Raw genomic sequence first — 56,494 nt, forward strand, 5'->3', positions numbered from 1 at the left:
TGTCCTGGTGATCACCAGTGACAGCGGTATGTGCGGTGGCTACAACTCGAACGTGCTCAAGCGTGCCGAGGAGCTCATGACCTCGCTGCGTGGCGACGGCAAGGAACCCGTTCTGTACGTGATGGGCAGTAAGGGCATCACGTACTACAAGTTCCGCAACCGTCCGTTCCAGGCGTCGTGGGCAGGCTTCTCCCAGCAGCCCAAGTACACCGACGCGTCGGCCGCGTGCAAGCACCTGGTCGAGGCCTTCATGGCCGGCTCCGACGGCGAGGTCCCCTCGCTCGACGAAACCGGAACCATCGAGGGTGTCGACGAGCTGCACATCGTGTACACCAAGTTCGTGTCGATGCTGACCCAGAACCCGGAGGTGCGCCGTCTGGCGCCGATCCAGGTCAGCTACGTCGACGAGAACTACCAGCTCGGCGACGACATGATGTCGGACTCGCCGAACGCGGTGGCCACGGCACAGTACGAGTTCGAGCCGGACGCCGATGTGCTGCTCGGGGCTCTGCTGCCCAAGTACATCAACACGCGTATCTACGCATCGTTGCTCGAGGCAGCGGCATCCGAGTCCGCGGCTCGGCGCACCGCAATGAAGGCGGCGACCGATAACGCCAACGAGCTGGCCAATGTGCTCCAGCGCGAGGCGAACTCGGTGCGTCAGGCCCAGATCACGCAGGAAATCAGCGAAATCGTCGGCGGCGTCAATGCGCTGGCGTCGAGCTCGGACCGCGACTAAGTAGCGCAGGAAGAGAACCAATCTAATGACCGCAGCTGTCACTCAGGACAACGCGAAGAAGGCGGGCGAAACCGCTGGTCGCGTCGTCCGTGTCATCGGCCCCGTCGTGGACGTCGAGTTCCCGCGTGGCGCCATTCCCGAGCTGTTCAACGCTCTGAACTCCGACATCGAGCTCCCGTCGGTGGCCAAGACCCTCACCCTCGAGGTCGCTCAGCACCTCGGCGACAACATCGTGCGCACCATCTCGATGCAGCCGACCGACGGCCTGGTCCGTGGCGCGACTGTCACCGACACCGGCAAGCCGATCTCGGTGCCCGTCGGCGACATCGTCAAGGGCCACGTGTTCAACGCCCTCGGTGACTGCCTCGACACCCCCGGCCTCGGCCGGGACGGCGAGCAGTGGGGCATCCACCGTCAGCCGCCGAGCTTCGACCAGCTCGAGGGCAAGACCGAGATCCTCGAGACCGGCGTCAAGGTCATCGACCTGCTGACCCCGTACGTCAAGGGCGGCAAGATCGGTCTGTTCGGTGGTGCCGGTGTCGGCAAGACCGTTCTGATCCAGGAGATGATCACCCGTATCGCTCGCGAGTTCTCGGGCACCTCGGTGTTCGCGGGCGTCGGTGAGCGTACTCGTGAGGGCACCGACCTCCGTCTGGAAATGGAAGAGATGGGCGTCCTTCCGGACACCGCCCTCGTGTTCGGCCAGATGGACGAGCCGCCGGGCACGCGTATGCGCGTGGCCCTGTCGGCGCTGACCATGGCGGAGTACTTCCGCGATGTCCAGCACCAGGACGTGCTGCTCTTCATCGACAACATCTTCCGTTTCACCCAGGCCGGTTCCGAGGTCTCGACCCTGCTGGGTCGCATGCCTTCGGCCGTGGGTTACCAGCCGACACTGGCGGACGAGATGGGTCAGCTCCAGGAGCGCATCACCTCGACCAAGGGTCGCTCGATCACCTCGCTGCAGGCGATCTACGTCCCCGCCGACGACTACACCGACCCGGCGCCGGCGACCACCTTCGCCCACCTGGACGCGACGACCGAGCTTTCGCGCCCGATCTCGCAGAAGGGCATCTACCCGGCCGTCGACCCGCTGACCTCGACTTCTCGTATCCTCGAGGCTTCGATCGTCGGCGAGCGCCACTTCCGGGTTGCCAACGAGGTCAAGCGGATCCTGCAGAAGTACAAGGAACTGCAGGACATCATCGCCATCCTCGGCATGGACGAGCTCTCCGAAGAGGACAAGGTCCTCGTCGGTCGCGCCCGTCGCCTGGAGAAGTTCCTCGGTCAGAACTTCATCGTCGCCGAGAAGTTCACCGGCCAGGTCGGCTCGGTCGTTCCGCTGGAACAGACCATCGACGACTTCGACCGTGTCTGCAAGGGCGAGTTCGACCACTACCCGGAGCAGGCGTTCAACTCCTGCGGTGGTCTCGACGACGTCGAGGCAGCCGCGAAGAAGATCCTCGGGAAGTAGTCCACTATGGCGGAGATGACAGTTGATCTCGTAGCTGTCGAGCGCAAGATCTGGTCCGGCCAGGCTTCGTTCGTCAGCGCGCAGACCACCGAAGGTCAGATCGGCATCATGGCAGGCCACGAGCCGCTGCTCGGTCAGCTCGTCGAGGGCGGCACGGTTTCCATCGTGTCGACCGACGGCGAGCGGATCGTCGCCGCGGTGCATGGCGGCTTCTTCTCGGTCACCGCCGACACCGTGCGTGTGCTGGCCGAGTCCGCGGATCTCGCGGGTGAGGTCGACGTCGACGCGGCGCGCAAGGTGCTCTCCGACGCGAGCGCCACCGAGGTGGAGCTGCGCGCGGCGCAGGGCCAGGTGCGCGCGGTCGAAGCGACCGTGACCGACTGATCGCAGTAGAACAACGCTCTGCCGGCGAGGAACTTCGGTTCCGCGCCGGCAGAGTTGTTTGCGCAGCGTTTTCGTGGGGATGAACGATCCGGCCGGAGCGCCCCGGGGCGGTCGTGATTGAATATCGGGGCGGGGGTGTCTTGGACACCAGCAAGAACGAAAGGGCGTACAGCATTGCAAACCGGGATGGTTCTCCTGATCATTCTGGTGCTGACGCTCGTGTTCGTAGCCGGTGCGTCGACATATCGCCTGGTGATGTTGCGCCGAGGGGGCACGGCCGCGCTACTACGCGCGCTGCCCGCGCGCGGCGGCCACGGCTGGCGGCACGGGCTCATTCGCTACGACGAGGACCGCCTCGTCTTCTTCAAACTGACCAGCTTGAAATTCGGTCCCGACTCCACGGTGCATCGGCAGGGTCTCGAGATCGTCGAGCGCCGAGCGCCGCAGGGCGACGAATTCGACATCATGACCGATGACATCGTGGTGGTAGCCGTCACCGATCCGCAGAGCAGTTTCGAGCTAGCGCTCGACCGCGGTTCGATGGCGGCTTTTCTGTCCTGGGTGGAGTCGCGACCGTCCGATCGCGCCCGCCGTACTCGTGGAGGCCCATCGTGAGCGTGCATCTGACCCGGATCTATACCCGCACGGGTGACGACGGCACGACCGGTCTGAGCGACTTCTCTCGCGTCGCCAAGAACGATCCACGGCTGATCGCCTACGCCGACTGCGACGAAGCCAACGCCGCACTCGGTGTCGCCGTCGCCCTCGGTGCGCCCGAACCCGCTGTGCTGACGGTGTTGCGCCAGATCCAGAACGATCTGTTCGACGCGGGCGCTGACCTGTCCACCCCGGTTGTCGCCGAACCGAAGTACCCGCCGCTGCGCATCACCCAGCCCTACATCGACCGGCTCGAGAAGTGGTGTGACGAGTTCAACGACGGTCTGGCACCGCTGAATTCGTTCATCTTGCCCGGCGGCACGCCGTTGGCTGCGTTGTTGCACACAGCCCGCACCGTGGTGCGGCGCGCCGAGCGATCCGCGTGGTCCGCCGTCGAAACGCACCCTGACGACACCAGTGTGCTGCCCGCGAAATATCTGAATCGACTCTCGGACCTGCTGTTCATCCTCAGCCGCGCCACCAATCCTTCCGGCGATGTGTTGTGGCAGCCCGGCGGCGGGCTGCCACGCTGAAAGCGACTCTCCGACGCGGAGAATCGGTCGGTTTCTTGTTCTTTCGTGGCAGGGGGGCGTGTCGTCGCGTGACGGTCGATAAGCTGGCGTGGTGAGCGAACGGTTTCTGGTCTCCGGCGGCAATCGACTCGTCGGCGAGGTCGCGGTCGGCGGCGCGAAGAACAGCGTGCTGAAGCTGATGGCTGCCTCGTTGCTGGCCGAGGGCACGACCACCATCACCAACTGCCCCGACATCCTCGATGTCCCCTTGATGGCGGAGGTGCTGCGCGGCCTCGGCTGCGATGTGACGATCTCCGACGACGTCGGCGGCGACAACTCGGTGGTGACCATCGATACCCCCGCCGAACCCAAGTACCACGCGGACTTCCCCGCGGTGACCCAGTTCCGCGCTTCGGTGTGTGTGCTCGGTCCGCTGATGGCGCGCTGCAAACGTGCCGTGGTGGCGCTACCCGGTGGTGACGCCATCGGTTCGCGCCCCCTCGATATGCACCAGGCGGGGCTACGCCTGCTCGGTGCGACCAGTGCGATCGAGCACGGTTGCGTCGTGGCGTCGGCCGAACAGCTGCAGGGCGCGCGGATCCGCCTCGACTTCCCGTCGGTGGGCGCGACCGAGAACATCCTGATGGCCGCGGTCCTGGCCGAGGGGGAGACGGTCATCGACAACGCGGCGCGCGAGCCCGACATCGTCGACCTGTGCACCATGCTCGTCCAGATGGGTGCGCAGATCGACGGTGCCGGTTCCTCCGTGCTCACCGTGCAGGGCGTGAAGAGCCTCTCGCCCACTACACACCGGGTGATCGGCGACCGCATCGTCGCCGCCACCTGGGGGATCGCCGCCGCGATGACCACGGGCGACGTCCGTGTCACCGGGGTCAACCCCAAGCACCTCGCCCTGGTGCTGGACAAGCTGCGCTCGGCCGGTGCGCGAATCTCCTACGAGCCCAACGGCTTCCGGGTCGTGCAAGCCGAACGTCCGCGCGCGGTGAACTTCGCGACGCTGCCGTTCCCCGGTTTCCCGACCGACCTGCAGCCGATGGCCATCGGCCTGGCCGCCATCGCCGACGGCACCTCGATGATCACCGAGAACGTCTTCGAGGCACGGTTCCGTTTCGTGGAGGAGATGATCCGACTTGGCTCCGATGCCAGGACCGACGGTCATCATGCGGTGGTCCGTGGGATCCCGCGCTTGTCGAGTGCGCCGGTCTGGTCTTCCGACATCCGTGCGGGAGCGGGCCTGGTCCTGGCCGGCCTCGTCGCCGACGGCGTCACCGAAGTGCACGACGTCTATCACATCGACCGCGGTTATCCGAGGTTCGTCGAGCAGATGCAGGCGCTCGGGGGACAGGTCGAACGGGTCGATGCACCGAAATAGGGCCTCTGACCAGCCGATTTGACTTCGCGTTTGTCGGCACGTAACTTTATTCGAGTCAGAGCGACACGGACACCGACTCAGCCACTGGCTGGGACACGAGGTAGGACGTTGAGCGCCTGACTGATAATGTGTTCAGGGTTACATCAACCGGATTTGCTTCCGGTGAATGCCTTGAGCTAAGTTTGAACCCTTGCCTCACCGAAACCCCGACGACATGTTGTTGGTAGAAGTGTGTGCGTGTGTTCTTTGAGAACTCAATAGTGTGTCGATGAATGTCAGTGCCAATAGTTATTATTGGTTCCAATCTTTCATGTACCCCCCGGTCGTGGGAGGTTGGACATTGAACAACAGCGAATCTTTTTGCTGGTGTTCGCATTTGCTAGGTTTTCGGACTCTAGTTAGATAATTTTGATTCGCTCTCCTTTGGGAGGGTTGTTTCGAGAGTCTTCAACGGAGAGTTTGATTCTGGCTCAGGACGAACGCTAGCGGCGTGCTTAACACATGCAAGTCGAGCGGTAAGGCCCTTCGGGGTACACGAGCGGCGAACGGGTGAGTAACACGTGGGTGATCTGCCTTGCACTTCGGGATAAGCCTGGGAAACCGGGTCTAATACCGGATATGACCACTGAATGCATGTTTGGTGGTGGAAAGATTTATCGGTGCGAGATGGGCCCGCGGCCTATCAGCTTGTTGGTGAGGTAACGGCTCACCAAGGCGACGACGGGTAGCCGACCTGAGAGGGTGACCGGCCACACTGGGACTGAGACACGGCCCAGACTCCTACGGGAGGCAGCAGTGGGGAATATTGCACAATGGGCGAAAGCCTGATGCAGCGACGCCGCGTGCGGGATGACGGCCTTCGGGTTGTAAACCGCTTTTGACAGGGACGAAGCGCAAGTGACTGTACCTGTAGAATAAGGACCGGCCAACTACGTGCCAGCAGCCGCGGTAATACGTAGGGTCCGAGCGTTGTCCGGAATTACTGGGCGTAAAGAGCTTGTAGGCGGTTCGTCGCGTCGTTTGTGAAAACTTGGGGCTCAACCTTAAGCTTGCAGGCGATACGGGCGGACTAGAGTACTTCAGGGGAGACTGGAATTCCTGGTGTAGCGGTGAAATGCGCAGATATCAGGAGGAACACCGGTGGCGAAGGCGGGTCTCTGGGAAGTAACTGACGCTGAGAAGCGAAAGCATGGGTAGCAAACAGGATTAGATACCCTGGTAGTCCATGCCGTAAACGGTGGGTACTAGGTGTGGGGCTCCTTCCACGGACTCCGTGCCGTAGCTAACGCATTAAGTACCCCGCCTGGGGAGTACGGCCGCAAGGCTAAAACTCAAAGAAATTGACGGGGGCCCGCACAAGCGGCGGAGCATGTGGATTAATTCGATGCAACGCGAAGAACCTTACCTGGGTTTGACATACACCGGAAACCTGCAGAGATGTAGGCCCCCTTGTGGTCGGTGTACAGGTGGTGCATGGCTGTCGTCAGCTCGTGTCGTGAGATGTTGGGTTAAGTCCCGCAACGAGCGCAACCCTTATCTTATGTTGCCAGCGCGTAATGGCGGGGACTCGTGAGAGACTGCCGGGGTCAACTCGGAGGAAGGTGGGGACGACGTCAAGTCATCATGCCCCTTATGTCCAGGGCTTCACACATGCTACAATGGCCGGTACAGAGGGCTGCGATACCGCGAGGTGGAGCGAATCCCTTAAAGCCGGTCTCAGTTCGGATCGGGGTCTGCAACTCGACCCCGTGAAGTTGGAGTCGCTAGTAATCGCAGATCAGCAACGCTGCGGTGAATACGTTCCCGGGCCTTGTACACACCGCCCGTCACGTCATGAAAGTCGGTAACACCCGAAGCCGGTGGCCTAACCCCTTGTGGGAGGGAGCCGTCGAAGGTGGGATCGGCGATTGGGACGAAGTCGTAACAAGGTAGCCGTACCGGAAGGTGCGGCTGGATCACCTCCTTTCTAAGGAGCAATTCTCCAGTGAGTGTCTCGAAGAGTCGAGATCGCTGCTGGCAGAGACAGTTTCGGACCCATTCGTGGTCCGGCTGGAGCTCATGGGTGGAACGCTGACAACTTTCATCGCATACGGTCGAAGCAATGTCTTCGACCGCGATGGGTATACCGACACACTATTGGGTCCTGAAAGAACACGCGAGTGTTTTTTCTGGCAAAACAAACGATCCGATGAGATCTTCCTCGAAACCGCCGGCGGGTAATTCTGCTGAGTAGGTCTGGGTATGAGGTCACAACGGGTGTGTTGTTTGAGAACTGCACAGTGGACGCGAGCATCTTTGTTAGTAAGTGTTTAAGAGCGTACGGTGGATGCCTTGGCACCAGGAGCCGATGAAGGACGTAGGAGGCTGCGATAAGCCTCGGGGAGCTGTCAACCGAGCTGAGATCCGAGGATTTCCGAATGGGGAAACCCAGCACGAGTGATGTCGTGTTACCCGCATCTGAATATATAGGGTGTGTGGAGGGAACGTGGGGAAGTGAAACATCTCAGTACCCACAGGAAGAGAAAACAACAGTGATTCCGTGAGTAGTGGCGAGCGAAAGCGGATGAGGCTAAACCAGTTAGATGTGATAGACGGCAGTTGTTGTCTAGCTGGGGTAGTGGGAACATTCTTCTCAACTCTGCCGAGTTGAGCAACAGTAAGAAACCAAGTGGTTAGTTGAAGTGGTCTGGAACGGCCTGCCATAGACGGTGATAGTCCGGTAAACGAAAACTTCTTGGCTGTTGTGGATGTCTCCCGAGTAGCAGCGGGCCCGTGAAATCTGCTGTGAATCTGCCGGGACCACCCGGTAAGCCTGAATACTCCCTGGTGACCGATAGCGGACTAGTACCGTGAGGGAAAGGTGAAAAGTACCCCGGGAGGGGAGTGAAATAGTACCTGAAACCGTGCGCTTACAATCCGTCAAAGCCTTCGCAACTTGTTGTGTGGGGTGATGGCGTGCCTTTTGAAGAATGAGCCTGCGAGTCATCGGTGTGTGGCGAGGTTAACCCGTCGAGGGGTAGCCGTAGCGAAAGCGAGTCTGAATAGGGCGAAACTTTAGTCGCACATTATGGACCCGAAGCGGAGTGATCTACCCATGGCCAGGGTGAAGCGACGGTAAGACGTCGTGGAGGCCCGAACCCACTTAGGTTGAAAACTGAGGGGATGAGCTGTGGGTAGGGGTGAAAGGCCAATCAAACTCCGTGATAGCTGGTTCTCCCCGAAATGCATTTAGGTGCAGCGTCACGTGTTTCACACCGGAGGTAGAGCTACTGGATGGCCTAGGGGGCCTACAAGCTTACCGAAGTCAGCCAAACTCCGAATGCCGGTGTGTGAGAGCGTGGCAGTGAGACTGCGGGGGATAAGCTTCGTAGTCGAGAGGGAAACAGCCCAGATCGCCGGCTAAGGCCCCTAAGCGTGTACTAAGTGGAAAAGGATGTGGGGTCGCTTAGACAACCAGGAGGTTGGCTTAGAAGCAGCCACCCTTGAAAGAGTGCGTAATAGCTCACTGGTCAAGTGATCCTGCGCCGACAATGTAGCGGGGCTCAAGTACACCGCCGAAGCCGCGGCATTCACACAATAGCCCGTCTCAACTGTAGTGGTTGGGGCCAGGTGTGTGGATGGGTAGGGGAGCGTCCTGTGGCCGTGGAAGCAGCAGTGTGAACTAGCTGTGGAGGCCACGGGAGTGAGAATGCAGGCATGAGTAGCGAAAGACGAGTGAGAAACTCGTCCGCCGAATGACCAAGGGTTCCTGGGCCAGGTTAATCCGCCCAGGGTGAGTCGGGACCTAAGGCGAGGCCGACAGGCGTAGTCGATGGACAACGGGTTGATATTCCCGTACCCGTGTATCCGCGCCCAATGCTGAATCAGTTGTGCTAAGTATCCAAATGTTGTTTTACTGAGCCTTCGGGCGAGGGGAGCAATTGCTGCATACGACCCTGGCTGTAGTAGGTAAGCGATGGGGTGACGCAGGAAGGTAGCTGGGCCAGGTGATGGAATACCTGGTGTAAGCCTGTAGGGCGTTGTGTAGGCAAATCCGCACAGCATGAAGCCTGAGAGGTGATGCGTACCCGTTGAGGGGAATTCAGTGATCCTATGCTGCCGAGAAAAGCCTCTAGCGAGCTGGTACACGGCCCGTACCCCAAACCGACACAGGTGGTCAGGTAGAGAATACTAAGGCGATCGAGAGAACTGTGGTTAAGGAACTCGGCAAAATGCCCCCGTAACTTCGGGAGAAGGGGGACCTGGTCTGGTGACGTTCTTTACGGACTGAGCTGGACGAGGTCGCAGAGACCAGAGAGAAGCGACTGTTTACTAAAAACACAGGTCCGTGCGAAGTCGTAAGACGATGTATACGGACTGACGCCTGCCCGGTGCCGGAAGGTTAAGAGGACCGGTTAGCCTGTTATGGGCGAAGCTGAGAATTTAAGCCCCGGTAAACGGCGGTGGTAACTATAACCATCCTAAGGTAGCGAAATTCCTTGTCGGGTAAGTTCCGACCTGCACGAATGGCGTAACGACTTCTCTGCTGTCTCAACCACAGACTCGGCGAAATTGCATTACGAGTAAAGATGCTCGTTACGCGCGGCAGGACGAAAAGACCCCGGGACCTTCACTATAGCTTGGTATTGGTGTTCGGTACGGTTTGTGTAGGATAGGTGGGAGACTGTGAAGCTCGGACGCTAGTTCGGGTGGAGTCGTCGTTGAAATACCACTCTGATCGTATTGGACTTCTAACCTCGGACCATGATCTGGTTCAGGGACAGTGCCTGGTGGGTAGTTTAACTGGGGCGGTTGCCTCCCAAAATGTAACGGAGGCGCCCAAAGGTTCCCTCAGCCTGGTTGGCAATCAGGTGTTGAGTGCAAGTGCACAAGGGAGCTTGACTGTGAGACTGACAGGTCGAGCAGGGACGAAAGTCGGGACTAGTGATCCGGCACCGGCAAGTGGAAGCGGTGTCGCTCAACGGATAAAAGGTACCCCGGGGATAACAGGCTGATCTTCCCCAAGAGTCCATATCGACGGGATGGTTTGGCACCTCGATGTCGGCTCGTCGCATCCTGGGGCTGGAGTAGGTCCCAAGGGTTGGGCTGTTCGCCCATTAAAGCGGCACGCGAGCTGGGTTTAGAACGTCGTGAGACAGTTCGGTCTCTATCCGCCGCGCGCGTAAGAAACTTGAGGAAGGCTGTCCCTAGTACGAGAGGACCGGGACGGACGAACCTCTGGTGTGCCAGTTGTTCCGCCAGGAGCACTGCTGGTTGGCTACGTTCGGAAGGGATAACCGCTGAAAGCATCTAAGCGGGAAGCCTGTTCCAAGATGAGGTTTCTCTCCCACTTGATGGGTTAAGGCCCCCTACAGACCATGGGGTTGATAGGCCAGAATTGGAAGCCAGGTAACTGGTGTAGGTGACTGGTACTAATAGGCCGAGGGCTTACTACGAAGGTGTTACGCGTCCACTGTGCGGTTTCTGAAACAACAGACACTGCAGCACACTCACACAGGACTCTTCTGAGTTGTTGTGTGGCGAGCGCTGTCTAGTTTCATAGAGTTACGGTAGTTATAGCGGTGGGGAAACGCCCGGTCCCATTCCGAACCCGGAAGCTAAGGCCACCTGCGCCGATGGTACTGCACTCGACAGGGTGTGGGAGAGTAGGACACTGCCGGAACATCATTGCGAAAGGCCCTCAACCATTGGTTGGGGGCCTTTTTGCGTTCCCGGGGCAGTCGCCTACAGTGCTTGGGTGCGCCTCGTCATTGCTCGTTGCCAGGTCGACTACGTCGGTCGACTGACCGCCCACCTCCCGATGGCTCGTCGGCTGTTGCTGATCAAGGCCGACGGGTCGGTGCTCGTGCACTCCGACGGCGGCTCCTACAAGCCGCTGAACTGGATGAGTCCGCCGTGCTGGCTGGTGGAACAGGACGTGCCGGAGTCGGTGACCGCGAAGGCACTGTGGGTGGTGACGAACAAGGCCGGCGAGGAACTGCAGATCACCATCGAGGAGATCGAGCACGATTCCTCGCACGAGCTCGGCGTCGATCCCGGTCTGGTGAAGGACGGCGTCGAAGCGCATCTGCAGGAGCTGCTCGCCGAACACGTGACGAAGCTCGGGGAGGGGTACACCCTGGTTCGGCGCGAGTACATGACCGCGATCGGACCGGTGGACCTGCTGTGCCGTGACGCCGGCGGCGCCTCGGTGGCGGTGGAGATCAAGCGCCGCGGTGACATCGACGGTGTCGAGCAGCTCACCCGCTACCTCGAACTGCTCAACCGTGACCCGCTGCTGGCCCCGGTGGCCGGGGTGTTCGCGGCGCAGCAGATCAAGCCGCAGGCGAGGACGCTGGCCGAGGACCGTGGAATCCGCTGCCTCACGCTCGATTACGACGAGCTACGTGGCACGGAGAGCAACGTTTTCCGCCTCTTCTAGGAGGGAAGTGGGATGCCGCGACGTAAACCACGCACCGGACGTCCTACGGGCCCCGCACCGCTCGGTGACGTGTACGGCCGGACCGAAGACGGGCCGGGCGATGAAACCTATATCGTGCGAACGGTTCCCGGCGCCCGCGCGGTGAAGACCTATCGGTGCCCCGGCTGCGACCACGAGATCGCCGTCGGTGTCGCCCATATCGTCGCCTGGGCCGCCGAGGGCGGCGAGGACGACCGCAGACACTGGCACCAGGGCTGCTGGAACGGCCGGCGCACCCGCGGCATCACCCGCCGCTGGTCCTGACCGACACCCGAGCCGCAGACAGCGAAAACCGAAGGCCGCCTCGATGTTCGAGGCGGCCTTCGGTTTTCCAGGTGAATGTCGTTACGAGTCCGACAGACTGATCAGTTGACGTCGGCGCTCTCGCGGTCCTCGTCGACGATGTCCTCGTCGGCGACCTCCGGGATGGCCTTGTTCTGGCGCGAGCTCGAGACCGACTTGTTGCCGTTGTTGTTGCTGATCGACTTGCGCTCGGGAGTGCCGTCGAGCAGTTCGCTCTCGCGGTTGACCGCGGCGAGCATGGCGGGCACGGAGTCGAGCTGACCGCGAATTCCGAGCAGCTGGGCGAGCACCCGGCCGCGCAGCACGCGCATCTCCTCGGCCAGTTCCTTCGCGTGCGCGATCTTGCGCTCGGAGGTCTGGGTGGCGGAGCTGATCAGGCGGTTGGACTCATCGGTCGCATCCTTGATCCGCTGAGCGGCCTCGGCGCGACTGGTGGCCTCGAGCTCCTCCATGGCACGGGTCAGCTTGGTGCGCCGATCGTTCATGGTGGCCTCGAAGTCCTGCTGGGTGGCCTTGCGCTTGGCCTCGGCCTCCTTGCCGAGACGTTCCACATCGGCCTGTGCGGCCTCGATGATCTTGGCGGACTCGGTGCGCGCGTTCGCGAGGGTCTGCTCGAACTCGATCTCGAGCGCCTCGCGCTTCTCCTTGGTCTCCGCGAGCAGCGACTCGTACTTGCCACGCATCTCGGTGGCCTGCTGCTCGGCGATCGACACCATCTCGGCGGCTTCGGCCTGCGCAAGCGCGCGGACCTCGGACGCTTCGTCCGAGGCCAGGCGCAGCATGCGCGAGATGCGGTCGGACATGCCTTCGGCGGTGGTCGGCGGCACGGAAAGCCGGTCGACCTCCTTGCGGAGCTCGTCGATCTCGTCACGCGCATCTTCCAGCTGGCTGGCGAGATTGCGGGCCTGCGCTGCGGCAGCATCCCGGTCGGTGGCGGTGACGCGGAGCTCAGCGTCGAAGCGGTCGAAGTAGTTGCGCACCTCGTCTTGCGCATAACCCTTGCGCACAACGGTGAAGGGCAGTGCAACGAAGCGATTGCGATCGGACTCAGGTGACGACATGGCACACAAAATACAGCCTCGAGCGAGCCTATGGAGACTCGACCGTGATTGTGATCTCGCTGAGATTTACCGACAGTACCGGCGTACTAGTGCGTAACGTCCGGGTTCGGCTCCACGAGCTCGACCAGCACACCGCCAGCATCCTTCGGATGGATGAAATTGATGCGGGAATCGGCGGTTCCGTGGCGGGGGGCTTCGTACAGCAAACGCACACCGCGTCCGCGCAGGAAGTCCGAAACCGCTTCGATATCGGTGACCCGGTAGGCCAGCTGCTGCAGTCCGGGGCCGCTGCGGTCGATGAACTTGGCGATGGTCGACTCGGGGGTGAGTGGGGACAGCAACTGCAGGGCGGTCGCGCGGTCGGCGGCGGCGGGGCACGACAGCATGGCCTCCACGACGCCCTGGGCCTCGTTCACCTCGCGGTGGGTCTCGACCATGCCGAGGTTGTCGGTGTACCAGGCCACGGCGATGTCGAGGTCGGGCACGGCGATGCCCACGTGGTCGACGGCGATGACGTAGTCGGCGGGGATGAAGTTCTCATTGGTCACCCCACGAAGCTAGCGCGGACCTGCGTGCCGGGCGCGGGCCGATACCGGTTACCGTGGAGTCCAACTCCTGTACGCGCGCGGTGCTGCCGTGTGCCTCCGGCGAGGTTCGACTCAATGAATGCGAGGCTTTCGTGACCACTTCTGTCATCGTGTCCGGTGCGCGTACCCCGGTCGGTCGGCTGCTCGGCGGTCTGAAGGGCTTCAAGGCCTCGGATCTGGCCGGTGTCGCCATCAAGGCCGCGCTCGAGAAGGGCGGCGTCGCGCCCGCGCAGGTCGACTACGTGATTCTGGGACAGGTGCTGCAGGCCGGTGCGGGGCAGCTGCCCGCGCGTCAGGCCGCCATCGCCGCGGGTATCCCGATGGATGTGCCGTCGCTGCTGATCAACAAGGTCTGTCTGTCCGGCATCAACGCCATCGCACTGGCCGATCAGCTGATCCGCGCGGGTGAGCACGAGATCGTGGTCGCCGGCGGCATGGAGTCGATGAGCCAGACCCCGCATCTGCTGCCCAAGAGCCGTGAGGGCTTCAAGTACGGCGATACCACCCTCGTCGACCACATGGCCTACGACGGCCTGCACGACGTGATCACCGACCAGGCCATGGGCCTGCTCACCGAGGATCGCAACGACCTCGACAAGGTGAGCCGCGAGGAGCAGGACGCGCTAGCCGCGGCCTCGCACCAGCGCGCTGCCGCCGCGTGGAAGAACGGGCTGTTCGAGGACGAGGTCGTGCCGGTCGCCGTGCCGCAGCGCAAGGGCGACCCGGTCTACGTCACCGAGGACGAGGGCATTCGCGCCGACACCACCGTCGAGTCGCTGGGCAAGCTGCGTCCGGCCTTCCGCAAGGACGGCACCGTCACCGCGGGCACCGCCTCGCAGATCTCCGACGGCGCGGCCGCGGTGATCGTGATGAGCAGGGCCAAGGCCGAGGAGCTGGGGCTGGAGTGGATCGCCGAGATCGGCGCCGCGGGCCAGGTCGCCGGGCCGGATTCGACCCTGCAGGACCAGCCGGCCAACGCGATCCTCGCCGCGTGCGCCAAGGAGGGCATCACGCCCGCCGAGCTGGACCTGATCGAGATCAACGAGGCGTTCGCGGCGGTCGGTGTGTCGTCGACCCGCAAGCTCGGCTTCGACCCGGAGAAGGTCAATGTCAACGGTGGCGCCATCGCCATCGGTCACCCGCTCGGCATGTCCGGTGCGCGCATCCTGCTGCACCTGGCGCTGGAGCTGAAGCGTCGCGGTGGTGGCGTCGGCGCCGCCGCGCTGTGCGGTGGTGGCGGTCAGGGTGACGCGCTGATCATCCGCGTACCTGCCTGATCCCGTTCGACTACGAAAGCCCTGGTACTCCGCGTGGGGACCAGGGCTTTTGTTGTGACCGGTCCAACTACGTGGTGTCGTAGATCATGCGGCACAATGGTGGGCATGGGTTTCTTCGATTTGCGGTCCACGGCCAGCCGGTTTCGGTTCTTCGCGGTGCTCGAGGCGCTGTCCTGGATCGGGCTGCTGACCGGAATGGCGTTCAAGTACCTGCCCGCGGAGGGCAACGAGATCGGCGTGAAGATCTTCGGACCGGTGCACGGCGCGATCTTCGTGCTGTTCGTGATCACGGCGCTGTTGACCTCGCGTGAACTGAACTGGAACTGGAAGACCACCGTGCTGGCACTGGCGTCGAGCATTCCGCCGCTGTTCACCGTGATCTTCGAGGTCTGGGCGGTGCGCACCGGTCAGCTCGGTGAGCTGAGCGCGGACGTGAGCAAGGGCTCCGCGGCTGCCGCTCCAACAGCTTCGTGACAAACTGGAAAGCGTGACTCGACCCGCTGCCCGCCGTCCATCGCCCGCCGCTGCCGCCGCCATGTCCGGTGCGGTGGATCTGTCCGCGCTGAAGCAGCCGCCCGCCGCTCCCGGCGGTGGCGCTGCTGCTCCGGCCTCGGGGAACCACACGGTCACCGAGGCGGATTTCGAAGCCAAGGTGATTCGGCGCTCGACGCAGGTGCCCGTGGTGGTCGCGCTGTTCTCGCAGCGCAGCGCGGGCAGCGTCGAGCTGGTTCGCACCCTGGAACGGTTCAACGCCGAAGACCGTGGCGCCTGGGATCTGGCCGTGATCGAGGCCGAAGCCAATATGAACATCGTGCAGGCGCTGCGCGTGCAGGGCATTCCGACGGTGATCGCGGTGGCGGGCGGGCAGCCGCTGGCCGATTTCGAAGGCGCGCAGCCGGACCCGCAGGTGCGGCAGTGGCTCGACGCTGTGATGGACGCGACAGCGGGCAAGCTCGAGGGCGACCCCGACGCGGCTCCCGTCGAGCCCGAAATCGAGGACCCGCGCTTCGTCGACGCGGAGGACAAGCTGTCCGAAGGTGACTTCGCCGGCGCCGAGGCGGCCTACGAGGCGATCATCGCCGAGGAACCCGGCAACGAGGAAGCCAAGGCGGCCCTGCGCCAGCTGCGCTTCCTGACCAGGGCCCAGCAGCTCGACCCGGCCGTGGTCGCCACCGCCGACGCCGACCCGGCGAATCTGGACGCCGCACTCGACGCCGCCGACATCGAAATGTTCGAGCAGCGACCCGAGGCGGCCTTCGATCGGATCATCGCGATCGTCAAGCGCACCGCGGGCGACGACCGCACCAGGGCCCGCACCCGCCTGCTCGAACTGTTCGAGCTGTTCGATCCCGCCGAGCCCTTCGTGATCGCCGCCCGGCGCAAGCTCGCCGCCGCACTGTACTGACACCCACAGCCCAGCAACGATCGCTTTTCGAAGCCGCCCCGGCCGAACATCGCCGGGGCGGCTTCGCTGCGTGTGAGCGGTGCTACGGTCGAAATATGGCGTCCAAGAACGATATCCAGCATCGGATCGTCACCGCGTTCCAGCGGCGACTGAATCCGATCCTGGGCAGACTGCCCGGTCAGCAGTTGCTCGAGACGGTCGGACGGGTGAGCGGGCAGCCGCGGGTCACGCCGATCGGTGGTCGGCGCGTCGGAAACGAGTTCTGGTTGGTCTCCGAGTTCGGGGATCGCTCGCAGTATGTGCGCAACATCAAGGCCGACAACAAGGTCCGCGTGCGCCTGGGCGGACGCTGGTACGCCGGGACCGCCGTATTGCTGCCCGGTGACGATCCACGGGCCAGGCTGCGGCAGTTGCCGCGCTACAACAGCACCGCGGTACGGGCGTTCGGTACCGACCTGCTGACGATTCGGGTCGACCTGGATCGTTAAGCCGTCGAGGACAGCCAGAGGGCGCTGTGCGGGGCCATCGTGATGGTGGCCGAGGCCGGGTGACCGTGGCTGGGGGTGTCGACGGCGGTGACGATGCCGAGATTGCCGATGCCGGAGCCCGCGTATTCGTGGGCGTCGGTGTTGAGGATCTCGTGCCAGGCGCCGGGGTGGGGCAGGCCGATGCGGTAGTTCTCGCGGAGGGAACCCGAGAAGTTGAAGATGGCCGCCACCGCGCTGCCGTCGGTGCTCCAGCGCAGGAAGGCGAAGACGTTGGCCGTGCTGTCGTCGGCTTCGATCCAGGAGTGACCGCCGGGAGTGGCGTCTTGCGTCCACAGGGCCGGGTGGGCGGTGTAGGTGCGGTTGAGGTCGGCCACCATCGTTGAAATGCCCTGGTGGAGTGGGTTTTCCAATTCCTGCCAGTCCAGGCCGCGGTCGTTGTCCCATTCGCGGAACTGGCCGAATTCCTGGCCCATGAACAGCAGTTGTTTGCCGGGGTGGGCCCACATGTAGGCGAGCAGGGCGCGCACGCCGCTCGCCTTGGCGAAGTCGTCGCCGGGCATGCGGGTCCACAGCGTGCCCTTGCCGTGCACGACCTCGTCGTGGCTGATCGGCAACACATAGTTCTCGCTCCACGCGTACACCAGCGAGAACGTCATCTCGTTGTGGTGCCAGGAGCGATGGATCGGGTCGCGACCCAGGTAGCCGAGAGTGTCGTGCATCCAGCCCATGTTCCACTTCATGGTGAAACCGAGGCCGCCGACGTCGGTGCCGCGGGTGACGCCGGGCCAGGTGGTGGACTCCTCGGCGATGGTGACCACGCCGGGATGGGCGCCGTGCACGGCGTCGTTGAGCTCCTGCAGGAAGTCGACCGCTTCCAGATTCTCCCGGCCGCCGTAGATATTCGGCTCCCAGCCGCCGTCGGGGCGGGAGTAGTCCAGGTACAGCATCGAGGCCACGGCGTCGACGCGCAGGCCGTCGATGTGGAACTCCTCGATCCAGAAGGTGGCATTGGCGACCAGGAAGTTGCGGACCTCGTTGCGTCCGAAGTCGAAAACGAAAGTGCCCCAGTCGAGTTGCTCGCCGCGGCGCGGATCGGGGTGTTCGTAGAGCGGGGTGCCGTCGAAGCGGGCCAGTGCCCATTCGTCGCGCGGGAAGTGCGCGGGGACCCAGTCCAGGAGCACCCCGATGCCCGCGTTGTGCAGGTGGTCGACGAAGTAGCGGAAGTCGTCGGGGCTGCCGAAACGCGAGGTCGGGGCGTAGTACGAGGTGACCTGGTATCCCCACGATCCGCCGAACGGGTGCTCGGCCACCGGCAGCAGTTCGACGTGGGTGAATCCGGTCGCGCGCAGGTACTCGGCCAGCTGATGGGCCAATTCGCGGTAGTCGAGGCCGGGTCGCCAGGAACCGAGGTGGATTTCGTAGGCGCTCATGGGGGAGCGGACCGCGTCGGTCTTCGCGCGTCGGTCGAGCCAGGCGCTGTCGGTCCACACGTGGTCGGCGCGGGTGACCACCGAGGCCGTCGCGGGCGGTACTTCGGTCGAAAAGGCAAGGGGGTCAGCGTGATCGACGACGCGACCATCGGCGCCGTGGATCCGGTACTTGTAGCGCGTGCCCGGTCCGACGCCCGGCACGAACACCTCCCACACCCCGGAACTGCCCAAGGCGCGCATGGGTGCCGAGGTGCCGCTCCAGTGGTCGAAATCGCCGAAGACGGTGACACCGCGAGCATTCGGGGCCCAGACCGCGAACGAAGTGCCGTCGACCTCGCCGTCGAGGGTGGTGTAGTGGCGTGGATGCGCGCCGAGCACCTCCCAGAGGCGGGTGTGTCGGCCTTCGCCGATGAGGTGCAGGTCGAATTCGCCGACGGTGGGCAGGAAGCGGTAGCCGTCGGCGGAAACCACCGTCTGGCCACCCGGGTATTCGGCGCGGACCCGGTAGTCGTCGATCTCCGGATACGGCAGGACCGCGTCGAAAATACCGTGGCCCAACGACTTCAGCCGATGCTCGGACTCGCCGACGAGCACCGTCACGGTGTCGGCGTGGGGGCGAAGGACCCGGACCGCGGTGCCGTCGGCATGGGAGTGTGCGCCCAGGACAGTGTGCGGGTCGGGATGGGTGCCCGCGGCGAGCAGCAGTAGATCGCGGCGCTTCATCACAGTGTCTCGCGGTAGGCCAGCGGTACGCGGGCGGCGGCGGGGACCGCTGGCAGCGCCAGGATGTGCGCCACCGCGCGCGCGGGGTCGAGGCGCACGAAATTCTGCTGGCCCCAGTGGTATTCCTCGCCGCTGATCTCGTCGAAGACCACCGGATGGTCGTGCCATTCGCGGCCGATAGCGGGGAGATCGAGCGAAATATGGCCCTGCTCGGCGGCATAGGGGTTCAGGTTCACGATGACCAGGACCGCGTCGCCGGAGACCGGATCGATCTTGGAGTAGGCGATCAGCGCGTCGTTGTCGATGTGATGGAAGTGGATGCAGCGCAACTGTTGCAGCGCGGGGTGATTGCGCCGGATCTGGTTGAGGCGGGTGAGCCACGGTTCCAGCGATTCACCGCGCTCGAGGGCCCCGGCGAAATCGCGGGGACGAAGTTCGTACTTCTCCGAATCGAGGTATTCCTCGCTGCCCTCGCGGACCGCCTGGTATTCGAACAGTTCGAAACCGGAGTACACGCCCCAGGTGGGCGACAGGGTGGCCGCGAGCGCGGCGCGGATGGCGAACATGCCAGGGCCGCCGTGTTGCAGGCTTTCGTGCAGGATATCGGGGGTGTTCACGAACAGATTCGGTCTGGCTTCGTCGGCCTTGGCGGCGATCTCGTAGCCGAACTCGGTGAGTTCCCACTTGTGTACGCGCCAGGTGAAATACGTGTACGACTGGCTGAAGCCGCGGCGGGCCAGGCCGTAGAGGCGGGCCGGACGGGTGAACGCCTCGGACAGGAAGATCACGTCGGGGTCGGTGCGGCGCAGCTCCGCGATCAGCCACTCCCAGAAATCGGCGGGCTTGGTGTGCGGGTTGTCCACGCGGAAGATGGTGACGCCCAACGAGATCCAGTGCCGGACCACCCGCAGGATCTCGGCGTAGAGACCGTCGGGGTCGTTGTCGAAGTTGACCGGGTAGATGTCCTGGTACTTCTTCGGGGGGTTCTCGGCATAGGCGATGGTGCCGTCCGGGAGGGTGGTGAACCACTCCGGGTGGGCGGCGACCCAGGGATGGTCCGGCGCGCATTGCAGGGCCAGGTCGATGGCGACATCGAGGCCGAGAGCTGCTGCCTCGGAGACGAATTCGGTGAAGTCGGTTTCGGTGCCGAGAAGCGGGTTCACGGCATCGTGTCCGCCGTCCGCCGAGCCGATGGCCCAGGGGGAGCCCACGTCGCCGGGCTCGGTGGTGAGAGTGTTGTTGCGGCCCTTGCGATTCACCACGCCGACCGGGTGGATCGGCGGGAGGTAGACGACATCGAATCCCATGCCCGCGATACGGGGGAGTTCACGCGCGGCCGTGGCGAAGGTGCCGTGGATCGGGTTGCCGTCGGCGTCGCGGCCACCGGTGGAGCGGGGGAAGAATTCGTACCAGGAGCCCACCAGGGCGCGGCGGCGTTCGACCAGGACCGAGAACTGGGTGCCCCGGGTGACCATCTCGCGCAGCGGGGTGGCGCGCAGGATCTCGCTGATCTCCTCGGAGAACGCGGGGGCGACCCGGGCCGGGAGTTGTTCGTCGCCGCGCAGGGCGGTGGCGGCGGCGCGCAGGCGTTCGAACTGCTTCTTCGGGACGGCTTGGGCAGCGCGTTCGAAGAGGATCGCGCCGGTCTCGAGGTCGTTGGCCAGGTCGGCGGCGGTCTGGCCGACGGACAATTTCGCTTCGACGGCCGAGCGCCAGGTGGCGACGGGGTCGCTCCAGCCTTCGATGCGGTACGTCCACAGACCGGGGGCGTTGGGGGTGAAGTGGGCGTTGAAGACGTCGGGTTGGTAGTCGGGGGCCATGCGGATACGGGTGATCCGGGAGGAGCCGGGGGCTCGGACTGCCAGGGTGGCGGCTACCGCGTCGTGACCCTCGCGCCAGACGACGGCGCGGACGGGAAACACCTCGCCGACTGCGGCTTTAGACGGGCGGCCGCCGGGGATGGACGGGGCGATGTCATCGATGGCTATCCGGCCGGTCACTCGGCTAACTTACTGCATTTTTCCGGGTGGGGAGCGCTGGTGGCCGGGGGTGCGGATGTCGTCCGGGGTGGTTTCAGCGTGTGTCGGCGGCCAGGCCAAGGCCGAGGGCTACCAGGACGGCGGCGAGGGTGCGTTCTACCCGCTGACGGATCGTGGCACGGCGCAGCCAGGCGCCTGCTCGGTCGGCGGCCAGGACCACTCCCACGCACCAGGCGCCGTCGACGACGACCTGGATGGTGGCCAGGATGCACAGGGTGGGCAGGACAGGGCCTTCGTTCGGGAGGAATTGGGGCAGGATCGTCATGCCGAACACCGCCGCCTTCGGGTTGGCGGCGATCGAGATCAGCGAGGCTCGGAAGGCGGCGGCGGGAGTGTTGCCGCCCGGGAGTTTCGCGGTGAGGGCGGCGCCGAAGTCGTCGCTGTGGCCGCGGGCGTGGCGCCAGGACTGGACGCCGAGCCAGATCAGGACGACGGCGCCGACGACATGCATGGTGGTGTTGAGCCAGCGGTTGGCGGCCAGCAGAATCGACAGCCCGGTGCCGCCCGCGAGCGTCCAGCCGAGAATGCCGATCTCGTTGCCCACGACCGCGGCCAGGCCGGCGCTGCGCCCGTCGCGAACCGATCGCTGCAGGAACAGCGCCGTCGCGGGCCCGGGCAGCGCGGCCAGGATGAGGGCGGCGACCAGGAATTCGGGCAGGACATCGACCCAGTGCGGCATCGGTGCATGGTGGCACGGAGTGCCGGGGTACGGCGAGCGGATTTCGTGGCGTCAGGGCCCGCGCAGGCCCGCGAGGAGTCGGTCGAGGGCGGCGATGGTGTCGGTCAGCGCGTTCGGGTCGGTGGTGGTGGCCAACCACAGCGCTGCCTCGTTCATCGCCCCGGAGAGCAGTTGGGTCAGCGGGGCGACCGGTTGTGGGGGAAGGACACGGGCGTCGACGAGGGATTGCAGGGCTTCGTGCAGGTGGCGGGCGGAATTGGCCTCGTCCATGGCACGCCATTCGTGCCAGCCGAGGACGGCGGGGCCGTCGATCAGCAGGATCCGCTGAACGAGCGGGTCGGCGCAGGCTCGCAGGAACGCGGCGCAACCGGTGGTGAGCTGCGTCCACGGGTCGGACTCGGTGTCGGCGGCGGCGGCCACCTGCGCGCCGACCTCCTCCTGTACCTGCGTGAGGACCGCGCGGAACAGGTCGGCCTTGCTGTCGAAGTGGTGATACAGCGCGCCCTTGGTGACCCCGGCGGACGTCACGATCTCCGACAACCCCACGGCGGCATAGCCTTTCGCGGCGAACAGGGCCCTTGTCTCGTGTAGCAGGACGCGCCGCGTCTGTTCGCGTTGCCGCGTTCGCGCCGTCGATGTCATCGACTGTCCTCCCGTTGACCTACCGATGGTATGTGAACTATCGTACGACACATACCAACGGTATGTGAAAGGTGAATCCCCATGAGACTCAGCAGCTACTACCCGGTTCTGGCCACCAGCCGGATCGCGGAATCGCGCGACTTCTACACGGCCTGGTTCGGCTTCGAGATCGTCTTCGAAGCGGACTGGTACGTCAGCCTGCGGCGGGCGGGCGCCGACGACGAGCCGACCTACGAACTGGCCCTGCTCGACCCCACCCATCCCACGATCCCGGCAGGCTTCGGCAAGCCGGTCCAGGGGGTAGTGCTCAACTTCGAGGTCGACGATGTCGACGCCGAGTGGGACCGACTCGTGCGGACCGGCGGCCTTCGCCCCGAACTCGAGCTGCGCACCGAAGACTTCGGGCAACGCCACTTCATCGTCGCCGATCCCGCAGGCGTGCTGATCGACGTGATCACCGAGGTCCCGCCCACCCCCGAATTCGCTGCCCAGTTCACCTAGGACCCCCGTGCGGGCTCGATCGTTTATTCTTCCGGGGTGAAGGCACTTCGTCGGTTCACTGTCCGTGCCCATTTGCCGGAGCGGCTCGCCGCGCTGGGTGAGTTGTCGACGAACCTGCGGTGGTCGTGGCACGGCCCGACGCAGGATCTGTTCGCCGAGCTCGATCCGCAGTTGTGGCGCGCCGTCGGCCAGGACCCGGTACGGATGCTGGGTGAGGTGCCCGCCGAGCGGCTCGATGAGCTCGCCGCCGATCCCGGCTACACCGCACGGGTGGACGCGGCTGCTGCGGGCTTGCAGGACTACCTGGCTCGGCCGCGGTGGTTCCAGGAGCAGACCGGCACCGATGTGGCGGGGATCGCCTACTTCTCGATGGAGTTCGGCGTCACCGAGGTGCTGCCGAACTACTCCGGCGGTCTCGGCATCCTCGCCGGTGATCACCTCAAGGCCGCCTCGGATCTGGGCTTGCCACTGATCGGCGTCGGGCTGCTGTATCGCTCGGGGTATTTCCGGCAGTCGCTGTCGGCCGACGGCTGGCAGATGGAGCACTACCCGGCGCTCGACCCGCAGGGGCTGCCGCTGCGGCTGCTCACCAGCGACGGCTCGCCGGTGCTCATCCGCGTCGGCATGCCGGAGGGGCGGGTGCTGCGGGCCAGGGTGTGGATCGCGCAGGTGGGCCGGATCCCGTTGCTGCTGCTCGATTCCGATATCGCCGACAACGATCCCGAACTGCGCGCCGTCACCGACCGGCTCTACGGCGGCGATCAGGACCACCGCATCAAGCAGGAGATCCTGGCCGGAATCGGTGGCGTTCGCGCGGTGCGCGCTTACACCCGCGCCAACGGGCTCCCTGATCCCGATGTCTTCCACATGAACGAGGGTCACGCGGGGTTCCTCGGCGTCGAGCGCATGCGTGAATTCATCGCGGGCGGACTGGATTTCGAGACCGCACTCACCGCGGTGCGGGCAGGCACCGTGTTCACCACGCACACTCCGGTGCCCGCGGGCATCGACCGATTCCCGATGCCGTTGGTCCGCAGGTACTTCGGCGGATCGCACGGTGAGTCCGAATCCGCTCTGCTGCCAGGGCTTTCCGTGGACCGGATCCTCGCATTCGGTCGTGAGGGCGATCCCTCGGTGTTCAATATGGCGCACATGGGTCTGCGCATGGCCCAGCGCGCCAACGGCGTATCGAAACTGCACGGTGAAGTCAGCCGGGAGATGTTCGCGGCGCTGTGGCCGGACTTCGACGCGGCCGAGGTGCCGATCGGCTCGGTCACCAACGGCGTGCACGCACCGACCTGGGCCGCGCGCGAATGGATCGACAAGGCGCGCGAACTGGTCGGCCCCGAACTGGTCGAGGAGGCGCGGGGCTGGGAGAAGCTCAGCGATGTCGACCTCGGTCAGCTGTGGTCGACGCGGAACACGTTGCGCGGGGTACTGATCGATGAAGTGCGACGCAGGCTGCGCGATTCCTGGCGACAGCGAGGCGCCGCCGACGCCGAACTCGGCTGGATCGACGACGTGTTCGATCCGAACGTGCTCACCATCGGTTTCGCCCGTCGCGTTCCCACCTACAAGCGGCTCACCCTCATGCTGCGCGACCCCGAACGTCTGCGCGCGCTGCTGCTCGACCCCGAACGTCCGGTGCAGCTGGTGGTCGCGGGCAAGAGCCACCCCGCCGACGACGGCGGTAAGGCGCTGATCCAACAGGTCGTACGGTTCGCCGACGACCCAGAGGTGCGTCACCGCATCGTCTTCCTGCCCGACTACGACATGTCGATGGCCCGCTACCTGTACTGGGGTTGCGACGTGTGGCTGAACAATCCGCTGCGCCCGCTCGAAGCCTGTGGGACCTCGGGAATGAAGTCCGCGCTCAACGGCGGCCTCAATCTGTCCATCCGCGACGGCTGGTGGGACGAGATGTACGACGGCGAGAACGGCTGGGCCATCCCCACCGCCGACGGCATCCGCGACGAGACCCGCCGCGACGACCTCGAGGCCTCGGCGCTCTACGAACTCGTCGAGCGCACTGTCGCGCCGCGTTTCTACGACCGTGACGCGAGCGATGTGCCGATCCGCTGGACCGAGATGGTGCGCCACACCCTGCAGACCACCAGCCCGAAGGTCCTGGCATCGCGGATGGTGCGCGACTACGCCGAGCAGTACTACGGACCCGCGGCCGCCGCGTTCGGTCGCGCCGCAGCCGACAAATTCGCCGGCGCCGCCGAGATCGCCGAATACCGCAAGCGCGTCGACGCCGCGTGGCCATCGGTACGGATCGCACAGGTCGACAGCTCGGGTCTGCCCGATACCCCGGTGATCGGTGCGGAACTGTCGCTGCACGCGCGCATCGATCTCGGCGGGCTCGCGCCGTCGGATGTGGTGGTGCAGGCGGTACTCGGCCGGGTCTCGCCGACCGACGACCTCTCCGATACGACCACGATCGAGATGGGCCACACCGGCGCCGACGAAGGCAGCGAACTGTATTCGATCCAGGCTCCGGTCCCGCTGTCGGGCGCGGTCGGGTACACGGTCCGTGTCCTTCCCCACAACGCGTTGCTCGCCTCCGACTCCGAACTGGGCTTGGTGGCCGTCGCGGGGGCGTGACCGTACACGGTGACACGAGTGCCGAGTTATTCGATTCAGTGAACTTTCCGCTACCGTTCCGGGGTCGATAACTGAGGAGAATCATGGCCAGTGATGCCCTGACCCGTGCCAGAGGGCGCATCGACGGATATTTCGGTATCTCGTCGAGTGGGTCCAGCTTCAAGCGCGAGGCGATGGCGGGCACGGTCACGTTCCTGGCGATGTCGTATGTGCTGGCGGTGAACCCGTCGATCCTCGGTGACGAGGGCGCTCTCGGCGACAAGGGCATCCCGATGCAGGCGGTCTTCACGGCCACCGCCGTCGCCGCGGTCTTCGGCACGCTTGTGATGGGCATCTGGGCGAAGTACCCGATCGCGCTCGCGCCGGGCATGGGTCTCAACGCGTTCTTCGCCTACACAGTGGTGCTCAGCATGGGCATCCCGTGGCAGGTGGCGCTGTCGGGCACCTTGCTGTCGGGCATCATCTTCTTCATTCTGGCGATCACGAAGGTCCGGGAACGGATTCTCAACGCGATCCCGTTGCAGATGAAGTTCGCCGTCGGCGCGGGTATCGGTTTGTTCGTGGCGTTCCTCGGGTTGAAGAACGCGGGCATCGTGGTCAACAGTGACTCGACGCTGGTGACTCTCGGCGATCTCACCGATGGCACCACGATGCTGGCTCTGTTCGGTCTGATCGTCACCGTGGTCTTCCTGGTGATCGGCTGGCACGGCGCGGTGCTCTACGGCATCGTCTCGACCACGATCCTCGGCATGGTGACCGGTCTGGTCGACATCCCGGACGGCATCGCCGAGATGCCGAAGGGGTTGGATCAGACATTCGGCCAGGCGATCATCCACCTGCCGGACGCTTTCACCGGGCAGATGATCGTGGTGGTCCTCACCATGCTGTTCGTCGATTTCTTCGATGCCTCCGGCACCCTGATCGGCGTCGCCAACCAGGCCGGTCTGCTGAACAAGGACGGCACCCTGCCCCGTGCGGCGAGCGCGATGGCCGCCGACTCGGTCGGCACCACCGCGGGCGCGATCATCGGTACCTCCACCACCACCGCCTATGTCGAATCGACGGCGGGTGTGTCGGCGGGTGGTCGAACGGGACTCACAGCGGTGACCACCGCGGGCTGGTTCCTGATCGCGATGTTCTGCTATCCGATCTTCTCGGTGGTCGCCGGATCGGCCGAGATCACCTCGGCCGCGCTGATCGTGGTCGGCATCCTGATGGCGCGTTCGCTGGGCGACATCGACTGGCAGAACCTCGAGTACTCGGTGCCCGCGTTCATCACGGTCATCATGATGCCGCTGACGTATTCGATCGCCAACGGGCTGGCGATGGGCATGATCTTCTACCCGATCGTGATGGTCGCCAAGGGCCGTATCAGGGAAGTGCACCCGGCCATGTGGGCACTGATGGTGCTGTTCCTCGCGTACTTCATCTTCCTGGTGGAGTAGGCGTTCCGGCCATAGGTGTGTCTATACTCAGGCTAGCCTAGGCTTGCCTAACTAGAGGAGATCCATCCATGAAGCGTTCGCTCGTTGCCGCGTCGATGGCGTTTGCCACCATCTTCGCGCCGGTCACCGCCGCTGTCGTCGCCACCGCCCCCGCCGCGATCGCCGCCCCCGCCACGCCTTCGGTCGGTGAGCTGTACGGCAAGTTGCAGGCAGCCATGAATGGTTCGGCGTCCGAGCTCGAGTCGGGCGATGCCAGTGGCCTCGCGGTCGTGCGCGACACCGTCAACCGGATCCCCGGCTACAGCTGGGATGTCTCCGGCCCGGTCACCGTGGACGGTGACACCCTGTCGGCCACGCTGAACAGCCGCCTGGGTGACTACGCCTTCCCGATCCCGGTGACCTGGAAGAACATCGGCGGCACCTGGAAGCTGTCGCAGGAGTCCGAGCAGACTCTGGTCGGCTACGCCACCATGGCGTGGTGAACTGACGTCTTCGACAAGGGTCGTCCCACTGGGGCGACCCTTTTCGTTGTCCTGTGCGCGGGGTCACAGAAATGCCTGGAAGGGCGTGAAATAGTGGCAGCGGACCCAGGGTTGTGACCGAGGAAGGCAATCGGACCACGGTCCGGTTGCGGGCATGTTTCGAATCGCAGACGAGGAAACGATGACCGACACCGCTACCCGCATCACCCCTACCGCCACCACCGACGAGACCACTGCCGCAGGTATCGGCCTGCTGGTGCTGCGCGTCGGCTTCGGTGGTCTGATGGCCGCCTACGGAACCCAGAAGCTGTTCGGTTGGTTCAACGGCCCCGGCTGGCGCGCCAATGCCGACGGCTTCACCGCCATGGGCTACAACCCCGGCGAAATCTTCGGCACACTGGCCGGGCTCACCGAACTGGTCGGCGGCCTGCTGCTGGTGTTCGGGCTGTTCACACCGCTGGCCGCCGCTGTAGTGCTCGGGACGATGATCAACGCCATCAACGTGCTGTGGAGCGGCGGGCTCTTCCCGTCGGATCCGTCGGTGCCGGGGTTCACGACGCCGCTGCTGTTCGCGCTGGTCGCCGCGGCTGTGGGGTTCACCGGGCCGGGGCGCTTCTCGCTCGATGCGGGCCGACCGTGGCAGCGTCAGGGCGTGGTGTGGGGCGGCGGGGCCGTCGCGGTGGCCGTGGTGGCCGCGGTGGTGACGTTGATCTTGAAGGCTGTGCTCTGATCTGACACAGCACTGTGTATCGCGAGGGCGGCGTGGTGACCGGGATCCGGTTGCCTCGCCGCCTCTTTCGTGGTGTGGCGAGCCGATTCGTCATCGGGCGTACGTCCGTGGTTCCACGGAGCACGCGCGGGGAGTCGGTGGCAACCATTAACCTCGTGGCGGCGCCTGTTCTCAGCGGCGCCACGCATTGTCCGCGGATGGAAGAGGAGAGCTGCGATGAAGGCTTACGACCTGGGTTTCGGGGACTCGGCGGACAAATTGGCCGAGACGCCCGACGGTGAGCCGCTGACGCTGGACGCGCCGGTGCGCTCCGGCTGGATCGGCAGCGAAGGACCGGCCATCGATCCGGCCACCTGGCCGCGCGGACCCGTCACCGGCCTGCCGATGATGCACGCGCTCACCCTGCGGCTGCCCACCGATTTCCAGCGCCGCGGCCCCGGGTTCCCCGCCATCGCGCTCTTCCAGGGCGAGGGCCAGTTCGCCGGTACCGACGCGGTCGAGGCGGACGCGGCCTCGGATGACCCCCTCGCGCGCGACCTGGTCGCCACCCGCCCGCACCCGAAGTCGCAGATCATGCACGACGAGATCGGCGGCGCTTTCGCGCTGATCTGGCTCACCGAAAAGGAATTCGCCGGCGGTCCCGTGGCCCCGCCCGCCGACGTTCGCCTGCCCGGATCTCCGAGCGCGAGCGATGAAGGCTGTAATGCCTGGGACGATGTGCATCCCACCGTCGGTGTCTGGCTCGCCGAGCGCACCGCCGATCCCAATGTCGGCATCCCCCCGGTCGAATACGAGCCGAACACGAAGTACCAGGACCCGCTCACCGAGGACTCCGGCTGGACCGCGTGGGCCGAGCCGCTTTTCGGCCGCTCGCACCTCGGCGGCACCGCCTTCCCCGTCCAGGCTCTGCCCGAGGGGTTGACCCCGTACTACCTGGAAATCGAAGAGATCTCCGGCATGAACCTCGGCGGCGGCAACGCCCAACTCGACTTGGAGTCGGGCGTTTTCGATTGGTCCTGCGGGTAGCTCAGTTCATCATCGCCGGACGGTCGTCGTCGGGGTGTGGGGCGGCGACGGTCCGGGTTTCGGGTGAAATCTGTTCGGGGGCAGAGATATCGATGATCGGCTCGATGGGAGCGGGCGGTAGTCTGCGCGAACGAATGTGCAGGGCGATGCCCGCCAGGGTGATCAGGTAGATGATCACGTAGACGTTCATCAGCACCTGGGACAGCGGCCACCACGGGGGGAGCAGGAAGGTGCCGACGCTGACCCAGGTGGGGGTATAGGTGTAGTTCCAGGCGGCGATGGCCAGGTAGAGGCCGCCGCCCGCGGCGAGCCACCACGGTGTGCGCGTTTGGGCGCGGTGGATCAGGTAGACCAGCAGCGGGACGAACCAGACCCAGTGGTGGCCCCAGGAATACGGGGAGATCGCGCAGGCGGTGAGGCCGCCGAGGGTGACCGAGAGCAGAGGTTCGCCGCGCCGAACCAGCACGGCCGAGAGCCACAGGGCCGCCAGCGCGATCGGTATCGCGATCAACAGCCACAACCACACCGGCGCGGGGCCGTGCGTGAGGTGGGCGATGGCGCCGCGCAGGGACTGGTTGGCCGGGTGGACGTCGGGGGCGATGCGGCCGGAATGGAAGAACGTCGAGGTCCAGTACTGATAGGAGTCCCTCGGCAGGACCAGCGCGGTCAGTCCGATCGACGCGACGAAGGTGAGGGCGCCGGTCGCGGCTGCGCGCCACCGCCGTTGGGCGAGGTACTGGGCGATGAAGTACAGCGGGGTCAGCTTGATGCCCGCGGCGATGCCGACGCCGATGCCGCGCAACTTGCTGTTCTCGGCGCGGGAGAAGTCCCACAGCACCAGCAGCATCAGCACCAGATTGATCTGCCCGTAGTACAGCGTGGTGCGCACCGGTTCGGCGAACGTGCAGGCCAGGGTGAGCAGTGCGCTGACGGCGGCCAGCCCGGGGGTGACGCGGTAGCCGAGCATCCGGAAGCTCTGCAGCGCAACCGCGAACAGCACCAGCAGGTTGAGCACCATCCAGGTGGTGGTGACGTGAGCCCACGGAACCAGCAACAGCGGCAGGAACACCAGGGCCGAGAACGGCGTGTAGGTGTAGAGCAGGCCGTAGTGCGTCGGGTCGATGTAGAGCGCCCGTTCGTGCACCACGCGCCAGCCGCCGTCGCGGTAGATGTGCACGTCGAGACCACCGACGAGAATGCCGCCGCTGTCCATCCACGGATCCATGGTCGTGAACAGCAATGTCACGCCGAAGACAGCGGTACCGAGTAGCAGAAGAAGCGTCAGGGTCGTGCGCGGCAGTGCCACGCCTCGAGATCTCTCCGCCACGGCCGTGCTACCGGCCGGCCCACATCGTATGCACGACTAAGAACCTACCGCGCCGGGTGAACGACGTTCGGCGGCGGACCGACTTCGGTAGGAAAACGACATGAAAGCGGGTACAGCTGGCGGCGAACCGTTCTCGGCCATCCATGAACGGCCGCGCGACGTTGCGGGTTGCGCGCCCATCACGCGGCTGGACGCAACGTCAGCATGGTGTCGGCGCCGTGATGGAACTCATACTCGGTCTTCTGCAGGGCGGTGGTGACACCTTTGTCGTGGAGTTCGGCGCGCAGGTGATCGATCAGGTCGTCGAGCGGGGCGCCGGTGTAGTCGAGCAGCGGGTAGACCCGGGCTTCGGTGGTGGCGACACGAGTCAATTCGAGCAGGGCTGCCAGGTGGAAATCGGCGTCGAGTCGGTCGGCGTAGCTGAACAGCAGGTGCGAGCTCAGGGCCAGATCGAAAGCGTCGTCGGGGCAGGGGAGCGAGGGCAGGGAACCGGCCAGGTAGCGGTGGGGTGCGGCGCGCACGTCGTCGGCGAAGCGGGCGGCGGCGCCGCGGCGGATCGCGGCGTGCTCGGCGGTGGAGCCGTACCAGTCCCAGCGATAGCGGTCGGCGTGGGAGTGCGCCCAGGCCACCGCGCGTTCGGTTTCGGGGGTCGCGCGGGCGGCCAGTTCGAGCGGTGGGGTGGCGTAGATGGGATCGATCGCGGTGACTTCGGCGCCCAATGCGCTCGCCTCGGCCGCGAAACTGGCTGCGCCACCGGGACAATCGAGGACGCGGCGACCGGAAAGGTCATCGTCGGAGAGATGGAACATCGCGCGGTACTCGGCCAAAGATCGTGCGCTGACCAGAAATTCGCCGAGTACCTCGCCATCGGCGTGGTGCATCATCACCACACGTTCTCACGAGTTGCGTTCGCACGCTCGCTGATTCACGAGTGTGGTCACGGCGCTTGCAGGACTCGACTTGCCGGCGCCGGGCAGGTCAGGCCGTATCGGTGAGCCGACGCAGTGCCTTCGCGACCACCTCGGGATCGCTGGTCTCCCAATACGGCGGCAGTGAAGCGCGCAGGTAACTGCCGTAGCGCGCGGTGGCCAGGCGGGAATCGAGGATCGCGACCACGCCGCGGTCGTCGACGCTGCGTAGCAACCTGCCGGTGCCCTGGGCCAGCAGCAGCGCGGCGTGATTGGCGGCCACGGTCATGAAACCGTTGCCGCCGCGCGACTCCACCGCCCGCTGACGTGCGGTGAGCAGCGGATCGTCGGGTCGGGGGAACGGAATGCGGTCCAGGATAACGAGACTCAGCGACGGGCCTGGCACGTCGACGCCCTGCCACAGGGTGAGGGTGCCGAACAGTGAGGTGGCCGGGTCGTCGGCGAATTTGCGCACCAGCGCGCCCATCGAATCGTCGCCCTGGCACAGCACCGGGGTGTCGAGCCGTTCGCGCAGCGCCTCGGTGGCGGCTTTGGCGGCGCGCATCGAGGAGAAAAGGCCGAGCGTGCGACCGCCGGCGGCGGTGATGAGCTGTTCGATCTCGTCGAGATAGGCGGGCGAGAGGCCGTCGCGGCCCGGCGCGGGCAGATGCTTGGCGACGTAGAGGATGCCGGACTTGGCGTGGTCGAACGGGGACCCGACATCGAGGGCGTTCCAGCGCACCGATTCCACATCGGCGGGTGCGGTGGCGCCGTTGGCCATGGCCGGATCGACCTTGCCGCCCGATTGCGACGGCAGACCCCAGGTGATCGCGAGCCCGTCGAACGAACCGCCGATCTGCAGGGTGGCCGAGGTGAGCACGACCGTCGCGGTGCCGAACAGTCTGCTGCGCAGCAGTCCGCCGACCGAGAGCGGCGCCATCCGCAAGGTGCGGCGGGCGACGCCGCGCATCTCGTCGGCCGACAACCAGATCACATCGCGGCGGGCGGCGGGATCGGCCTCCTCGAAGGCGGTGAGGGCGCGGACCGCGGCGTCGTGCACGTCGTCGATGGCGGCCACGGCCATGGTGCGGGCGGCGGCGTTGTCGGGGTCGTCCTGGGTTTTGACGGTGCCCTGCGGTGCGATGGCGGTGCGCGCGTTCCAGGCGGAGTCGCGGACCAGGGCCAGGACCGGGGCGATGCCGTCGGGCATCTGGTCCCAGCGGCCGGGCGGGAGATCCTCGAGGGCCTGGTGGAAGGCCTCCGCGGCCCCCTCCAAGCGATCTACCTCGCGTTCGTCGATCAGTTTGGTGCAGCGGCGGGCGGCGGCGCTGATCGCGGTGGCGGCCAGTTCGGCGGTGGCCACGCCGGTGACGCGGTCGACCAGCTCGTGTGCCTCGTCGATCACCACCACGTCGTGTTCGGGCAGGATCTGGATGCCGCTGATGGCGTCGATGGCCAGCAGCGCGTGGTTGGTCACCACCACGTCGGCCTGGGCCGATTCCGTGCGGGCCTTCTCGGCGAAGCAGTCCTGGCCGAACTGGCAGCGGGACTTGCCGAGGCATTCGCGCGAGCCGACGCTCACCTGACGCCAGGCGCGGTCGGTGACGCCGGGGGCGAGCTCGTCGCGGTCGCCGGTTTCGGTGTCGGAGGCCCATTCGTTGAGGCGCTGGACCTCGCGGCCGAGGCGGGAGATGGCGAAGGCGTCGAACAGTTCGGCCTCGCCGCCGGTGTCTTCCGGGATCACGCTGTTGATCTTGTTCAGGCAGAGATAGTTGTTGCGGCCCTTGAGGATCGCGAACTTGGGTGCTCGGCCCAATGGTTTGGTCAGCGCCTCGGCCAGGCGCGGCAGGTCGCGGTCGACGAGCTGGCGTTGCAGCGCGATCGTCGCCGTGGAGACCACCACGGTGCGGCCGGTGCGGACCGCGTGGCGCAGGCTCGGGATGAGGTAGGCCAGCGATTTTCCGGTGCCGGTACCCGCCTGGACCGCCAGGTGTTCCTTGGTGTCGATCGCATGATCGACGGCGGTGGCCATGGTGGTCTGCCCGGAGCGTTCCTTGCCGCCGAGGGCGTGCACGGCGGTGACGAGCAGGTCGGCGACGGCAGGAAGTTCGGGCACGCTGGCAGCTTAACGGCACCCTCGGACAGGTTCGCCCGGGCGACGGCGAGCCCGTTCAGGACTCGCGGACGAAGTCGTCGATGTGGTCGCGGACGTAGTCCATGACGCGCTGTTCGAAGTCCTGGGGTTCGTTGATGTCGTAGATCTCGTCGGGGTCCTCGGCTCGGTCGCCGGTGGGGCGGCGGATCTGGTCGGGGGTGGCGAGGGTCTGGTGTTCGTCTTCCCAGAAGCGGTCGAGGTCGTCGTTCGGTGAGCTGAGGGAGGCGTCGCGGGCGGCGATGATGGCCGCGGCGGCCAGTTGGGGCATGCCCGCTGCTCGCAAACCCCTTGTTGCCCAAGGGAGTTCACTGCGGCGGGTTTTCAGGTAGCCCGAGAATCCGGCGTCGAGGACGCTGGTGTGCAGGCTCGACAGTGCCAGTAGATGCGAGAAGGCCGGGGGGAGCTTGCCGAACGCGCCGATGCCGAGGAGTTGGAGATCGTCGGTGGCCGGGTTCGACCAGAAGACGGTGTCGGCGGCGTCGTGGATGCTGTCGGTCTCGGCGAGTGCCTTCGTCAGGGCGGATCGGGTGTGCGCCGGGAATCGATAGTCCATGCGGCAAGTATTCAGGGGCGCAGGCGCACGCCCGCATCGCGGAGGGTGGCCAGGGCGGATTCGGTCGTGTCGGGGGCGACGCCCGCGGTGAGGTCGAGCAGCACTGTGGTGTCGAATCCGGCGTCGGCGGCGTCCACCGCGGTGGCTCGGACGCAGTGGTCGGTGGCTATGCCGACCACGTCGACAGCGTCGATATTGTGGGCGCGCAGCCAATCCGTGAGGGAGGTGCCGTCCGCTGCCGCGCCTTCGAATCCGGAGTAGGCGGCGGTGTATTCGCCCTTGGAGAAGGTTTCCTGGATGGGCGAAGTGTCGAGCGCCGGGTGGAAATCGGCGCCGGGGGTGCCCACTCGGCAGTGGGGTGGCCACGAGTCGACGTAGTCGGGCTCGGTGGAGAAATGGGGGCCGGGATCGATGTGCCAGTCGCGGGTGGCTACGACCGCGTCGTACTGCTCACGTGCGACGAAATCGGTGATCGCGGCGGCTACTGCCGCACCACCGGCTACCGCGAGCGAGCCGCCCTCGCAGAAGTCGTTCTGTACATCCACGATTATCAGGCCGCGTGCCATGTCATCCTCCACCTTGTCGACGCGCACCATTCTCCGCTGCGGACGGCGCGGCGGCCACCCTGTCCGAAGGCCGCGCGCTCAGCCGAGGAAAGTCGTCGGCACTGCGGGCTCGCCCGCGGAGAGTTTCAGTCCTTCCCACGGCAGACTCACCAAGCCGCGCGCGACAAGATCGCGACTGTGCGCCAGGGTGGCGACGCCGTCGACGACCTCGCCGCCGCGAACCAGCGGAATCTGCAACTCCCGCACCTGGAAACCGTTGGTAGCCGGTGCTTCTCCACCTTCGGGATAGACGATCTCCTCGACGATCGTGCCGGTGGCACGGGCCAATCGCACGGCCTTCTTGGTCCCGCCGCGCGACTGCTTGTGACTCGACCGTTTGGCGACCGGGATGCCGTCGACTTCGACCAGCTTGTAGACCATGCCCGCGGTCGGCGCGCCCGAACCGGTGACCACCGAGGTGCCGACGCCGTACACGTCGACCGGCTCGGCTCGCAGCGCCGCGATCGCGTACTCGTCGAGATCACCGGACACCACGATGCGCGTGCCGGTGGCGCCGAGTTCGTCGAGCTGGTCACGGACCTGTCTGGCCAACACGCCGAGGTCACCGGAGTCGATGCGCACACCGCCCAGCTCGGGACCGGCCACCTCGATGGCCGTGGCGACGCCCCTGGTGATGTCGAAGGTGTCGACCAGCAGAGTGGTGCCGATGCCGAGCGTGTCGATCTGGCTGCGGAACGCCGCTGCCTCGTGTTCGCCGTCGGCGCCGCTGTGGAGCAGGGTGAACGCGTGGGCGCTGGTGCCCGCACCGGGCACGCCGAAGCTGCGCACGGCCTCGAGGTTGGAGGTGGCGTCGAATCCGGCCAGGTAGGCGGCGCGTGAGCTCGACGGCGCGGCGAGTTCGTGGGTGCGCCGCGATCCCATCTCGATCATCCGCCGACCGGCCGCGGCGCTCACCATGCGGGCGGCCGACGAGGCGATCGCGCTGTCGTGATTGAAGATCGACAGCGCGAGGGTCTCGAGCAGTACGCACTCGGCGAAACTGCCGCGCACGGTCAGGATCGGCGAACCGGGGAAGTACAGCTCACCCTCGGCATAGCCGTCGATATCGCCGGTGAAGCGATATTCCCGCAACCAGTCGACGGTGGCGGGGTCGAGGAACTTCGCGACCACGGCGAGCTCGTCGGCGCCGAAATGGAAATGGGTCAGCGCGTCGAGCAGGCGCCCGGTACCGGCGACGACGCCGTAGCGGCGCCCGTGCGGCAACCGCCGGGCGAACACCTCGAAGGTGCACTGTCTACGGGCCGAACCGTCGGCCAGCGCCGCGGCCAGCATGGTCAGCTCGTACTGGTCGGTCAGCAGCGCGGTGCTGGCGAACTCGTCACGGATCTGCACACCAGAAACTCTAGTCACCGCGGGTGTTGTTTCCTGCGGGCCTCGTCGTACCCTGGTTTTCATGGCCGTGTGCAATACCGTTCGGGCCGGCGCCGTCACCGACGCTGTGAACGCCGCACTGCCGGCACCGCAGGCGACGCCGGAGACTACGGAATACACCGAGATCCTGGAGGCCGAGGACAGGCCCTGGGTCACCGTCGTCTGGGACGATCCGGTGAACCTCATGCACTACGTCACCTACATCTTCCAGAAGCTGTTCGGCTACAGCAAAGCCAAGGCGACCGAGTTGATGATGCAGGTGCACAACGAGGGCAAGGCGGTGGTGTCCTCGGGTTCGCGCGACAAGATGGAGCAGGACGTGCGTCGATTGCACGCCGCGGGGCTCTGGGCAACCATGCAGCGCGACTGACGACCTGAGTAACCTGGGCCCTGTGCGTAAGTGGAGCAGGAAGAACTCACTGAGTGGCCTCAAGCTTCGATCCGAAATGGACGAGCACGAGGCGACCGTCCTTCGCTCCCTGATCGGCGCGGTGTCCGGACTGCTCAGCGACCGCGCCGCCGACGCCCCCGAGGACGAACTCGCCGCGCTCACCGGCCTGCGTACCGGCAACTCCACCCCGCCCGACGATCCGCAGCTGCTGCGCCTGCTGCCCGATTTCCACCGCGCCGAACCCGGTTCCCCCGATGCCAAGCGCGCCGATCTCAACAGTGCGCTGCGCAGCCTGCACGAGCCGGAGATCATCGACGCGAAACTCGCCGCGGGCCGGACTGTGCTCGACAGTTGCCCGGAAATGGGCGGCAAGATCGTGCTCACCCCCGAGCAGGCCGACGCGTGGCTGGCCGCGCTCACCGATGTCCGGCTCGCGCTGGGCACCCTGCTCGATATCGACGACGACACGCCCGACCATTTCGATCCGGAAGACCCGCGCGCTCCGCATCTGGACGTCTACCACTGGCTGACGTGGATGCAGGATTCGCTACTGCAAGCGCTCGCGCCCTGAGCACGACGACCGGATTCGCCGACGAAGGACGAGATGATGCGTAGCGGCCCCGGAGTACGCAATTCGATCACTGATGTCGCCGGGGTACTGGTCGGGCATCACCAAGTGCTCGACGACGAAGTCACCCTCGGTACCGGCGCGGCGACGGGCTGCACGGTGGTGCGGGTCCCCGGCGGCGCGACGGCCTCGGTCGACGTACGCGGCGGCGGACCCGGCACCAGGGAAACCGACCTGCTCGACCCCGCCAACACCGTCCGCCAGCTCCACGCCGTGCTCCTCACCGGCGGCAGCGCGTACGGCCTGGCCGCCGCCGACGGGGTGATGCGCTGGTCGGAGGAACACGGCGAGGGCATTCCGATGGACCCGACCGACGCGGGTCGGGTGGTGCCGATCGTGCCGGGCGCGGTGATCTTCGATCTGCCGGTCGGTGACTGGGGCATCCGGCCCGACGCCGATTTCGGATATGGCGCGGCCGCGGCGGCGTCGACCGAGTTCGCCAGGGGAACCGCGGGTGCCGGTGTCGGCGCGCGGGCGGGCGCGATCAAGGGCGGAATCGGTTCGGCGAGTGTGGTTCTCGCGGACGGCCCAGGGGCCGGGGTGACCGTCGGCGCCGTGATCGTGGCCAATCCCGTCGGGTCGGTCGTCGATCCGCGCACCGGGTTGCCGTGGGGCGTCGGCACCGACGGACCCGACTTCTTCGGGTTGCGGCAGGGGACACCGGACGAGATCGCCGCACTGGCCGCGCTACCCGCGAAGAGCATGGTTCTCAACACGACGATCGGCGTGATCGCCACCGATGCCGCCCTCGACCCGGCCGGCTGTCGACGGATGGCCGCCACCGGGCACGACGGACTCGCCCGGGCTATCCGACCCGTGCATTCCCCGCTCGACGGCGACACCCTGTTCGCGCTGTCCACCGGCGCGATCGAGGTCGCCCCGCTCCCGCTGCCGCCCGCGTTTCCCACTGATCTGCTGCTGCTCGACCAGTTGTGTACGGCCGCGGCGGTGGTCGTCGAGCGCGCCGTCGTCGACGCGGTGCTCGCCGCGAACTCGATCGCCGGAATTCCCGCCTACTACGACTTGTTTCCGCGCTGATCGGCAGTCGTAGCCCACTCTCGGTCGATGAGGCTGCCATGCAGTCCGAACCACCTGCGGACCAGCCCTTCGGCGACTGTCCGCGCCTGCGGTGACGACCCGTCCGGGACCGGAGTGCATGCCCCGCGGAATACCCGAATAGGGTGAGTCGTTGTCGAGGAAGGTGCTCGACAGCACGCAGGCAGGATGTGGAAAGGGTCGACAAGTGCTGGTGATCAGGGCCGATCTCGTTGACGCGATGGTGACGCACGCCCGCGCCGACCACCCCGACGAGGCTTGCGGCATCATCGCCGGTCCCGAGGACAGTGACCGGCCCGAACGCTTCGTCGAGATGGTCAACGCCGAACGCTCGCCCACCTTCTACCGGTTCGATTCCGGGGAACAACTGCGCGTGTGGCGCGCGATGGACGACGCCGACGAGGTGCCGGTCGTCATCTACCACTCACACACCGCCACCGAGGCATACCCGAGCCGCACCGACATCTCCTACGCCGCCGAACCGGACGCGCACTATGTGCTCGTCTCCACGCGCGATCCGCAGTCCCACGAACTGCGCAGTTACCGCATCGTCGACGGCGAGGTCACCGAAGAACCGGTGCGCATCGTCGAGTCCTACTGAACCCGTCCGAGAAAAGTCACCACCCCGAGGAGTCCCCATGCCGGTAACCGTGTCCATTCCGACCATCATGCGCGGTATCACCGGGGGTGAGAAGCGCGTGCAGGGCGAGGGCTCGACGCTGTCGGCGCTCATCTCCGACCTCGACGCCAATCACCCCGGGCTGGCCGAGAAGTTGCTGTCGGACGGCAAGCTGAACCGCTACGTCAACATCTACGTCGACGACGAGGATGTGCGCTTCTCGGGTGGTCTGGACGCCGAGGTGCCCGCGGGCGCATCGGTGACCATCCTGCCCGCCGTGGCCGGCGGCGCCTGACACCGTGGCCCGCTACGAATCCCTGATCGCGACGCTCGGCAATACCCCGCTCGTCGGATTGCAGAAACTGTCGCCCCAATGGGACGGCGACGATCATGTGCGGCTGTGGGCCAAGCTGGAGGACCGCAATCCCACGGGCTCGATCAAGGACCGGCCCGCGCTGCGGATGATCGAACAGGCCGAGGCCGACGGGCTGCTCACCCCCGGGTGCACGATTCTGGAACCGACCAGCGGCAACACCGGGATCTCGCTGGCCATGGCGGCCAAACTCAAGGGTTACCGGATCGTCTGTGTGATGCCGGAGAACACCTCGGTGGAGCGGCGGCAATTGCTGACGATGTTCGGCGCCGAGATCATCGACTCGCCCGCGGCGGGTGGGTCCAATCAAGCGGTGGCGATGGCCAAGCAGATCGCGGCGCGGAATCCGGACTGGGTGATGCTGTACCAGTACGGCAACCCGGCCAACGCGCTCGCGCACTACGAGAACACCGGGCCGGAATTGCTGGCCGATCTGCCGGAGATCACGCATTTCGTCGCGGGGCTCGGTACCACCGGAACCCTGATGGGCACCGGTCGGTATCTGCGTGAACAGGTGCCCGATATCGAGATCGTGGCCGCGGAACCCCGGTACGGCGAGCTGGTCTACGGCCTGCGCAATATCGACGAGGGATTCATTCCGGAACTCTACGACGAGAAAGTGCTGACCACCCGTTTCTCGGTGGGGCCCTACGACGCGGTGAAGCGCACTCGTGAACTGGTCGGCGAGGAGGGAATCTTCGCCGGTATCTCCACCGGGGCGATCCTGCACGCCGCGCTCGGCATCGCGAAGAAGGCGCAGAAGGCGGGCAAACGGGCCGATATCGCGTTCGTGGTCGCCGATGGCGGGTGGAAGTATTTGTCTACCGGGGCATACGACGGCACGCTGGACGAAGCCGAGGAGAAGCTGGACGGGCAACTCTGGGCCTGACCGGATGCCGCCCGGCTTCGGTACGCTCTGGTCAACGGGCTGTTCGACAGTCCATTGCCGGAGTGGAGGCGATGTCGGTGAGCGGTGGGGTGGGTGCCTCGTTCGATAACGCGAGTCCGAGCGTCGGTGCGTCGCGAGGCGGGTCGTGGATTCGGGCCGCGGTGGTGATTCTGGGTTTCGTGGGGTCGCTGTATGTGATCGAGGGCGTCGACATGGTGCTCTCCTACGATTCACCCCCCGGCGCGCCCGGCGAACTGGACTCGGCGGGGATCGAACCGCGTGAGGTGGCCGGGCTCGACGGCATTCTCTGGGCGCCGCTGCTGCACGGCGGCTGGGACCATCTGTTCGCCAACACGCTGCCGTTGCTGGTGCTCGGGTTCCTCGTGTTGCTCTCCGGGATCGGGCGGGGGATCGCCGCGACGGCGATCATCTGGGTGATCGCGGGCGTCGGCACCTGGCTCACCGGTTCGGCGGGGAGTGTGCACGTCGGAGCGTCGTCGATCGTGTTCGGTTGGCTGACGTATCTGATCTGTCGCGGGTGGTTCGCGCGCAATGTGGGCCAGATCGTGGTGGGGCTGGTGATCCTGGTGTTCTACGGCTCGATGCTGTGGGGCGTGCTGCCGAGCGACCCTCGAATTTCTTGGCAGGGACATCTTTTCGGGGCGGTGGGTGGAGTGCTCGCGGGCTGGGTACTCTCGTCAGATGAACGTCGACGCCGCCGTGGAGCATCGGTCGGCCGCGCAGCACCAACGCGGTAGCCGGGGATCCGGTCTGGAAATTGGGGGGATCCTGCATTGAGTACCAGCACGTCGTGGCAGCATGGGGGCATGCGCCTTACCGTCCTCGGGTGCTCGGGCAGCGTGTCCGGCCCGGACTCTCCAGCGTCGGGCTACCTGCTGACGGGCCCTGATATGCGGCCGACAGTCATCGACTTCGGTCCCGGGATCTTCGGCGCGCTGCAGAAGCACATGAACCCCGCCGATGTCGACATCTTCCTCACCCACCTGCACGCGGATCACTGCTTGGATCTGCCCGCGTTGCTGGTGTGGCGTCGCTACCATCCGAATCCGCCGACCGGTAAGGCCCTGGTCCGCGGGCCGTCCGATGCGCCGTTGCGGATCGGGAACGCGTCCGCCGAGATCGGGGGCGAGACCGACGACTGGTCCGACGTGATCGACTCGCAGGCCTGGGTCGAGAACACGCCGATCCCGTTCGGTCCCGGTCACACGGTGGAAGCTCGGCGGATGTTCCACCCGCCGGAGTCCTACGGGCTGCGGATCACCGCCGCCGACGGTCGGGTCTTCGTCTACACCGGCGACACCGCGATGTGCGATGCCGTCGTCGAGCTGGCGCAGGGCGCCGACGTGCTGTTGGCCGAGGCGTCGTGGACCCACGATCCGGCGAATCGTCCTGCGGGGATTCATCTTTCGGGAACCGAGGCGGGCGAGATCGCGACCCGCGCCGGGGCGAAGGAACTGTTGCTGACCCACATTCCGCCGTGGACTTCACGTGAGGATGTGATCGCGGAGGCCAAGGCGGCGTTCTCGGGGCCGGTACACGCGGTATCTCCAGGGGAGACGTTCGACCTGTAGGCGCGCGGGGATCCCTGGCCGCGAACGCGATCATGGCGGACCTGGGGTGGTAGGCGACGCGGTACGGGTTAGTCTGTCCAGCGTGTCTAGACGAGCTGATGGTAGGGCGGATGACGAACTCCGCGACGTGAAGATCACTCGGGGTTTCACCACGCACCCGGCGGGTTCGGTGCTGGTGGAATTCGGGCAGACGCGGGTGATGTGTACCGCGAGCGTCACCGAGGGGGTGCCGCCGTGGCGCCGGGATTCGGGGTTGGGCTGGCTGACCGCGGAATACGCGATGCTGCCCGCCGCCACGCACACCCGCAGTGGTCGGGAGTCGGTGAAGGGCAAGGTCGGCGGGCGGACGCAGGAGATCAGCAGGCTGATCGGGCGTTCGCTGCGGGCCTGCATCGACCTGGCCGCGCTCGGCGAGAACACGATCGCGCTCGACTGCGATGTGCTGCAGGCCGACGGCGGCACCCGCACCGCCGCGATCACCGGCGCCTATGTGGCGCTCTCCGATGCGGTGACCTACCTGGCCGCCGCGGGCAAACTGGCTGACCCACAGCCGATCTCGTGCATGATCGCCGCGGTCAGCGTGGGTGTGGTCGATGGGCGCGTTCGCCTCGACCTGCCCTACGAGGAAGACTCGCGCGCCGAGGTCGACATGAACGTGGTGGCCACCGATACCGGAACTCTGGTCGAGATCCAGGGCACCGGCGAGGGCGCGACGTTCCCGCGCTCGACCCTGGACAAGATGCTCGACTCGGCCTTCCACGGCGCCGAGCAGCTGTTCGCGATCCAGAAGGCGGCGCTGGCGCTGCCGTACCCGGGCGCCCTGCCCGAGCTGTCCGCGAAGAAGTAGTCGTGGCCGCGCGCGTGCTGGTCGCCAGCCGAAATGCCAAGAAGCTGAAAGAGCTTCGCCGAATTCTCGACGAAGCAGGCGTGGCCGGAGTCGAATTGGTGAGCCTGAACGAGGTGCCGCCCTACGAGGAGGCGCCCGAAACCGGCGCCACCTTCGAGGAGAACGCGATCGCGAAGGCGCGTGACGGTGCCGTCGCGACCGGATTGCCTTGTGTGGCCGACGATTCCGGCATCGAAGTGGACGCGCTGAACGGGATGCCCGGCGTGCTGTCGGCCCGTTGGGCGGGCGGCCACGGTGACGATGCCGCGAACAACACCCTGCTGCTGGCCCAACTGGGCGACGTCCCCGACGACCGCCGCGGTGGCCGCTTCGTCTCCACCTGCGCGCTGGTCCTGCCCGACGGCACGACCACGGTGGTGCGCGGCGAATGGCCGGGCACCATCGCCCGCGAACCCCGCGGCGACGGCGGTTTCGGCTACGACCCGCTGTTCCTCCCCGAGGGCGGCACCGGCAGCGCCGCCGAACTCACCCCCGCCGAAAAGGACGCGGTCTCCCACCGGGGCCGCGCCCTGACCCAGCTCATCCCCGCCCTGGCCGCCCTGGCCTGAGCTCGGGGAGCTGACCGTACAACGACAGCGCCGCCGCTCCGGATCACCGGGGCGGCGGCGCTTTTCGTCGAGGTCAGAGGCTGTACTGCTGCTTGATTTCCTTGGCGTTGCGGTGTTCGACGAAGAAGGACAGCAGGGGGATGGTGCCCGCGATGAGGGTGCCGACGGTGCGCCCGATGGGCCAGCGGACCTTCACGGCGAGGTCGGCGGTGACCAACAGGTAGGCGAAGTACACCCAGCCGTGCACGACCGCGATCCAGCTGGGGGTGTCGGCGCCGAAGCCGTACTTGGCGATCACCTCGACGGTGAGCAGCAGCAGCCACAGACCGGTGACCCAGGCCAGGACGCGATAGCGCAGCAGGGCCGAGGCGATCTTGGCGGCGGGGGCGCTGCCCGCGGGGGCGGCGGAGTCGGTGTCCAGCGACGGTGCGGTGGTGTTGTTGTCGGTCACCCGGCATTCCTCTCGGGGGAGTGCAAGCCGGCGGTGCGGACCTGCGCGTCGATGTCGCTGGCGTGCAGTTGCGCCAGGTACTGGTTGTAGGCGGCCGTTTCAGGGTCGTGGGACGAGGCGGCGGCGGGGCGTTCCGGCAGGATGCCCGCGGGGATCTCGCGCGGCGCCTCCGCTTTGCCCGGACGCGGCGGCGTCGGCTCGTCGGCCTCGCGTTCCAGCCGCACGAACCGCACATAGGCGAACACCGCGAAACCGGCGAACAGTGGCCACTGCAGCGCGTAGCCGAGATTCTGGCCGGTCCCCGACGACGATTCGTACCGCTCCCACTGCCACCAGGCGAGCGCCAGACAGCCCAGCGCGGCGACACAGACCAGCGCGATCAGAGCCGGACGATTGTGCGCCGGGCGAGGAGGTGGAACGGACACGCGCTCCACGGTACCCGCCTACTACAGGCTGCGTAGGAGCAGGTCGCGGTGCTCACCGCGCGGTCCTGGCGTGGAAGGTCTGGCGGTAGGCGGTCGGGGAGACGCCGATGGTGGTGGCCAGGTGTTGACGCAGGGAGGCCGCGGTGCCCAGGCCCGCGTCGGCGGCGACGCGGTCGATGGGAAGGTCGGTGGCTTCGAGGAGGTGGCGGGCGTGGCCGACGCGTTGCTGGGTGAGCCATTGGCCGGGTGGCAGGCCGGTCTCCTCGCGGAAGCGGCGGCAGAAGGTGCGCACGCTCATCCGGGCGTGGGCGGCCAGTTCGGTGAGCGGGAGCGGGCGGTCGAGGTGGGTCATCGCCCAGGCACGGGTGGCCGCCGTCGTCGCGGTGGTCGGCTCGGGGATCGGGCGGTCGATGAACTGGGCCTGGCCGCCGTCGCGCCACGGCGGCACGATGCACAGGCGGGCGACGCGATTGGCGACCGTGCTGCCGTGATCGCGGCGCAGCAGGTGCAGGCAGGCGTCGATGCCCGCGGCACTGCCCGCCGCGGTGAGGATGCGGCCTTCGTCGACGAACAACACGTCGGCATCCATTTCGACCTGCGGGAACCGGGTGCGGAACCGCTCTGCCTGCTTCCAGTGCGTGGTCGCGGGGCGGCCGTCGAGCAGGCCGAGAGCAGCCAGGACGAACGCCGCGGTGCAGATCGAAACGATGCGAGTATCCGGCCGCAGGCGTCCCAGCGCATCGGCCAGTCCGGCGGGCATCCACTCCGCCTCCGGTGCGTCGCACGTGGAGAACGGCGGAATCACCACGGTGTCGGCCTCGTCGAGCGCGCTGCTGTCGAACTCGACGGCGATCGTGAAATCGGCATTCGTCGACACCGGCGCCCCGTCGAGGCTGCACGTGCGCACGTCGTAGAGCGCGGCGCCGTCGGGACCTTCCGCGGTGCCGAAGATCCGGGCCGGGATCCCCAATTCGAACGGATAGACCCCGTTCAGTGCCAGAACCACCACGCGATGCATGGCAAGATTCTTACACATATTGGCTTTCTTGCCACTCGTCGCCGCCATGCCGACCCGGCATCGTGGTTCGCACACAGCCGGATCCTTTCGAAACGGCATGCGAGACAAGGGAGACGAGCAATGCGGGCAATCGGGCAGGACACCTTCGGCGGACCCGAGGTACTGCGGGTGATCGAGGTCGACAAGCCGACGCCGGGCCCGGGGGAAGTGCTGATCCGCGTTCACGCCGCCGGGGTGAACCCGACCGATTCATGGCATCGCAGCAGCGGTGGGCTGTTCGGCGCGATCACCCCGCTGGGCTGGGACGTGTCCGGCGTGGTCGAGGAGGTCGGCCTCGGCGTGACGCTGTTCGCCCCTGGTGACGAGGTGTTCGGCATGCCGCGCCTGCCGCACGCCGCGGGCACCTACGCCGACTACGTCACCGCGCCGACCCGCCATCTCGCGCGCAAGCCGGCGAACCTCACCCACACCGAAGCCGGCGCACTGGCGCTCGTCGCGCTCACCGCATGGCAGGCGCTCGTCGACACCGCCGACGTGCGGCCGGGTCAGCGGGTGTTGATCCACGCCGGGGCGGGTGGGGTCGGCCATGTCGCGGTGCAGATCGCCAAGGCGCGCGGCGCGTATGTGATCGCCACGGCGCGCGCCGACAATCACGCGTTCGTCCGTGATCTCGGCGCCGACGAGGTCATCGACTACACGACAACAGATTTCGTCGACGCGGCCCGCGACGTCGACGTGGTGGTCGACACCGTCGGCGGCGAATACGGCCCGCGATCCCTGGGGGTGCTTCGCCCGGGCGGGATCGTCGTATCGCTGGCTTCCCCGGCGGAAGCGGCCTTGGTCGAGCAGGCCCGCCCGCTCGGAGTGCGTGCCGGATTCATGATCGTCGAACCCGACGGAGCGAGCCTGCGCGCCATCGCGGACCTGGTCGAAGCGGGTGCGCTGCGACCCCACGTGGAGACCGTGCTGCCGTTGGAGCTGGTGAGCAAGGCCCACGAGATCGGCGACAATCAGCGCACCCGCGGCAAGATCGTGCTCGCGGTGGTGGCGTGAATCAGAACTTGTAGCTGATCCCGGTCATCCGCTCGGATTCCTCCCACAGCCTGCGCAGCAGTTCGGGGTCACGCGAGATCTTGCTCGACGGGCAGGCCTCGACCGGCCCCTGGGACTGCATCAAACGGTTGGGCCCCCAGTAGGTGGTGGGATCGGCGTCGGGTTCGGTCGCCCCGAACAGTGTGGAGTGCGCGGCCTTGGCGGGCGCATGGCCGATGAGCCTGATGAACGGCTTGCTGATCCGATCCAGCGGGGTCTCGGTGCGGGCGAACAGATCCGTTGCCGAGACCCCGGGGTGCACGACGTAGGACTTCTTCGCCGATCCGGCCTCGGTGAGCCTGCGCTGCAGTTCACGGCCGAACATCAGGTTGGCGAGCTTGGCCTGGGCGTAGGCGAGATTGCGCTGGTAGCGGCGGTTCTCGTAGTTGAGGTCGTCGATCCACAGCTTCGGCGTCTGCTTGTGGGCGATGCTGGCGATCGACACCACCCGGTCGCGGACGCGATCGAGCAGCAGTCCGGTGAGCGCGTAGTGGCCGAGGTGGTTGACGCCGAACTGGGTTTCGAACCCGTCGGCGGTGCGCGAGAAGGGGATGTTCATCAGGCCCGCGTTGTTGATCAGCACATCGAATTCGCCCTGCTGCTCGGCGAATTCGCGCACGGAAGCCAGATCGGCGAGGTCGAGCGCGGCCACCCGCACGTCGCCGGGGATGGCGTCGGCGATGGGCTGGGCCTTACTCGCGTTGCGGCAGGCCATGATCACGGTGGCGCCCTTACCTGCCAGCGCCTTGGTGGTTTCGGCGCCGAGGCCGCCGTTGGCCCCGGTGATCACGAACGTGCGCCCGGACTGGTCCGCGATGTCAGTTGGTTTCCATGCCATGCTCCTATCTTACTCTGGAGTAAGATAGGAGGGAAGTTCACCCCAGCAATCCTGCTAGCGTACGGGCGCAGGCGGGTCTGCGCAGCTTGATCATGGCTTTCGCCTCGATCTGGCGTGCCCGCTCGCGGGAGAAGCCGAGCGCCGAACCCACCTCCTCCAGCGTGCGGCCTTCACCGCGATCGAGGCCGAACCGCAGCCGGATGACGGCGGATTCTCGTTCGGTGAGCACCGTCAAGGCCGTCTCGACGTAGCCGCCGAGCATTCGATCCGCGACCACATCCGCCGGTGCCGGCGTGGTGTCGGGGAGTAGTGAGCCCAGATCGGTGTCCTCGCCGACGGGCGCGTGCAGCGACACCGGCTCGGCTTCGTGTCGCAGCATCGCTTCGACCTGCGCGACAGTGAGTTCGGCGCCGACGGCGAGTTCTTCCGTCGTGGCCGCGCGCCCCAGCTGGTGGGTCAGCTCGCGCCGCACCCGGATCACCCGGTGCAGCACGTCGGCCACATTCGAGGGCAGCCGGATCGCGCGCCCCTGATCGGTGAGCGCGCGACCGATCGACTGCCGGATCCAGAACGTCGCGTAGGTGGAGAGTTTGAGCCCACGCTCGTGGTCGAACTTCTCCACCGCCCGCATCAGTCCGAGCGTGCCCTCCTGAATCAGATCGAGCAGCGACATCCCGGTATTGGTCGGGAACCGGCGGGCGATGGAGACGACCAGGCGCAGGTTCGCCCGCACCATCTGATCTTTCGCGCGCAGACCGTCGAGTTCGGTGCGGTGCAACAGTTCTCGTCGCGCGGCGGTGAGTTCGTCACCGGCTGAGTCGATCTCGGCGCGCGCGGCGGCACCCGCGGCGATGCGCGCACCGAGGGCGTATTCCTGCTCGGCGGTCAGCAGGGGAGTGCGGCCGATCGTGGTCAGGTAGTCGCGAATGGGATCGGCGGTGACGGTGGTGGTCAAGAAGACTCCCGTTCGATCTGCGGCGAGAAGTGGGACTGATGGCTCAGTACAGCGAGCACAAACTTAGAACGAACATAAAAATATGTCAAGAGTAAATTTATGACGGCTTCAGATATGCTGATGGCATGACGCAACCGGGGCTACGGGCCAGGAAGAAGCAGCAGACCAGGGAGCAGATCTCCGACCGCGCTACCGCGCTGTTCCTGGAACGCGGCTTCGACCGGGTGACCATCGCGGAAGTGGCGGCGGCCGCCGACGTCGCCAAGATGACCGTCACCAACTACTTCCCCCGCAAGGAAGACCTCGCCCTCGACCTCGGCGAGGTCTACATCGAGCAACTCGCCGCGATCGTGCGCGACCGCGAACCGGGGCAATCCGCCCTGGCGGCGCTGCGTCACGCGTATCTGACGGCCGTCGCGGCCCACGACCAGCTCATCGGCTTCAGCGGCGAACCGTTTGCCCGGATGATCGCCGACAGTCCGGCACTCACTGCCCGCGTGCGCGACTTCAACGACGACCGTGAGGTGGCACTGGCCGTCGCGCTGGCCACCGAGACAGGGGCCGCGCCCGACGACATCACCCCACGCGTGGCCGCGGCCCAACTCGCCGGTGTACTGCGGGTGTTGTTCGACGAGGTCACCCGCCGCACGCTCGCCGGTGAAGCCGACGCCGAGATCGCCGCCGCGCTGACCCGCGATGCCGAGATCGCCTTCGACGCGCTCGAACCGGGCCTGGGAAACTACGCCGTGCGATGAGCGATCGGTGGTGATTGCTGCCGTGTCACTGGGGTCCGGCACCGGACCTGAAAGCCCATACTGAGGCAATGTCGGATGGTGTTGCGGTAGACGAGCCCGTCGAGCCGATGAGCAAGGCGAAGATCAACATCATCTTCGCGACCGTGGTGCTCGGCATGCTCATGGCCGCACTCGACCAGACCATCGTCTCGGCGGCGCTGCCCTCGATCGTCGCCGATCTCGGCAGCGCGGGGCACATGGCCTGGGTGGTGACCGCGTATCTGCTCGCCGAGGCCGTCGCGACCGTGCTCGCGGGCAAACTCGGTGACCTGTTCGGCCGCAAACTGCTGTTCCAGATCAGCGGCATCATCTTCATCGCGGGCTCGGCGCTGGCCGGTGTCTCCAATGGCATGGCCGTCCTGATCGTGGCCCGCGCGATCCAGGGCGTCGGCGCGGGCGGGTTGATGGTCACCTCGATGGCCTTGATCGCCGACACCATCCCGCTGCGCGAACGCGGCAAATATCAGGGCGCGCTCGGCGCGGTGTTCGGCGTGACCACCGTCGTCGGGCCCACCCTCGGCGGGCTGTTCACCGACCACGCGAGTTGGCGCTGGTGCTTCTACGTGAATGTGCCGATCGCGATTGTCATGGTGGTGATGGCGGCACGCACGCTGCCGCACCTGCGCGCGGTCACCCGGCCGGTGATCGACTACCTCGGCATCGGCCTGGTCGCGCTCGGTGTCTCGTCGCTGATCCTCGGACTCGAGTTCGGTGGCAACGAATATCCTTGGGGCTCTTGGCAGATCATCGGTTTGTTCGTGCTCGCGGTGGTGCTGCTCACCGGGTTCGTGCTGGTGGAGAACCGGGCGAAGGCGCCGATGCTGCCGATGCGGTTGTTCAGCAGCCGGGTGTTCACGGTGTCGTCGGTGCTCAGTTTCATCGTCGGCTTCGCGATGCTCGGCTCGATGACCTACCTGCCCGCCTACCTGCAATATGTCGACGGCGCGACAGCGACGATCTCCGGTGTGCGAACGCTGCCACTGGTCGTCGGCCTGTTCATCACCTCGGTCTTCTCCGGGCAGGTGGTCGGGAAAACCGGGCAGTACCGGTACTTCCCGATCGTCGGCATGGCGGTGATGGCGGTGGGCCTGGGCCTGATGTCGACGATGGGGCACGACACGAGCGTGTGGCTGGAATCGCTGTACATGCTGATTCTCGGCTCCGGGCTCGGCCTGTCGATGCAGGTGCTCACCATCGTCGTGCAGAACACCGTGCCCTACGCCGACCTCGGCACCGCCACCTCGGGCGTCACCTTCTTCCGCACCCTCGGCAGCGCGTTCGGCACCGCCGTCTTCGGCACGCTCTACACCAACCAGAGCAAGACCGCGCTGGAGAACGCGTTGACGCAGACGCCGGGCGTCCCGCCCGAGGTGGTCGCGAATCCGAAACTGCTGCGAGAACTGCCGTACGAGCAGGCCGCGCCCATCATCGACGCCTACGCGCTGTCGATCGATCACGTGTTCCGCTGGGTCGTGCCGGTGGCGCTGGTCGGTTTCGTGGTGGCCTGGTTCCTGCCACAGGTGCGGCTACGTGACAGCGCCCGCCACGGCGCCGGTGACGTCGGCGAGGGATTCTCGGTACCCGATTCGCACGACCGGGTGGTGCAGCTGGAACGCGCGGTCGCCACGACGGTGCGCAAGGCCAGGGCCGAGAAACCGATCATCCCCGAGCTCATCGCGGCCTCCGGCAGCACGCTGAACCCGGACACGGCATGGGCGCTGGGGCAGGCCTACCTCTATGCCAAGGAAGGTATGCCCGCCACCGTGCACGCCATCTCCTACCGGCACCGGCTGCCGGTGGAGGTGCTCTCGCCCGTCTTCCGCCAGGCCGCCGACGCGGGTCTGCTACACGACGACGGGGGCGTCCTCTCGCTGACCGCCGAGGGCGACGCCGAGGTCGACAAGCTGCGGGCGGGGTGGCGGCGCTGGCTCGGTGACCGCCTCGACGACTGGAACTCCGACGATCCGGTCGACCGCGCGCTGCTCGACGAGGCGCTGTCGAAGATCGCGGCCAAGCTGCTCGACCAGGGCGCTGATAGCAGCGAGGTATCGAAAGTCTGATTTCCGCCGTCCACTCCACTGGACAAGCCTTGCCGCCAAATACTCGTAGACGTATATTCGTAGACGAGTAAGGAGGCAGTCATGGCTACGAAGCGCAAAGTGAACAATCTGCTGGCGCTCGCCGTGCTCTCGGTGATCGTGCAGCGCCCGATGCACCGCTACGAGATCGCCGCCACCCTGCGCGCGCACGGCAAAGACCGTGACATGGACATCAAATGGGGCTCGCTCTACACCGTCGTGCAGAACATGGAGAAGGCCGGATTCCTCGAGGTCATCGGTAGCGAACGCGACGGCGCGCGCCCCGAGCGGGTGATCTATCGGATCACCGACGCGGGCCGCGCCGAGATGGCGGACTGGACCCGCGAGCTGCTCGCCGCGCCCGAGCCCGAACATCACCGGTTCACCGCGGGCCTGTCGATTCTGGCGGTGCTGCCGCCGGACGAGGTGATCGCCCTGCTCGGCACCCGCGTCGCGGCACTGGAGCGAACCATCGAGACGACCAAGGCCGAGCTGGCCCAGCTGACAGTGCCCCGGCTGTTCCTCGTCGAGTCCGAATTCGGGCTGGCGATGCTGGAAGCCGAGGCGAACTGGGCCCGCTCCCTGTGCGCGGAACTCGCCGCGGGCACCTTCGAGGGCCTCGAACTCTGGCGGCAGTGGCATGTCGACGGCATGCCCACCGAACAGATCCCCGAACTCGGCGAGAGGGGGAACGACTAGCTCCCGCCCCAAGACCCGGACCCGGTGGCGTGCGGCAACACCCCACCGAGCCCGAGAAACCGTCTCGAAACCAGGCGCACCCGGCCACGAGGTGAGGCAACCACAGGATAGCTGGGTGGCGCCGACACAGATCTGGAGATCACCCATGTCCACCACTCGTTCCGCATTGATCATCGGCGGCGGCATCGCCGGACCCGTCGCCGCCACGGCCTTGCGCAAAGCAGGCATCGACGCCCATGTCTACGAGGCCTATTCCGGCCCCTCCGAGGGCATCGGCTCCGGGCTCGCGCTGGCACCCAACGGTGTCGCGGCGCTCGACATCATCGGCGCCGGTGACGCGGTGCGCGAGATCGCCCTGCCGGTCGCGCAGATGCGACTGCGCGTCAGCGGTCGTGAACACATCATGCCGGTGCTGGCCGACCAGCCGCCGCTACAGGCTGTCGACCGCGGTGAATTGCACCGCACCCTGCACGATCACGCGGTCGCCGCGGGCGTGCCGTTCAGCTACGACAAGCGGCTGACGAGGGTCGACGAACGCCCCGACGGTGTCACCGCGCACTTCACCGACGGATCGACCGCCACCGCCGACATCCTCGTCGGCGCGGACGGAATCCGTTCCACCGTGCGAAGTCTGATCGACCCGGCCGCGCCCGGTCCCGACTACACCGGCATGCTCGGCTTCGGCGCTCTGGTCGAATGCGACCTCGACCTGCCGGACGACACCATGGTGTTCGCCTTCGGCGCCAAGGCGTACTACCTGTACTGGAAGCAGGCCGACGGCCGCGTGGCATGGGGCGCGAACCTGCCGAGCAAGCAATACCTTTCGCTCACCGATGCCCGTGCCCTCCCCGCAGAGCACTGGCTGAAAGTACTGCGCGAGACGTACGCGCCCGATTCTCCCGGCGCCGAATTCACCCGCCGCACCACGGCGCAGAACCTCGAGATCACCGGCGCCCTGCACATCATGCCGCCGGTGCCGCACTGGTATCGCGACCGCATGGTGCTGGTGGGCGACTCGGTGCACGCACCGTCGAACAGCTCGGGACAGGGTGCGTCACTGGCGATCGAGAGTGCCGTGCAGCTGGCGCGATGCCTGCGCGATATCGCCTCGCCCACCGAGGCTTTCGCGGTCTACGAGCAGTTGCGGCGGGCCCGCGTGGAAGGCATCGCGGCGCGCGCGGCGAAGATCAACCACAGCAAGACGCCGGGACCCCTCGCCCGCAAGGTGATGAACGCCATGATGCCGCTCATGGTCAAGACGGTGATGAACCCGGAGAAGACGATGGGCGTCGAACGCCGGTACCGCATCGCTTGGGATGCGCCGGTGCGGGCGGAATCCGCCACTGCCGCACAGTGATCCGGGCAGCCCTCGGTCGGTGGCGATCGAGGGCTGTCACGCAGTGCGCGATCACTGTTTCGTTCGGTGCCGGTCCGCGCGTAGTCGCAGGATGCGCGCGGTTTCCGCGTCGGCGGGCAGGAACGCTTCGAGGTGGAGTTCGGCGATGGTGACGTCGGTGGCCGTCGCGAAGGAAGTGAGGGTGGTGATCAGGCGGAGGTCGCCGTCGTGGGTGTGCAGGTGGAGGGGAACGGCGAAGCCGACATGGTCGGGGCCGGGGGAGGGGGCGGGCAGGTAGCTCGACAACTCGGCGATGAGCTGGTCGAGGGCCGGATCGGGGGTGTGCGCGGCGCGGCCCCGGAGCGAATCCATGATGTGCCTGCCCCAGTCGGGGAGGTTGCGCACGCGCGGGGCGACGCCGTCGGGGTGCATGGCCAGCCGAAGGACATTGATCGGCGAACGCAACAGTCGCGGATCGACGCCCTCGGTGAACAGGTCGAACGCGGCATTGGCGGTGACGAGTTCGCCGCGCGGGCGGGCGACGAGCGCCGGGTAGGGCATGTGCCCGTCGAGGACCGCGCTGATCGCCTCGCGCACCGGTACCAATTCCGGTGCGGCCAGGTCGCTTTCGGGGAATACCGGCGCGAATCCGGCGGACAGCAGCAAGGTGTTGCGGTCGCGCAGCGACAGCTCGAGCGATTCGGCCAGTCGCACCACCATCGTGCGACCCGGCTGGGACTTGCCCTGCTCGAGGAAGCTCAAGTATCGCTGGCTGGTCTCGGCCCGAATCGCCAGATCGAGCTGGCTGACCCGGCGCAGCGTGCGCCAGTGACGCAGTTGGGGGCCGAAACCGGTCGTCGGCAGCACGGTCGTCATGACCGGAGTCAACCGCGTCGACGGCCGCCGCCATTCCCCGCCGCAGACCAAGCGCCCATACCCTCCAGGGAATCGCGCGATCCCACCCTCGCCGACACAGTTGTTCCCATGCCGCACAACGAACTGCACCCCGACCACGCTTTCGCCTACCGCCTCGACGGTGGTCTCACGCGGACCGAACAGCGGCGGCCCGAACCGGGCCCGCATCAGGTCCTGATCAGGGTCCGCGCCGCCTCGGTGAACCGCCGCGATCTGATGCTGATGGACGGCAACTACCCGTTGCCCGCCACCGCCGGCGTCATCCCGCTCTCCGACGGCGTCGGCGAGGTGATCGCACTCGGCCCCGCGGTGACCCGCGCGAAAATCGGCGACCGGATCACCGCGAGCTACTTCGTCCACTGGGTCGACGGTCCGCAGACTCTCGCCACGGCCGCCGAACAGTACGGCGCGAACTACGACGGATTCCTCGCCACCTACGCACTCGTCGAAGAGGATTCGATCGTGCACGTGCCCGCTCACCTCACCGATGCGGAGGCGGCGACCCTGACGTGCGCGGGCTTGGTCGCCTGGTCGGCGCTCACCACACCCGTCCCGCCTGCCCCCGGTGCGCGCGTGCTCACCGTCGGAAGCGGCGCGGTGGCGCTGTTCGCGATCCAGTTCGCGAAGATCCTCGGCGCCGAGGTCATCTCGATCACCTCCAGCCAGGCGAAGGCCGACCGGTTGCGCACGCTGGGCGCCGACACGGTGATCGACCGCACCGTGACCAGGAACTGGGGTGACGCGGTGATGGACCTGACCGGGACCGGCGCCGAGCACATCGTCGACGCGGTCGGCCTGCCCACGCTCGAACAATCGGTGCGAGCGGGCGCGTACAACTCGACGGTGACGATGGTCGGCGCGATGGCGCCCGCACCGGGAACAGCACTGCCGGACAACCCGTTCGGCTCCTCCTACCTGGCCATCCGGCGCATCGCGGTCGGCAGCCGCACCGGTTTCGAGGCGATGAACAGGGTGATCACCGAGCACCGCCTTCGCCCGGTGATCGACCGCGAATTCGATGTCGACAAGGCCACCGACGCCTACGACTACCTGCGTTCAGGTGCGTCGTTCGGCAAGGTGGTGATCGCGGTGGGCTGAGGGTTCAGCACGCGGGTGAACACGGTGACGCACAGGACCAGCCACAGCAGGCCGATGATCCAACCGGCCAGCACATCGGTGGTCCAGTGCACACCGAGATAGATGCGCGACAACCCGACGGCGACGGGAAAGGCGACCGCGAGCACGGCGGCGGTCAGACGGAGCCAGTGCTGGGTGATCCGCGGAACGAGGACGATCGCCACGATGCCGACGACCACGGTGGAGCCGAGCGTGTGCCCTGACGGGTACGACAGGCTGGGTTCGAAGACCAGCCGCGACGCCTCGGGCGGTCGCTGGCGGCCGACGAGGCGTTTGATCACCCACACCAGCACTCCCGCACCCAGCGACGTGAGGGCGACCAGGGCGGCGACCGGCAGGTTGCGCCGCAGCGCGAAGACGCCGACGGTGAACGACGCCAGAATCGTCATCGACAGTGTGCTGCCGAGGTCGGTGATCACCGTGGCGATGCTGGTGAGCGGTTCGCCGCGGTGCGCGATCATCCAGTCGAGCACCGCGGTGTCCATCCGGCTGACGCCGCTGGTGACCTCCCAGGTGAGGGCGATGATCAGCACCGCGGCGGTCGCCATGAGGGCGAGCACGCGCGGTGTCCGACGGCACAGCGTCGACCAGGCGATGTCGGGTGGCGGCGATTGTCGAGAGGCAGTCGGCATAACTACCAGATTGCCAGGTGAATCCTCATGCTTCGAAGACCACGATGTTTCCGGCGACATCTCGGGTGCCCGCGTCCTTCTTGATCGCCTTCACCAGGTCGGCGACGCAGTCCCAGGTGCGGGCGGGCTCGCAGTCGATGTTGCCGATCGTGAACCAGGTATCGGTGCCGCGATAGCGGACGAGGCCCTTGCCGGCGTCGTCGAGCATGACATCGAGCTCACCGGACACCGTCCCTTCCTCTTCGGTCATGACGGCGCTCTCGGCGGTGATCTCGATGGGCTCGCTTATTTGAACTCTCCTCGGCGGAGGCAGTCATCGACTGCGGTGCGCAATGCGGTGTGCTCGGCGGTATCAACGGTCAGCGCGTATTTTACCTTCACTTTGACGTAGTGCTCCACATAGGCACACCGGAAGTTACCGGGCGGCAAATAGTTCGCGGGATCCTGATCACCCTTGGAACGGTTGGCCGACGGGTCGGCGGCGACCAGGTTCATCGAGTCGTTGGCGATGCGGCGGCGGGTGTCCTCGTCGCGATCGGCGGCACCGGATCGCCACGCTTCGGCAAGGGCGACAATGTGTTCGGCGTCGACCTTGGACGGATCGGTGATGAACTTGTAGGGCCCGAGTTGGCCGGTCTTCTTGTCGATGAAGCCGTAGTGGTCCTGCCAGCCGCCACCGGCTGCCACCGTCAAGTCGCAGGTCTTGGCGTCGAGGGTGACCTTGCCGTTGGCGTCACGCAGCATCATCACCTCGCGGCTGGTGCATTTGGTGTACTTGGCCAGGTCGCCGGTGAAGCCGTGCTCGGGCTTGTTGGTGTCCCAGTGCGGGAACTTCTCGCGCGTGTAGCCCGTCATCGGGCCTTCCTTCGCGACGACGAGGGTGGCGACCAGATCGCCGACCTCCTTGCCCGACACCGTCACCGCGCCCGCGGCGCCAGGCCCCGGATTCACCTCGTCCAGCAGCGAGTTCGAACAGGCGGCCACCACGGCCAGACATACCGCTGTGGCGAAGGCGAGCAGGGCTCGTCCCAGGATCGTGCCGTTGATCGAAGACCACTTCATGCCCGTACCGCCCAGACGCTCCGTCGAAAAATGAACCGGCACAACCTAACGGCCGCACCGGGTGTCGTCAGTGAT

At 66.3% G+C, this 56,494-nt stretch carries 55 protein-coding genes and 3 rRNA genes (1 of these 58 running past the window's edge); 37 read left to right on the forward strand and 21 right to left on the reverse strand.

Annotated features, from left to right (window positions below; genetic code table 11):
* From OHS03_RS33980 to OHS03_RS34030, 11 genes are all read left to right on the forward strand, one after another.
* A protein-coding gene (locus OHS03_RS33980; protein WP_328659662.1) for a F0F1 ATP synthase subunit gamma crosses the window boundary here: on the forward strand, positions 1-739 show its 3' portion. Its footprint begins 233 nt before the window's first position; 739 of the gene's 972 nt are visible here — the last part of the coding sequence; its start codon lies off the left edge, out of view; its stop codon occupies positions 737-739.
* A gap of 25 nt (positions 740-764) precedes the next feature.
* Positions 765-2,213: a F0F1 ATP synthase subunit beta gene (gene atpD / locus OHS03_RS33985; protein ID WP_056817894.1), complete on the forward strand. Its 1,449-nt coding sequence runs from the start codon at positions 765-767 to the stop codon at positions 2,211-2,213.
* 6 nt (positions 2,214-2,219) lie between these two features.
* Positions 2,220-2,597, forward strand: coding sequence for a F0F1 ATP synthase subunit epsilon (locus OHS03_RS33990; protein ID WP_056817892.1), 378 nt, complete (start codon positions 2,220-2,222; stop codon positions 2,595-2,597).
* A gap of 186 nt (positions 2,598-2,783) precedes the next feature.
* Positions 2,784-3,212 (forward strand): DUF2550 domain-containing protein, encoded by a 429-nt coding sequence (locus OHS03_RS33995; protein WP_056817890.1) that lies wholly within the window; start codon positions 2,784-2,786, stop codon positions 3,210-3,212.
* The gene (locus OHS03_RS34000) at positions 3,209-3,787 is read left to right on the forward strand and encodes a cob(I)yrinic acid a,c-diamide adenosyltransferase (RefSeq protein ID WP_062984468.1); all 579 of its coding nucleotides are present in this window, start codon (positions 3,209-3,211) and stop codon (positions 3,785-3,787) included. Before OHS03_RS33995 ends, OHS03_RS34000 begins: the two co-directional genes overlap by 4 nt.
* Positions 3,788-3,878: 91 nt before the next feature.
* Positions 3,879-5,159 (forward strand): UDP-N-acetylglucosamine 1-carboxyvinyltransferase, encoded by a 1,281-nt coding sequence (murA, locus tag OHS03_RS34005; protein ID WP_056819138.1) that lies wholly within the window; start codon positions 3,879-3,881, stop codon positions 5,157-5,159.
* A 447-nt stretch (positions 5,160-5,606) separates the two neighbouring features.
* A 16S ribosomal RNA gene (locus OHS03_RS34010) occupies positions 5,607-7,125 on the forward strand.
* A gap of 333 nt (positions 7,126-7,458) precedes the next feature.
* A 23S ribosomal RNA gene (locus OHS03_RS34015) occupies positions 7,459-10,594 on the forward strand.
* Between the two features lie 110 nt (positions 10,595-10,704).
* Positions 10,705-10,821: ribosomal RNA gene (gene rrf, locus OHS03_RS34020) — 5S ribosomal RNA — on the forward strand.
* The 16S, 23S and 5S rRNA genes sit together here, the layout of an rRNA operon.
* Positions 10,822-10,896: 75 nt before the next feature.
* On the forward strand, positions 10,897-11,580 hold the full coding sequence (gene nucS / locus OHS03_RS34025) for an endonuclease NucS (protein WP_056817852.1): 684 nt from the start codon (positions 10,897-10,899) through the stop codon (positions 11,578-11,580).
* 12 nt (positions 11,581-11,592) lie between these two features.
* Positions 11,593-11,883 carry an Rv1322 family protein gene (locus OHS03_RS34030; RefSeq protein ID WP_194830080.1) on the forward strand — a complete coding sequence of 97 codons (291 nt, stop codon included), beginning with the start codon at positions 11,593-11,595 and terminating at the stop codon, positions 11,881-11,883.
* A 101-nt stretch (positions 11,884-11,984) separates the two neighbouring features.
* Here the strand turns inward: OHS03_RS34030 and OHS03_RS34035 are convergent, their stop codons facing one another.
* Both OHS03_RS34035 and mce read right to left on the reverse strand, forming a co-directional pair.
* Positions 11,985-12,983, reverse strand: coding sequence for a coiled-coil domain-containing protein (locus OHS03_RS34035; protein WP_266296147.1), 999 nt, complete (start codon positions 12,981-12,983; stop codon positions 11,985-11,987).
* A gap of 86 nt (positions 12,984-13,069) precedes the next feature.
* A complete protein-coding gene (mce, locus tag OHS03_RS34040; RefSeq protein ID WP_056817848.1) occupies positions 13,070-13,531 on the reverse strand; it encodes a methylmalonyl-CoA epimerase in 462 nt (153 codons plus the stop codon).
* A gap of 131 nt (positions 13,532-13,662) precedes the next feature.
* On the opposite strand from mce, the gene OHS03_RS34045 reads away from it, so the two are divergent.
* From OHS03_RS34045 to OHS03_RS34060, 4 genes are all read left to right on the forward strand, one after another.
* Positions 13,663-14,847: an acetyl-CoA C-acetyltransferase gene (locus OHS03_RS34045; RefSeq protein WP_328659664.1), complete on the forward strand. Its 1,185-nt coding sequence runs from the start codon at positions 13,663-13,665 to the stop codon at positions 14,845-14,847.
* Between the two features lie 96 nt (positions 14,848-14,943).
* Positions 14,944-15,321, forward strand: a complete 378-nt coding sequence (locus OHS03_RS34050) for a DUF3817 domain-containing protein (protein ID WP_056817846.1) — start codon at positions 14,944-14,946, stop codon at positions 15,319-15,321.
* Positions 15,322-15,382: 61 nt separating this feature from the next.
* Positions 15,383-16,252: a tetratricopeptide repeat protein gene (locus OHS03_RS34055; RefSeq protein ID WP_056817844.1), complete on the forward strand. Its 870-nt coding sequence runs from the start codon at positions 15,383-15,385 to the stop codon at positions 16,250-16,252.
* Positions 16,253-16,347: 95 nt separating this feature from the next.
* Positions 16,348-16,740, forward strand: coding sequence for a nitroreductase/quinone reductase family protein (locus OHS03_RS34060; RefSeq protein WP_062991772.1), 393 nt, complete (start codon positions 16,348-16,350; stop codon positions 16,738-16,740).
* On the opposite strand, the gene glgB is transcribed toward OHS03_RS34060, so the two are convergent.
* From glgB to OHS03_RS34080, 4 genes are all read right to left on the reverse strand, one after another.
* Entirely contained in the window at positions 16,737-18,893 is a 2,157-nt protein-coding gene (gene glgB / locus OHS03_RS34065; protein ID WP_328659666.1) for a 1,4-alpha-glucan branching protein GlgB, read from the reverse strand. The genes OHS03_RS34060 and glgB overlap by 4 nt on opposite strands.
* Positions 18,893-20,893, reverse strand: a complete 2,001-nt coding sequence (locus OHS03_RS34070) for an alpha-1,4-glucan--maltose-1-phosphate maltosyltransferase (RefSeq protein WP_328659669.1) — start codon at positions 20,891-20,893, stop codon at positions 18,893-18,895. The genes glgB and OHS03_RS34070 overlap by 1 nt, the downstream gene beginning before the upstream one ends.
* A gap of 73 nt (positions 20,894-20,966) precedes the next feature.
* On the reverse strand, positions 20,967-21,611 hold the full coding sequence (locus tag OHS03_RS34075) for a LysE family translocator (RefSeq protein ID WP_328659671.1): 645 nt from the start codon (positions 21,609-21,611) through the stop codon (positions 20,967-20,969).
* 51 nt (positions 21,612-21,662) lie between these two features.
* Complete coding sequence (locus OHS03_RS34080) at positions 21,663-22,253, reverse strand: TetR/AcrR family transcriptional regulator (protein WP_328659673.1); 591 nt, start codon at positions 22,251-22,253, stop codon at positions 21,663-21,665.
* Positions 22,254-22,334: 81 nt separating this feature from the next.
* Between OHS03_RS34080 and OHS03_RS34085 the strand changes: the two genes are divergently transcribed.
* The 6 genes from OHS03_RS34085 to OHS03_RS34110 all read left to right on the forward strand — a co-directional run bounded on the left by OHS03_RS34085 (position 22,335) and on the right by OHS03_RS34110 (position 29,044).
* Entirely contained in the window at positions 22,335-22,754 is a 420-nt protein-coding gene (locus tag OHS03_RS34085) for a VOC family protein (protein WP_328659675.1), read from the forward strand.
* A 36-nt stretch (positions 22,755-22,790) separates the two neighbouring features.
* Positions 22,791-25,361, forward strand: a complete 2,571-nt coding sequence (gene glgP, locus OHS03_RS34090) for an alpha-glucan family phosphorylase (RefSeq protein ID WP_328659677.1) — start codon at positions 22,791-22,793, stop codon at positions 25,359-25,361.
* An 83-nt stretch (positions 25,362-25,444) separates the two neighbouring features.
* Positions 25,445-26,806, forward strand: a complete 1,362-nt coding sequence (locus tag OHS03_RS34095) for an NCS2 family permease (RefSeq protein ID WP_328659679.1) — start codon at positions 25,445-25,447, stop codon at positions 26,804-26,806.
* Positions 26,807-26,874: 68 nt separating this feature from the next.
* Positions 26,875-27,288, forward strand: a complete 414-nt coding sequence (locus OHS03_RS34100) for an MTB12 C-terminal domain-containing protein (protein WP_063816362.1) — start codon at positions 26,875-26,877, stop codon at positions 27,286-27,288.
* 181 nt (positions 27,289-27,469) lie between these two features.
* Positions 27,470-28,018 carry a DoxX family protein gene (locus OHS03_RS34105; protein WP_328659681.1) on the forward strand — a complete coding sequence of 183 codons (549 nt, stop codon included), beginning with the start codon at positions 27,470-27,472 and terminating at the stop codon, positions 28,016-28,018.
* A gap of 216 nt (positions 28,019-28,234) precedes the next feature.
* Positions 28,235-29,044 (forward strand): hypothetical protein, encoded by an 810-nt coding sequence (locus OHS03_RS34110; protein ID WP_062991788.1) that lies wholly within the window; start codon positions 28,235-28,237, stop codon positions 29,042-29,044.
* A 1-nt stretch (position 29,045) separates the two neighbouring features.
* Here OHS03_RS34110 and OHS03_RS34115 read toward each other — a convergent pair whose 3' ends face one another.
* The 6 genes from OHS03_RS34115 to OHS03_RS34140 all read right to left on the reverse strand — a co-directional run bounded on the left by OHS03_RS34115 (position 29,046) and on the right by OHS03_RS34140 (position 35,945).
* Positions 29,046-30,350 carry a glycosyltransferase 87 family protein gene (locus tag OHS03_RS34115; protein WP_328659683.1) on the reverse strand — a complete coding sequence of 435 codons (1,305 nt, stop codon included), beginning with the start codon at positions 30,348-30,350 and terminating at the stop codon, positions 29,046-29,048.
* Between the two features lie 200 nt (positions 30,351-30,550).
* Complete coding sequence (locus tag OHS03_RS34120; protein ID WP_063893668.1) at positions 30,551-31,255, reverse strand: malonyl-ACP O-methyltransferase BioC; 705 nt, start codon at positions 31,253-31,255, stop codon at positions 30,551-30,553.
* Positions 31,256-31,349: 94 nt separating this feature from the next.
* Complete coding sequence (locus tag OHS03_RS34125) at positions 31,350-33,395, reverse strand: ATP-dependent DNA helicase (RefSeq protein ID WP_056817821.1); 2,046 nt, start codon at positions 33,393-33,395, stop codon at positions 31,350-31,352.
* Between the two features lie 55 nt (positions 33,396-33,450).
* Positions 33,451-33,987 (reverse strand): DMP19 family protein, encoded by a 537-nt coding sequence (locus OHS03_RS34130; protein ID WP_062991792.1) that lies wholly within the window; start codon positions 33,985-33,987, stop codon positions 33,451-33,453.
* A gap of 11 nt (positions 33,988-33,998) precedes the next feature.
* Positions 33,999-34,553, reverse strand: a complete 555-nt coding sequence (locus OHS03_RS34135; protein WP_056817870.1) for an isochorismatase family protein — start codon at positions 34,551-34,553, stop codon at positions 33,999-34,001.
* 78 nt (positions 34,554-34,631) lie between these two features.
* Positions 34,632-35,945: a nicotinate phosphoribosyltransferase gene (locus tag OHS03_RS34140; RefSeq protein ID WP_328659684.1), complete on the reverse strand. Its 1,314-nt coding sequence runs from the start codon at positions 35,943-35,945 to the stop codon at positions 34,632-34,634.
* Positions 35,946-36,006: 61 nt separating this feature from the next.
* On the opposite strand from OHS03_RS34140, the gene clpS reads away from it, so the two are divergent.
* From clpS to rdgB, 10 genes are all read left to right on the forward strand, one after another.
* The gene (clpS, locus tag OHS03_RS34145; RefSeq protein WP_056817816.1) at positions 36,007-36,354 is read left to right on the forward strand and encodes an ATP-dependent Clp protease adapter ClpS; all 348 of its coding nucleotides are present in this window, start codon (positions 36,007-36,009) and stop codon (positions 36,352-36,354) included.
* A 22-nt stretch (positions 36,355-36,376) separates the two neighbouring features.
* Complete coding sequence (gene aosR, locus OHS03_RS34150; protein ID WP_062991795.1) at positions 36,377-36,946, forward strand: oxidative stress transcriptional regulator AosR; 570 nt, start codon at positions 36,377-36,379, stop codon at positions 36,944-36,946.
* 33 nt (positions 36,947-36,979) lie between these two features.
* Positions 36,980-38,041, forward strand: a complete 1,062-nt coding sequence (locus OHS03_RS34155; RefSeq protein WP_328659686.1) for a P1 family peptidase — start codon at positions 36,980-36,982, stop codon at positions 38,039-38,041.
* Between the two features lie 205 nt (positions 38,042-38,246).
* On the forward strand, positions 38,247-38,660 hold the full coding sequence (locus OHS03_RS34160; protein ID WP_328659689.1) for a M67 family metallopeptidase: 414 nt from the start codon (positions 38,247-38,249) through the stop codon (positions 38,658-38,660).
* A gap of 37 nt (positions 38,661-38,697) precedes the next feature.
* Positions 38,698-38,973: a MoaD/ThiS family protein gene (locus OHS03_RS34165; RefSeq protein ID WP_056817808.1), complete on the forward strand. Its 276-nt coding sequence runs from the start codon at positions 38,698-38,700 to the stop codon at positions 38,971-38,973.
* Between the two features lie 4 nt (positions 38,974-38,977).
* Positions 38,978-39,940: a PLP-dependent cysteine synthase family protein gene (locus OHS03_RS34170; RefSeq protein WP_328659691.1), complete on the forward strand. Its 963-nt coding sequence runs from the start codon at positions 38,978-38,980 to the stop codon at positions 39,938-39,940.
* A 71-nt stretch (positions 39,941-40,011) separates the two neighbouring features.
* Complete coding sequence (locus OHS03_RS34175; RefSeq protein WP_328659693.1) at positions 40,012-40,698, forward strand: rhomboid family intramembrane serine protease; 687 nt, start codon at positions 40,012-40,014, stop codon at positions 40,696-40,698.
* 69 nt (positions 40,699-40,767) lie between these two features.
* The gene (locus tag OHS03_RS34180) at positions 40,768-41,532 is read left to right on the forward strand and encodes a cyclic nucleotide-degrading phosphodiesterase (protein WP_056817804.1); all 765 of its coding nucleotides are present in this window, start codon (positions 40,768-40,770) and stop codon (positions 41,530-41,532) included.
* Positions 41,533-41,614: 82 nt separating this feature from the next.
* Positions 41,615-42,379, forward strand: a complete 765-nt coding sequence (gene rph, locus OHS03_RS34185; protein WP_056817802.1) for a ribonuclease PH — start codon at positions 41,615-41,617, stop codon at positions 42,377-42,379.
* Positions 42,380-42,381: 2 nt separating this feature from the next.
* The gene (rdgB, locus tag OHS03_RS34190) at positions 42,382-42,987 is read left to right on the forward strand and encodes an RdgB/HAM1 family non-canonical purine NTP pyrophosphatase (protein WP_328659694.1); all 606 of its coding nucleotides are present in this window, start codon (positions 42,382-42,384) and stop codon (positions 42,985-42,987) included.
* A 73-nt stretch (positions 42,988-43,060) separates the two neighbouring features.
* Here the strand turns inward: rdgB and OHS03_RS34195 are convergent, their stop codons facing one another.
* The 3 genes from OHS03_RS34195 to OHS03_RS34205 are packed head-to-tail and all read right to left on the reverse strand — an operon-like array spanning position 43,061 to position 44,899.
* The gene (locus OHS03_RS34195; RefSeq protein WP_056817867.1) at positions 43,061-43,408 is read right to left on the reverse strand and encodes a DUF3817 domain-containing protein; all 348 of its coding nucleotides are present in this window, start codon (positions 43,406-43,408) and stop codon (positions 43,061-43,063) included.
* A 26-nt stretch (positions 43,409-43,434) separates the two neighbouring features.
* The gene (locus tag OHS03_RS34200) at positions 43,435-43,863 is read right to left on the reverse strand and encodes a transcriptional regulator (protein WP_405150041.1); all 429 of its coding nucleotides are present in this window, start codon (positions 43,861-43,863) and stop codon (positions 43,435-43,437) included.
* A 52-nt stretch (positions 43,864-43,915) separates the two neighbouring features.
* Positions 43,916-44,899, reverse strand: a complete 984-nt coding sequence (locus OHS03_RS34205) for a GlxA family transcriptional regulator (protein ID WP_328664531.1) — start codon at positions 44,897-44,899, stop codon at positions 43,916-43,918.
* Between the two features lie 102 nt (positions 44,900-45,001).
* Between OHS03_RS34205 and OHS03_RS34210 the strand changes: the two genes are divergently transcribed.
* The gene (locus tag OHS03_RS34210; RefSeq protein WP_328659698.1) at positions 45,002-45,934 is read left to right on the forward strand and encodes an NADP-dependent oxidoreductase; all 933 of its coding nucleotides are present in this window, start codon (positions 45,002-45,004) and stop codon (positions 45,932-45,934) included.
* Between the two features lies 1 nt (position 45,935).
* On the opposite strand, the gene OHS03_RS34215 is transcribed toward OHS03_RS34210, so the two are convergent.
* A complete protein-coding gene (locus OHS03_RS34215) occupies positions 45,936-46,811 on the reverse strand; it encodes an oxidoreductase (RefSeq protein ID WP_328659699.1) in 876 nt (291 codons plus the stop codon).
* Between the two features lie 37 nt (positions 46,812-46,848).
* On the reverse strand, positions 46,849-47,766 hold the full coding sequence (locus OHS03_RS34220) for a sigma-70 family RNA polymerase sigma factor (RefSeq protein WP_328659702.1): 918 nt from the start codon (positions 47,764-47,766) through the stop codon (positions 46,849-46,851).
* 125 nt (positions 47,767-47,891) lie between these two features.
* On the opposite strand from OHS03_RS34220, the gene OHS03_RS34225 reads away from it, so the two are divergent.
* The 4 genes from OHS03_RS34225 to OHS03_RS34240 all read left to right on the forward strand — a co-directional run bounded on the left by OHS03_RS34225 (position 47,892) and on the right by OHS03_RS34240 (position 52,694).
* A complete protein-coding gene (locus OHS03_RS34225; protein ID WP_328659704.1) occupies positions 47,892-48,521 on the forward strand; it encodes a TetR/AcrR family transcriptional regulator in 630 nt (209 codons plus the stop codon).
* A 68-nt stretch (positions 48,522-48,589) separates the two neighbouring features.
* Positions 48,590-50,620, forward strand: coding sequence for an MDR family MFS transporter (locus OHS03_RS34230; RefSeq protein WP_328659706.1), 2,031 nt, complete (start codon positions 48,590-48,592; stop codon positions 50,618-50,620).
* 81 nt (positions 50,621-50,701) lie between these two features.
* Complete coding sequence (locus OHS03_RS34235; protein WP_328659708.1) at positions 50,702-51,337, forward strand: PadR family transcriptional regulator; 636 nt, start codon at positions 50,702-50,704, stop codon at positions 51,335-51,337.
* Positions 51,338-51,482: 145 nt separating this feature from the next.
* Positions 51,483-52,694: an FAD-dependent oxidoreductase gene (locus OHS03_RS34240; protein WP_328659710.1), complete on the forward strand. Its 1,212-nt coding sequence runs from the start codon at positions 51,483-51,485 to the stop codon at positions 52,692-52,694.
* Positions 52,695-52,745: 51 nt separating this feature from the next.
* Here the strand turns inward: OHS03_RS34240 and OHS03_RS34245 are convergent, their stop codons facing one another.
* Positions 52,746-53,549 carry a helix-turn-helix domain-containing protein gene (locus tag OHS03_RS34245; RefSeq protein WP_328659712.1) on the reverse strand — a complete coding sequence of 268 codons (804 nt, stop codon included), beginning with the start codon at positions 53,547-53,549 and terminating at the stop codon, positions 52,746-52,748.
* 108 nt (positions 53,550-53,657) lie between these two features.
* Between OHS03_RS34245 and OHS03_RS34250 the strand changes: the two genes are divergently transcribed.
* Positions 53,658-54,686 (forward strand): zinc-dependent alcohol dehydrogenase family protein, encoded by a 1,029-nt coding sequence (locus tag OHS03_RS34250; protein WP_328659714.1) that lies wholly within the window; start codon positions 53,658-53,660, stop codon positions 54,684-54,686.
* Here OHS03_RS34250 and OHS03_RS34255 read toward each other — a convergent pair.
* The 3 genes from OHS03_RS34255 to OHS03_RS34265 are packed head-to-tail and all read right to left on the reverse strand — an operon-like array spanning position 54,635 to position 56,419.
* Positions 54,635-55,357 (reverse strand): phosphatase PAP2 family protein, encoded by a 723-nt coding sequence (locus tag OHS03_RS34255; protein WP_328659716.1) that lies wholly within the window; start codon positions 55,355-55,357, stop codon positions 54,635-54,637. The genes OHS03_RS34250 and OHS03_RS34255 overlap by 52 nt on opposite strands.
* 25 nt (positions 55,358-55,382) lie before the next feature.
* Positions 55,383-55,607 carry a hypothetical protein gene (locus OHS03_RS34260; protein ID WP_084504764.1) on the reverse strand — a complete coding sequence of 75 codons (225 nt, stop codon included), beginning with the start codon at positions 55,605-55,607 and terminating at the stop codon, positions 55,383-55,385.
* A gap of 35 nt (positions 55,608-55,642) precedes the next feature.
* Complete coding sequence (locus tag OHS03_RS34265) at positions 55,643-56,419, reverse strand: HNH endonuclease family protein (RefSeq protein WP_328659717.1); 777 nt, start codon at positions 56,417-56,419, stop codon at positions 55,643-55,645.
* Between the last annotated feature and the right edge of the window lie 75 nt (positions 56,420-56,494).

The organism is Nocardia salmonicida, from assembly GCF_036142455.1.
GTDB classification, from domain to species: domain Bacteria; phylum Actinomycetota; class Actinomycetes; order Mycobacteriales; family Mycobacteriaceae; genus Nocardia; species Nocardia salmonicida.

Bases quoted from the DNA above. Each gene is read 5' to 3' on its own strand.
- atpD (WP_056817894.1), top strand. From the start codon at position 765: ATGACCGCAGCTGTCACTCAGGACAACGCGAAGAAGGCGGGCGAAACC.
- OHS03_RS33990 (WP_056817892.1), top strand. From the start codon at position 2,220: ATGGCGGAGATGACAGTTGATCTCGTAGCTGTCGAGCGCAAGATCTGG.
- OHS03_RS33995 (WP_056817890.1), top strand. From the start codon at position 2,784: ATGGTTCTCCTGATCATTCTGGTGCTGACGCTCGTGTTCGTAGCCGGT.
- OHS03_RS34030 (WP_194830080.1), top strand. From the start codon at position 11,593: ATGCCGCGACGTAAACCACGCACCGGACGTCCTACGGGCCCCGCACCG.
- OHS03_RS34035 (WP_266296147.1), bottom strand. From the start codon at position 12,983: ATGTCGTCACCTGAGTCCGATCGCAATCGCTTCGTTGCACTGCCCTTC.
- OHS03_RS34050 (WP_056817846.1), top strand. From the start codon at position 14,944: ATGGTGGGCATGGGTTTCTTCGATTTGCGGTCCACGGCCAGCCGGTTT.
- OHS03_RS34055 (WP_056817844.1), top strand. From the start codon at position 15,383: ATGTCCGGTGCGGTGGATCTGTCCGCGCTGAAGCAGCCGCCCGCCGCT.
- OHS03_RS34060 (WP_062991772.1), top strand. From the start codon at position 16,348: ATGGCGTCCAAGAACGATATCCAGCATCGGATCGTCACCGCGTTCCAG.
- glgB (WP_328659666.1), bottom strand. From the start codon at position 18,893: ATGAAGCGCCGCGATCTACTGCTGCTCGCCGCGGGCACCCATCCCGAC.
- OHS03_RS34075 (WP_328659671.1), bottom strand. From the start codon at position 21,611: ATGCCGCACTGGGTCGATGTCCTGCCCGAATTCCTGGTCGCCGCCCTC.
- OHS03_RS34080 (WP_328659673.1), bottom strand. From the start codon at position 22,253: ATGACATCGACGGCGCGAACGCGGCAACGCGAACAGACGCGGCGCGTC.
- OHS03_RS34085 (WP_328659675.1), top strand. From the start codon at position 22,335: ATGAGACTCAGCAGCTACTACCCGGTTCTGGCCACCAGCCGGATCGCG.
- OHS03_RS34095 (WP_328659679.1), top strand. From the start codon at position 25,445: ATGGCCAGTGATGCCCTGACCCGTGCCAGAGGGCGCATCGACGGATAT.
- OHS03_RS34100 (WP_063816362.1), top strand. From the start codon at position 26,875: ATGAAGCGTTCGCTCGTTGCCGCGTCGATGGCGTTTGCCACCATCTTC.
- OHS03_RS34105 (WP_328659681.1), top strand. From the start codon at position 27,470: ATGACCGACACCGCTACCCGCATCACCCCTACCGCCACCACCGACGAG.
- OHS03_RS34110 (WP_062991788.1), top strand. From the start codon at position 28,235: ATGAAGGCTTACGACCTGGGTTTCGGGGACTCGGCGGACAAATTGGCC.
- OHS03_RS34120 (WP_063893668.1), bottom strand. From the start codon at position 31,255: ATGATGCACCACGCCGATGGCGAGGTACTCGGCGAATTTCTGGTCAGC.
- OHS03_RS34130 (WP_062991792.1), bottom strand. From the start codon at position 33,987: ATGGACTATCGATTCCCGGCGCACACCCGATCCGCCCTGACGAAGGCA.
- OHS03_RS34135 (WP_056817870.1), bottom strand. From the start codon at position 34,553: ATGGCACGCGGCCTGATAATCGTGGATGTACAGAACGACTTCTGCGAG.
- clpS (WP_056817816.1), top strand. From the start codon at position 36,007: ATGGCCGTGTGCAATACCGTTCGGGCCGGCGCCGTCACCGACGCTGTG.
- OHS03_RS34155 (WP_328659686.1), top strand. From the start codon at position 36,980: ATGATGCGTAGCGGCCCCGGAGTACGCAATTCGATCACTGATGTCGCC.
- OHS03_RS34165 (WP_056817808.1), top strand. From the start codon at position 38,698: ATGCCGGTAACCGTGTCCATTCCGACCATCATGCGCGGTATCACCGGG.
- OHS03_RS34175 (WP_328659693.1), top strand. From the start codon at position 40,012: ATGTCGGTGAGCGGTGGGGTGGGTGCCTCGTTCGATAACGCGAGTCCG.
- OHS03_RS34180 (WP_056817804.1), top strand. From the start codon at position 40,768: ATGCGCCTTACCGTCCTCGGGTGCTCGGGCAGCGTGTCCGGCCCGGAC.
- OHS03_RS34205 (WP_328664531.1), bottom strand. From the start codon at position 44,899: ATGTGTAAGAATCTTGCCATGCATCGCGTGGTGGTTCTGGCACTGAAC.
- OHS03_RS34210 (WP_328659698.1), top strand. From the start codon at position 45,002: ATGCGGGCAATCGGGCAGGACACCTTCGGCGGACCCGAGGTACTGCGG.
- OHS03_RS34215 (WP_328659699.1), bottom strand. From the start codon at position 46,811: ATGGCATGGAAACCAACTGACATCGCGGACCAGTCCGGGCGCACGTTC.
- OHS03_RS34225 (WP_328659704.1), top strand. From the start codon at position 47,892: ATGACGCAACCGGGGCTACGGGCCAGGAAGAAGCAGCAGACCAGGGAG.
- OHS03_RS34230 (WP_328659706.1), top strand. From the start codon at position 48,590: ATGTCGGATGGTGTTGCGGTAGACGAGCCCGTCGAGCCGATGAGCAAG.
- OHS03_RS34235 (WP_328659708.1), top strand. From the start codon at position 50,702: ATGGCTACGAAGCGCAAAGTGAACAATCTGCTGGCGCTCGCCGTGCTC.
- OHS03_RS34240 (WP_328659710.1), top strand. From the start codon at position 51,483: ATGTCCACCACTCGTTCCGCATTGATCATCGGCGGCGGCATCGCCGGA.
- OHS03_RS34245 (WP_328659712.1), bottom strand. From the start codon at position 53,549: ATGACGACCGTGCTGCCGACGACCGGTTTCGGCCCCCAACTGCGTCAC.
- OHS03_RS34250 (WP_328659714.1), top strand. From the start codon at position 53,658: ATGCCGCACAACGAACTGCACCCCGACCACGCTTTCGCCTACCGCCTC.
- OHS03_RS34255 (WP_328659716.1), bottom strand. From the start codon at position 55,357: ATGCCGACTGCCTCTCGACAATCGCCGCCACCCGACATCGCCTGGTCG.
- OHS03_RS34260 (WP_084504764.1), bottom strand. From the start codon at position 55,607: ATGACCGAAGAGGAAGGGACGGTGTCCGGTGAGCTCGATGTCATGCTC.
- OHS03_RS34265 (WP_328659717.1), bottom strand. From the start codon at position 56,419: ATGAAGTGGTCTTCGATCAACGGCACGATCCTGGGACGAGCCCTGCTC.